We start from the raw sequence: 57,671 nt of genomic DNA on the forward strand, positions 1-57,671 counted from the left end.
AGCGTGAAATCGTGATGTTGCTGTCTCCTGCCCAAAAAAGCCGTGTGTTTCATTTCCCGCAGATTAGTAGGCTGCGGATCAAGCCAGATACCACCTTCTACCCTGTTCAATGTGTACCACTCTGTTTCTGTTGGTGTCCTTAAAAACATCCACTCCATAGCAAGGCTATCTGATTTGAAATCATCCGTATAAGAGAAATTACCAGCAGGCATCCATGCTTTGTCCTCAGACTTTGTAACGCCTTCGGGTAAATCCAAAACCATCGGAATGGTTTTTCCTGACTCCAGAATGGTTGGCCAGTCCTTCTCCCAAGTTACGGGATGGATAAAAGTTTCCCTGCCGATATTAAAGATATTGCCTTTCCTGTATGGTCGGCATGCCAGAAAAATGGAATACCAGTTGCCAGCCTTATCCTGAAACAGGTCTGCATGGCCAGCATTCGTAATCGGATAATCTCGCTCTTCAGGCAGGTTCTTTTGTGTCAGGATTGGGTTATTCGGGTTTCGCTCATAAGGTCCGAAGACATTCTTACTTCTGAATATCACTTCAGTATGGTTAATAGACGTCCCACCTTCAGCCGCCATCAGAAAATAGTAATCCTTGATTTTATAAATGTGTGGGCCTTCAATCCAGATTGGTTTGGTAGAAAAGTCATGGCCACCATTGATCAGCACTTTTCTAGGCCCGATCATTTTCTGATTTTCTACATCAAATTCCTGAATCCAAATGGCTCTATGGCCACTGTACTCCGCTTTTCCCTCAGGTTCTCCATTGTTGACAAGGTAGGCTTTACCATCATCATCGAAGAATAGTGAAGGGTCTATTCCTTCCACTTCAGGTATCCAAACCGGGTCACTCCAATCGCCAGCTGGGTCTTTGGCTGTTACGATAAAATTACCCCCTCCACCTACAAATGTGGTCGTCAGATAGAATGTCTCATTTTTTGGATTATAGGACAATGCAGGTGCAAAAATGCCATATGAAATGGGCTGATCTCTATTCATATACTGTGAAGGACGTTCCAGTACATGTCCAACCAATTTCCAGTTTACCAAGTCTCTACTGTGGTAAATCGGAATTCCCGGAAAGAAAGAAAAGGTCGATGTCACCAAAAAATAATCCTCACCTCTTTGGCAAATACTAGGATCAGGATAGAACCCCGGTAAGATGGGATTGTAAAACTGCTTGCTTTTATCAATAGGATGCTGATCGTAAAAAGTATCGTGACCATCATACTTAAAATACCTGTAATAAGCTTTTCCTTCCTTGATATGCTCTGCATAATGCGAAGAACAGGAAGAAATCAATGCCAAAAGCAAAAAGCTGAATATGAAATTGAAAAGGTTGTTTGAGTTGTTCATGGTTTTGGGTCTTCTATAAAAAAGGTGAGGCCTGATCTGCAAACCTCACCCCTTCATTTTATTTATACACTCCCATCAATGGTCTGGATGGTGCCATCCTCATTGTAGTTCAGTTCAATTACCTTGATACTTCTGAGCCATGTTTTTCCGCCAGAAGGCTTGCTGTCATGATAGAACAGGTACCATTTACCATTAAACTCACAGATTGAATGGTGTGTCGTCCACCCGACAACAGGCGTCAGGATCACACCCTTGTACTGGAATGGACCATATGGTGAATCACCAATGGCATAGCAAATCTGATGGGTATTTCCTGTCGAATACGAAAAGTAGTACTTGCCATTGTACTTGTGCATCCAAGGCCCTTCAAAATACCTGCGGTCATGGTCTCCGGCTTTCAATGGCTCTCCATTTTCATCCAGAATAATTACATCCCTTGGTTCTTCCTCAAATTCAAGCATATCTTCAGCAAGCTTCACCACCTTGGCACATAGGGCAGGTTCATGGTCTGCTGGTTCATGTCCCACTTCAATCGCCTTGTTGTTGCGGTAGCGCTGTAACTGACCACCCCAGATTCCGCCAAAATACATATAGTAGTCTCCCTTATTGTCCTGCAATACCGCAGGGTCAATGCTGTAGCTGCCATCCATTGGACGGGGTTGAGGAACAAATGGCCCTTCAGGCTTATCACTTACCGCCACACCAATCCGAAAGATGTCATTCTTGTCCTTCATCGGGAAATACAGGTAGTACTTCCCATCCTTTTCAGCCGCATCAGGTGCCCACATCTGCCTGCCTGCCCAAGGAACGTCATCCAATGCCAGTACTACGCCATGATCTGTCACCTCTCCGTCAATGCTATCCATTGAAAACACATGGTAATCCTGCATATTGAAATGGTCGCCGTTGTCATTTTCAGGAATGCCTGACTCAATATCATGTGAAGGATAGATATAGATTTTACCATTGAATACATGGGCAGATGGGTCTGCCGTAAATATATGTTTCACCAAGTGTCTTGGATGTTTGATTGTTGTTTCCATCATCAAATTATTAAAGATAGAGGAGTTACCTCCCTCGCTTACTGCTACTCGTCTCCCTATCATTTTTACTTTATTATCCGTTATTCCTTTACCAGCGAGACTACTGACTGAAATGCCTTTTTGGGAGCATTGTCCCTATCAAAAAGCAACGGGTAATCTTTTCTCCCTTTTACTGGCCAGTTGTTACGCCACGACTGTCCATCATTTACACCCCAGAAAGTAACCCTCCCGATCTTATCCTGATGTTTCAGCAACACCTCAAACAATCCCTGATAGGCGATTGCCAGCTTGGTCCCCACTGAGTCAGGCAATGTTTCGTTGTACGGGTTAAGGGTAGCTTTCAATTCATAGTTCTGGGAAATCTCAGCAGACATCTCCTTTGTCGGGAATGGCAATACTGTAATGTCCAGTTCTGTCAGCATGACTTTTACGTCCTGTTCCGCAAACTTTACCACACTCTCTTCAAACTCATTCAGGTCCAGATAATCCAGTCCATAATGAGCCTGCATACCGATGCCATCTATCCGGATACCTTTTTCTTTCAGGCTCTGAATAACCTGAATGCCTGACTCACGGCGATGCGGGTTCAACATGGAGTAATCGTTGTAATATAGTTCTGCGTCAGGATCTGCCTCATTTGCAAACTGAAATGCCAATTGGATATAATCATCGCCAATAATCTGCTGCCACTTGCTTCGACGTAAAGTCTCCTGATCACCAATTGCCTCATTGACCACATCCCATGCATGTACTCTTCCTTTATATCGGCTAACGACAGTATGTATATGATTTCTCATGCGGGCAACCAACGTATCACGAGACACATCATTCCCCGCTTCATCCACAAACAGCCAATCAGGTGCCTGAGAGTGCCATACCAGGGTATGCCCTACGATAAACATCCCATTTTCTTCCCCGAACCTGACAAAGTTGTCTGCATCCTTGAAATCAAACACCCCTTGCTCGGGCTGAAGTGACTCCATTTTCATACAGTTTTCAGCTACAATGGTATTGAACTCTCTCTTTACCAGCGCCAGTTCAGCAGGTTGTTGCCCGTTGGTCTGATCAGCATTCAATGCGGCTCCGACCAAAAACTTTTCCTTGAACACTTCCTTAAGAGGCACTTCTGAATCATGCTGTGGCTGAGCGCAACCTACCAGCAGCAACATCAAAAGTACCCTTAAGCTTTTCAGTGATTTATCCTTATTCATTTTAAAACCAGATTTTGATTCAAACAATTTTCGCTTACACCGCCGTATCCATCACCTCCAATGGCAGTTCCTTCTCCCTTCTTTCAGCCAGTTCTGCCTGCATGTTGATGTTCATTTCCTTAGTAATAACATAGAACAGAAGTGCTATCACACTCACCATAAAAGTAATGGCAGGAATAATACTCGCAGCCAACCTTATACCCAGAATCGCTTCCGTTGACTGCACTGCATTTGGCACATAACCGAAGATGGATACAACCCAACCACATAGCGCACCTCCCAATCCAAGTCCTGCCTTCAGGGCAAATACTACTCCGGCAAACACAAATCCTGTTGCCCTGCGGTTATTCTTCCATTCTGAATAGTCTGCCACATCGCCCATCATTGCCCACAACAATGGAATGGTTGGCGCATAGAACAAACTTTTCAGGATATTGAAAGTAAAAGCCAATCCTACATTGTCACTCGGCACCACAAAGAAAAGTCCTGTAAAAATAGCCGTCATAAAGAGGCAAACCACAAAGACATTCTTCTTGCCAAACCTTGCCGCTAAAGGTGCTGAAAGTGTCAGTACGCCAATAATGGTTACAAACTGCCCCACCATATTGAAAAAGCTGAATCCAACACTGAATGCATTGCTTCTGTCCTGCAAGGCAATAAGTCCCAAAGTATCCAGCAACTGATTCCAGAGGCTTGAGGTTCCGGCAGCTGTTTCCACCAGATTGAATTGCTGGAGGAATACAAAAATGGCATCTGGATCAATATAGTAATTGAAGAAGTAATATGTGCCTCCACCCCAAAGCGAAAGCGTTGTGAAGATAAAAAGTGTCACCACAAACATGGCTTTCCAAGGTCCGTTCTTGAGAATGTCATTCAAATCCTGCTTCACTGATGTCTGCTGTGATTTTGGAGGAGTAATTCGCTCCTTAGTGGTCAGGAAGGTGACCACAAAAAACACAATGGATATCAACGCCAGTACACCTATCGCCATCGACCAACCTTTGGCATCATCTCCCTGCCCCAGCTTGGAAACCAATGGCAAGGTGAATCCCTGTACCAGAAATGCCGCAATCATGGCAAATACAAACCTTACCGAACCGATGCTAGTACGCTCCTTGATGTCACTTGACATTACACCATGCAAAGCCGCATAAGGGGTATTGTTAAAGGAATAGAGCGTCATCAGCAAAGTATAGGTGATGCCTGCATAGATGATTTTTGATCTTTCGTCCAGATCGGGCGTTGTAAACGCCAGAAAAAAGAACAAGCCAAATGGAATGGCTGTCCACAAAATCCACGGACGGTATTTTCCCCATTTTGTATTGGTTCTGTCCGACAGGATGCCCACAACAGGGTCAACAAAGGCATCTATTACCCTTGCCAGCAGCAGGATGGTTCCGGCAGCCGTGGCAGTGATGCCAAACACATCTGTATAAAATCCCAGCTGAAAGACCAGCATGATTTGAAAGACGAAGTTTACGGAGCAGTCTCCCAGACTGTATCCTATTTTCTCAGAGAGCGAGACCTTATTGGATGTTGTAGCCATGATTTCAGGTTAATTTTCTTGTTACTTTAATTTCTGATCACCAAAGCCTTTCGGTTGATGGTGTTTTTAAACTGGTTGAATTATTCTGCACCTATTCCTATTTGAGTTCGAGTACAAAAGTGGAGATTGATTCGGCAGGAAGCCTAACTGGCTTGTCTGTCTCTACCCCTTCCAATTCCTGATAAAAGGAATCTCCTACAGTCTGGTAGCCACTGATATTGGCGATCTCCATTCCTTCTACCTCAAACTTGTAATCCAGATTCCGTGCATCTGCATTGACTGCAATCAGGGTTAACTTATCTCCGGCAGGATTAAGGTATCCCGTAACTTCCACCAGTGGCAGAACAGACGAAACTTCCACCCTTTTATATCCCTTGTCAATGTGTTTGGAGAAGTGCTTGATCAGGTAGTAGAATGAGTTTACCATATATCCTCCGGCTCCATCCACATAAATCATTGCCTTGTCTTTGGTTGTGACATCTCCCCATACCAGTTCCCAATACAGGTAAGCAGAGGTATTGGCATATTGTAAGGTCTGCTGCATAAACCTAGCTGTCTGAAACCAAGACATGCCGGAATATTCAGTCATAAAATTAGGTTTGTCTCCAAAGTCCTGTGCCATTGATTTCAGGAATGGGGTAATCGAACTGATCGGGGTATCCTTTGAAAAATTGTATGGGTGATAACCATAAACACTACACGATTCTCTCGACTTGGCAACTAGGGCAAAAGTGCTAAACGCTTGTACATTTTCTGATTCTGGACCTACCATCAATGGTGCATTGGGACGATCCTTGATCCGGTCATATACCTGATCAAATGCCTTGTCGTACCCTGGCAATCCTGTTGCTTCTGTTGCACCCCACATACAAGTAGTCCAGTTGGCATTGACATACGAAGGCTCATTCTGAATACTGATATATTCAGGTGTAAAGTTGTAGTGATCCAATACATCCACCCAATACTGGGCAAAAGCATCGTACATATAGTTACCTTCCTCGTCTTTCTTCAGGAAGCCTTCTCTCAAATTGTTATTGTTTTTCAATGCCGCAGGAGGTCCCCAAGAGCATAGCAGGATTTCGATATCCGGATTATAGGATTTTGCTTTCGCATAAAATTCCTGTGTTGCCTCAAACATCTCCTTATCTCCAGAAGTCAGCATTTCATCTGTTGACTTGTTGTTCGGGTAGTCTGCCGGATAGTACCAGTTTTTCAGTCTCAGGATATCCATTCCCAAGTCTTCAAACATCAGTTGGTATATCTCCTCACTTTTTGGGCTACTTGCCACCCTGCTGCTGTACCAGGTAAGCGCACCACCAAACCCTACCATCTCCTGATAGGTTGTTGCGGGATCTATTGAGAAGGTTGGATATTGTGGCTCCTTTACCTCTTCCTTTTCAGTTCCATCTCCCTCATTCTGGCAAGCCATCAGACTTAGCAACACGCCAATCCAAAGTATTCTCCTAAAAAATGGTTCCGTTTTAAAGTTCATCATATCTCAATCAATTAAAGGCACCGGCACAAATACCAGTGCCTTTTTATTTGCAGAAAAATGTATGTTACAGAAGCTTAGGCCTAGTTTGCCAGCTCGATGAAGCGGACATTGTCAAAGCTGATTTCCCCTCCTTCAACTACCGGCGAACCCCACTGTACCTTCACCACATTCAAGATAGTCGGGTCAACTGCCTGCCCGTTCACGCTTTGAGTTGAGCCGTCCCCATTGTATTGCCAACCGAATTCTGTCAGTGGTATTTCCAATGTTGTCCAGCCATTATATACGCCTTGGTATGAACTCCAGAAATTAGCCTTGTTGTCCTGTACATTGAACCTGTAGTTGCATTCTGTGCCATTGTTGTTCACATCAACAACCAGCAAGATATTTTCTTTGGCTGCTGTCAGTCCAAAACCTCCAGTCGCCTCAATCTGGGATCCTCCCCAGCTACCTGCTGCACCTACCATCTTGAAGAAGTTACCGCTGATTGGCGTTGGGCTTGCATTCTGGATACCTGAAACTTCCGTATCCACTGCACCACCCATACTTCCCCAGCCACCAAAACCGTTTCCATCAAAATCATCCACCAGCACTTCCTTGCCTACATAAAAAGTGTATTCGGTTGTGTTTTCACCTGCCACGGTCACCACCTTGATTTGACCTTTTGAATCTGTGACACCTGAAGGAACCGAGAATGTAAGTTCTGTATCGCTATTGGAAACAATGCTGGCTGCTGTCCCATTAATGGAGACTTCTGTAGCCTGTCCCAAAGACGAACCTGTAATCGTTACATTACTGCCTGGCATGGCTGCTGTTGAGGTGATCGAGGTAAAGATCGGGTCGGCACTAGGTTTCACCAGTACTGAAGCCGTCACCCTCAGGTTATTCATATAAGCCAACGTAATCTTGCCTTCACCGGAAACGGAGCCGTGAGGAATGTCAAACTTTATCTCGTTGCCTGAGTTGGTAAACTCCACCGAAAGTTCCCTGAAGAATACATATTGTACATCTCCGAAATTGGACCCTTTCAGCACGATACTTTCCCTCGGATAGGCCTCGCTTGGCATCACTTCCGAAATCTGACCTACATTATCAGTCACATCTTCCTCACAGCTCACCAGCATAAACAGCATCAGGAAAGCCACGAGCATCATTATATTATATCTTTTCATGGTCTTAGTCTTTTTATCCTAGTTATAATCTGCATTCTGAGTCACTTGAGTCAGGTCAACAAAATCCTGCGGGATAGGCCATCTGACATGTTTAGGCAACACATTGCCTGCTGCACCTGGTGTATTGTACTCATTGGCACGGTCTACTAGTAATCCAAGCCTTTTCAGCATTCCCCATCTGTGTCCCTCATAGCACAGCTCACGGGCATGTTCTTCCAGCAACATATCCTGATTCAGTGAGGTGAATGCAGATACACCTGCTCTTTCCCTAAGTACATTGATAAAATCAAGTGCCGATTTTCCTCCTGCCTTCGCTGAAGCAGATGGATCATTCATAATGGCTTCAGCAGCTACCAGATAGGCTTCTGCCAAACGGTACTCGATTACGTTCTTGTATCCTTCTGCATCACCCAATGCCCTGCCCAAAACGTCCGTTTCGAAATACTTGTTACAGGTTGGCGTCAAGTGTCTGATACCTCCGCTTGGTGCATCCACAGCATACTCCGGTAAAACAGGATCACCCAAGGATACCCCTGCCGGAAGATTATCCGGATCATTGAAATAAAGGGTGGTCACAAACCATGACTGCAATCTTTTATCTTCAGGCTCATACAGGCTTAACATATAGTCTGAAGGGAAAAGGCGTGCCCAAGGACGACCACCATACTCAAAACTTCTCATGACACCCGTGATACGGTCGTAAAGCGGAATCATCTGCTGCACAACTCGTTGTGGATGGTCACGGTCTGCACTGGTAAACTGCCATGCAAAGATGACCTCCTTATTGTCCTGATGATTTTCTGAAAAGATCACATCCAATGGCTCAAGACTATATGCCCCATCCTCTATCACTAGGTTAGCCATTTCGGCAGCTTTTGCCCATTCGCCCATATCCAAATAAGCCTTAGAAAGTGCATGCCGTGCCACAGCCTTGGACACTGCGCCACTTCCGGCAGCATTGATGGCTTCCGGCAACAACCCGATAGCCTCCAGCAGGTCGACTTCAATCTGTGCATATACATCATCCTTTGATGCCAGCTGCACATCATATTCCACCACTTCGCTAGCCTCAGTTGACAGGACAATGTTATCCCAACGCTGTACAAGGTTCAAATGGAAGTAAGCCCTAAAGAAATAAGCAATGCCTTTGACCGCTTCCCTTCTGTTTACTTCCGTTGCATTGTTCTCATTGATTTCCACCGTCTCGATGTTTTTCAGGATAACATTGCAGCGGTTGATCGCCACATAACTGGCGTTCCATATATCCCTCACTCCTGTATTCTGAGGATTCAACTGGAAATCGTAGTTGTTGAACGATTGCACAATCGCCTGATCGGGAAGGTGGGTGCCTGCCTGTACAAGGTCAGTACCACATACCTTGTAAGTGGAGAGGTCATTGCTTTCGTATGGGCTTCTGCCTCTTTCATATATGCCCCATACCGAATTCTCCAATCCCTCAAGCGTTGAAAGCGCAACATCTGTGGTCAGGGTATCTTTTGGTGCAATGTCAAGCTGATCATTACAGCCTGCTATGCCTACTGCCAGAACCGACAGTGCTATATATTTTTTTAGTGTATTCATAAGGGTTTTTCATTAACGGATTAAAAAACAACTTTCGTCCCGAAGGTCACCGACTTCATTGTCGGGAAGTTGAACGCATCCACCTCCGGAGAGTAAGAATCTTTGTAATCAGTAAAGTAATGAAGGTTGTTGCCTCTCATGTACAGGTTGACACTCTGCAAATGCATCTTCTCAAGTATGCTTGGAGGCAGGTTGTAAGACAGCGATACGTTACGCAAGGAGATAAAAGAAGCATCTCTCACCTTTACCGCATTGGCAAAGTAGTAGTTGTCTGTCTCATGCGGCTCCGGGAATTCGTTTGATGGATTTTCCGGTGTCCAGTAATCTACCTTGATCGTATTGTCACGGCCTGTCAAAGAACCATAATAGTAATTGATCTTCTTGACACCCTGCACCATCTCAAACAGGACTGACAATTCAAATCCCTTATAGGAAACTGTATTGTTGAGACCACCATACCACTTAGGATTGGAGCTGCCAAGGAAAGTCCTGTCATCCGTTGTGATTACGCCGTCACCGTTCACATCCCTGATCTTAGGATCACCAGGTCCATAGCCGGCAATGGTTGGGTGCATGGCTGCCGCAGTTGATTCTTCACCTGCCTGATAGATTCCCAAGAAATCATATTCATACAGCACACCTATTGGCTGACCGATAAACCACCCGTTGGCTGTATCATCAATCGGGTTGCCTTCGTCATCTGTGCTGGCACGGTTCAGGCTGACAATCTTGTTACGGTCCATTGACCAGTTGGCTGACACATTCCATTTGATAGGTCCATCTATCACATCCGCTTTCAGTGCAAAGTCAATACCCCAGTTTTCTGTGCGACCGACGTTGCTCAACACTTGCTCATAACCGGAGGTAATCGGCAGTTTTTCGGTCAGCAACAAATCTTTTGTCTGTGTCTTGTAATAATCCAATGAACCGCCAATTCTTCCATTGAGGAATCCAAAGTCAATACCGGTGTTGAACTGGTTGCTTTCTTCCCAACGCAAGTCAGCATTCGGGGCTGTACTGGTAGTGAAACCTGTATGGATACCGTTTGCATCCGAATACCTTACCGCCTGAGCCAATGACATGTAACGGAAGTTTGGAATATTGTCATTACCCATGATACCGTAGCTGGCACGCAGCTTCAACATATCAACTGGAGAATCTTCCAGAAACGACTCATTGTGGATATTCCATGCACCCGCCACTGAAGGGAAAGTACCGAAACGGTTATTCTCACCAAATTTTGAAGAACCATCCACACGCATGGTAAGCGTCAGGTTATAACGATCGTCATAAGAGTAGCCTGCCCTTCCAACAAAATAGACCTTTGACCAGTCATTCAGGCTGTATGCCAACGTTGATGTCTCAGATGATGTACTCCCAATCGCATTGTAATCCAGTTCATCCGTTGCGGCACTTCTTGCCTGCGTATTCAGGTTATAATATTTGTTCAATTGCATACCATATACCGCTGTCGCATTCAGGTTGTGCTTTTCATTAAGAGTGGTACTGTACGTCAGGATATTGTCAAGCAGGTAAGTCATGTTTCTGCTCAGCTGAATCCTTGAGTAGTTTGGTGCACCATCATTGTATTCCGTAGAAAGGAACCTGTTATACTTCTCATCACGCGCCTCAGCAAAAGCATTCAATCTGTACTTCAGCCCTTTTACGATATCCACTTCCACATAAGGATTGATAAACACACGGGTATTCTGTCTGCTGATATCCGATTCCTGATACCTGAAAAGCGGGTTGTACTGGAACTGGTCGCCTTTTACAGTCGGAACCAGATCGCCGTTTTCATCGTGGGTTCTACCCAGCGGTGTATTGCCTACAAAATCATTGAAATCTGCATTGCCATTCTGGTCAAGTGTATTGCCTGTCTCGTCTGCATCTGAAGCTGAAATCTGGAGATTGGCACCGATCTTCAGAAAATCAGCAGCCTTGTAATCAGAATTCAATCTTAGTGAGTAGCGGGTATAGTCAGAATTCTGCACTACCCCAATTTCACGGTACAGGTTGTTATTCAGGTAGAAAGTAAGCTTTTCACTTCCGCCTGATACAGTTACACCTGCGTTGGTCACACTTCCCGTACGCAACAATTGCTCATGCCAGTCAATTGACTTACCGTCAATGTAGTTTTGGCGTTCTACAGGGTCATTCAATACCTCGTTGATCGTTTTCGGATTGCCTGCTCCTGCCGCCGCATCCAGTTTCAGCTGTACATACTCATCAGCATTGAACATCTCAGGCGTCATCGAAAGCTGAGTAAAACCTGTCGAGAAGTTGACTGAGACCGTTGGCTTGCCTGACTTTCCTCTCTTGGTTGTAATCAGGATAACCCCATTGGCACCACTGGCACCGTAGATGGAAGCTGCAGCCGCATCTTTGAGTACATTCAGTGTCTCAATATCGTTCGGGTTGATGTCTGCCATGTTACCACCCGTCAATGGCACCCCATCCAATACGATCAGCGGATCATTGCCTGACGTCAGTGAATTGGTACCACGGATTTTCATGCTGACACCTGAACCAGGCATACCACTCGTTCGGGAAATCCTTACACCCGGTACCTGACCTCTCAACGCCTCAATGGCATTCGGTACTGGCACTTTGTTGATGTCTTCAGCCTTGATGGAAGAAATGGCTCCCGTTACGTTGGTTCGCTCCATAGAGCCATAACCAACTACGACCACTTCCGAGAGTTGAGCAATATCCTCTTGCATGGTAATGTCAATCACAGACCTGTTATTGACACTAACCGGCTGTGTAACATAGCCGATATAATTGAAAATCAGTTTTGCGCCTGAAGGTACCTCAATGGTGTATTTGCCAAACACATCCGTTGTAGTTCCCTGATTCGTTCCTTCCAGAATAATGCTCACGCCTGGGAGCGGTTCATTCTGTGCATCGGTTACTGTACCTGCCACCTTGATTGCCTGTGCCAACAAGGTATCAAAGCAAAATAGCAATAGCAGGAGTAAAATTCCCTTTTTCATTTTCATATACACATGGTTCATTTTGTGTCAGTTTTAGGGTTCATGTTTGCAATTTTTATATGTATTGGTCTAAGGATAAATGTGTCTAGTTATGATGTTTCATATCAAACTTGAGCTTCTTCAAATCTTCGAGCTGATGGACAGGTCTTGCCAACTCTGACGGAATTGGTTGTTGAGAAAAAGTCTGGAAGTAAAGTAAGCAGGCATCCCGCCACCAGCTAGCCTCTTTCAGTTGGGTTTCCAATTTGGATTCCACCTCTTGATATCGCTGTTCGTCTACTTTCCCTTTCATTGTTCTCCAAACATCCTGAAAGACTTTTACCTGATCCACACCTTCACTATAGCGGTAGCAGAGTTCTGTCCATAATGTTTTTCCGTTATGAAGTGTATAGTCCCAAGGCAAATGGTGGAACCACAACAGGTATTCTTCAGGACAAAGCTGCGGATTGTCATACATGGACTTAAGTGGGTCAAAATATTGGGCAGTTGCATTGCTGCCTGTACTAGAGCGGTTAAAACCAATCCCATTGATATCTGCCTTGTGATAATAGGATGGCATCCAGTCTGGTCTGGCACCTGGTACTGCACACCAAGGTTCTGGACCGTAATGATGTCCCCACCCCATCAGGTGGTGAAGTCCTAATGGCGTCATGTAATTGACTGTAGCCTCCCTTGACTCCATCATGACCCTACTCATTGCATTGACAAACTGCTGATCTGTTGTGAAAGTCTGCTTCAGCCATTCTGCTGCAATTTTGTGTGCAGGCAACTGATGGTTCCAAGCCAAACGTCCGTAGGCATACCAATTTGATTGAGCAAAGTGATGACCACACCAATTAGGATCTGAGCCGATATTGGCAACGCCAGCAATCGCTGTAATGGAATCCTTGAAAACCGTTCCATCACTAATGGAGGATACCGGTGTATTTCTTCCTTTTGCATAAGTATCTGCATCAAGAAATTCCTTGAAAAGCGTTCCGAGGTAAACCAAGTGATTTGAAAAGCCTAGGTATTCCTGTGTAACCTGAAGTTCAGGCATCAGTGTAGTATTTTGCATGCGACCGAAAAGTGGGCTGAACGGTTCGCGTGGCTGAAAATCTACTGGGCCGTTTTTGACCTGAACGATTACATTCTTCCTGAACTGTCCATCCAGTGGCAAAAACTCATTGTAAGCTTGCTTTGCCCGATCTTCCTCTGTCGGGTTGTAGACAAATGCCCGCCACATTACAATCCCATGATAAGGAGCCAGCGCATCAGCCAGCATATTGGCGCCTTCGGCATGGGTTCTGCCAAAATCCTGCGGACCTGGTAACCCTTCTGAATTGGCTTTTACGAGAAAGCCTCCAAAATCAGGAATTTCCTTATAGATAGCAGCGACCTTCTGCTGCCACCATTCGATCACCTGCTCATCCAAAGGATCTGATGTAGGCAAACCTCCTAACTGAGCTGGAGAAGAAAAATTGATGGACAAGTAAACCTTAAGTCCATAGGGACGAAATACATCAGCCAGTGATTTTACTTTTATCAGGTACTCCTCGCTCAGAATCATCGGGTTCGCATTTACATTGTTAAGTACCGTACCATTGATACCGACAGATGCATTCGCTTTGGCATATTCCTGATATCTCTCGTCAACTTTAGAAGGAAGCTCATCCCACTGCCAAAGCGATCTTCCTGCGTAGCCCCTTTCTACTGTCCTATCCAGGTTATCCCAATGGTTCAGGATACGTCGGTCAAATTTTGGTCTTTCTTCTAACCTTACGGGAAACTGCTCACCTGTGCGTAGCAGTCTCAGGTAATGGAATGTTCCATACAGCAACCCAATCTCCGTATTGGCAGCAATGACCATCATACCATTCTCCTTTTTTAGGAGAAAACCATCCTCTTCCAACTTGTCCAATTCTCCTGACTTGAGATAGTTTGCTGCCAGCTTGTCCTGAGGTGTAATCAGTAATAATATCCCTTTAGATACCTTACGCTGTCTTTTTATTTCGGTGCCAAACAGGTTTGACAATCCATCCTGAAGTTCCGCTGTGATGATAGCTCTGGTGTCTGATTTTCCTTCCAGATAAAACCCTGTTGGATGAGTAGCAGCCGTGGCAACCTCAGTATTGGAAAACCATAATGCATAACCATCTACCTTGTCTGTAGACTGCGCATTTACAAAAGTGACAGCCAAAAGGAGTGCTACTCCCAACATCAGTTTTTTACAGATCATAGTTCTTGAGTTCTAAAAGATCAGTTTCAATTATTTGAATTCCACCTAACGAAAAGTTATATACTATCTTAGGCGGATTGAATGATGGCAACCAGTAAACCGGTAAGACATAAAACCAGTACTGCCTCGATCGCGATTCTCATCCAAAATGAGATGATCGGCTTCTTCATCTTGTTCTGCATTTTCTGTTGATTTTTCGAAATGTATATAAACGTAATTACGACACCTATAACAAATGCTGCATTTAATTGTACATTTGACGCCTTTGTCTACGACTGCAACATTTGTTGCTTTTTGTGCAACATTTCTTATAAAAAATCCTTTTGAAGGGTTGTCAGATGGGAAAAACAGAGGCAACAAAATTGACAAAGTAGCATCTATGTCAATCCATTTTCTAATGATGAAGCAAAAGTTTTTGATAAACTCGAAGTAGAGATTTAAAAAATTCTGATAGACTAAAATCTTACAAATGATACCAAAACTAAGGGTGACAATATAGGAATGCTTCTACATTGTCACCCTAAGTGATTTCATATAACCTACCCATCCATTAATCTAAAGGAATACAATTCTCCTTGTCTTAATTGGCAGCAGAAGCATCATTTTATCACTTACTTCATAATTCCTTTCGTTTCTGGTTTCTGATTAGATACAATTTATTGGGCTATTTCTTTGTCTGCAAACAAAAAGTCCCTGAAGCAATACCTCAGAGACTTTTACATCAATTATTCAATTACTATTACCTTACTTATTTAATCCAACTGTATTAACTATCTATTTTGGTGTGACCCTAAAGTTATCTACAGCAAAGTTGAGCGTTTGGGATACCCCTTCATTAAAGAAGAATGAAACAGCATATTTCCCCTCATTTGTATTTGGATTGGCTGCACTGTTCGCCATGATATATTCGAAAGGAATCGACATGGTCTCCCATTTTCCTTTTGTGTCAATGGCTCCACTTGCCCACGCATAGTTTTGACTGTGACGATCTGGCTCTATCTCATTGCCTATAAAGAACTTCAGGACTGTTTGGTCAGCCCAAGGCGTCACCGTATTCAGCTCAAACTTCAGGTTATATTTTTGAGGGTTTTGAATTGCATCTGCCGGAATGTTTCCTGTTGCCAAACTGCTGTTCGCTGGAGCAACCAACATCTCAAACCAACCTGCATATTCCTGATTTACCCTGATAAACCTTCCAGAAATTGGATCAACATCCGGATCCTGATCTACAATGAACAAGTGTCCATGCCACCAGCCACTTGGCTCATCCTCAAAATCTGCAAAGACATTGCGTGTATCATAGTACATCTGGCTACTGGTAGCTGTGCCAAAATTGGTCTCCACAGTAACTGCACCTGGCGCTGCTCCTTCTGGAACGATAACGGTCAATTCACTTTGAGCGAGCGATACCACTTCTGCTTCCACACCACCCTCAAAAGTGACGACCAAAGGGTCAAAAAAGAAATCTCCCTTAATTGTAAGTGGCGTTCCTACAGGTGCATATTCATTCTTCAACACATCTACTCTAGGAGCTGAAATGGAAATGCTAAAACTATGTGTCAATTCACCTCCATTCCCAAATTTCAAGGTCAACTCGTCAGTCACTTCTGCCGGTGGTGTATTCGGCGTTGTCACCAGAATGCTCTGATCGCTAATAAATGCAGGATTCAGAATAGCTGACTGGTCGTTGAACCAAATCTCACGAACATCACCAAGGTTGTCCCCCACTATCGCAATCAGGTTACCCATATAGGCACTGTCCAACGCAACATCGGCTTCAGCAGGATCCGTAACCCTGATGTAATAGATCACAGGTTTGCCATTGTTCACCAAATCATCTTCCTGACAGGAAGTCAAGCTAATCCCCAGTATGATTGGGATAAAAAGGGTTACGATATATTTCAAGTATCTCATGTCAATCGGTTGTTTAGTGTTCAGCTTAATCAAACTCATACGCTACGGCTTCTGCTCCGGGAGCCAACAAAGCGTTGTTCAATACCTCCGATGATGGGATTGGCAAGAACATGTCTCCCTCTGTAACCAGTACCTCAGCTGTATTCTGTTCCAATACATAGCCATCCACTGAATTCTCATCCGGAACGTTATCGCCCTGAATTCGCTGGTATATCATGCCCCTCTTCTGGGCGTTCAAGTAATTCAAGGCAGCGGAAGCATTACGGTAGTAAAGCCTTTTCACATCAAACCAGTTGATGCCTTCAAAAGCGAACTCCACTCTCCTTTCATTGAAAATATCTTCAAATGTCAGGGTACTCAGGCTAGGCAATGAAGCCCTGTCCCTGATCGCATTGAAATACTGAAGCGCCTTTGTATCAGAAGTGGAAGCACTAGCTCCCAGAACCGCTTCCGCATAGACCAGGTAAACATCTGCCAACCTTAGCATATACGTGTTCAGTTCTACCGCCTGATTGGTTGAAACCTTACCTGGAAAATCCTGTGCACTGCCGACCACATATTTCTTGATATTATTCAGTAATGGAGCCGCACTTTCAATCTGCTGCCCACCATCATCATAGGTCACAATATTGTAAGTATAACCACCTTCTTCCTGATTGATCTCCGGGTAGAAGTTTCCTGACTCCATTATGATTGATGCCCTTCTCGCATCATTTTTTGAGATGGCATTCAACAAACTGAGTGATGCTGATTTACCGCCACCCCAAGCTTCAGTATTTCCAGTAATCAAACTATTTCGTGCATAATTAGCCTGACGGCTGTTACCCAAGCCATAATTTCCGGACATCCATTGCAGCGCAAAAAGCGTTTCCTCGTTGTTGTTGTAATCCACATGGAAAAGGTTGGCGTAGTTGTTCATCAAAGAAAGTCCACTATTCTCAATCACATCTGCTGCCAGTTTCTTGGCTTCCTCAAAGTCCTGACTGCTGGTCGAACTGTTCAGGTGTTGCGCGCGTGTCAAGTAGACCTTAGCCAACATTCCTTTTGCCGACCATTGGGTCACACGACCGGGTTGGTCACTGGTACGAAGATTTGCCGCTGCAAACTCAAGATCCCTGATCATAAATTCATAGAGACTTGATTGTGTATTCTTTGGCAGCAACATATTGTTGCTGGTCACCAACTCAGTAGAATTTTCTACGATTGGCAATTCACCAAAATACTCCGTCAGGAAATAGTAGGCTGCAGCCCTGATAAACCTTGCTTCTGCCAATCCTTCATCGATCACTTTCTGCTCAACATTTCCTTCAGCAGCCCTTGGCATGTCATTGATAATTGAGTTGGCATATGACACTACCCTGAACAAGCTGTTCCAACCTGATGAGATATGGGAATTACCTTCATTGAAGGAAAAGAAAAAGAATTGGCCTTCCTGATCCCAGGTGTGGTGCAGGTCTCCAGACATCACATCTCCACCCATCCAAGCCAGCTTATCATTGTAGCCAAACCATGCGAGGTTATAGAGTGAAGCTGTAGCAGACTTGATTTCCTTTTCATTTCTGAAATAGTTATCCGCTACCAGCCTGTCTTGCGGAATTACCTCCAAAAACTCATCACTGCAGGCTCCTAATGCCACCATCAGCGTAAGCATGTATATATATCTTATTACTTTCATTTTGATTCTCACTTTATGGTTTGAAAAAAAATCAGCGATTAAAACTCCACATCTATACCCAATGTGTACACCCTTGGTGTCGGATAGCGACCCATGTCCACATTCTGCATCAGCGGATTCTGATTGAATGCGCCAATTTCAGGATCGTAACCTGAGTAGTTGGTAAAGGTGTAAAGGTTCTGGATGCTGCTGTAAAGTCTCAGCTTCTGCACCATAAACCTGCGTGTCATCGCTGCAGGGAAAGTGTAAGCCAGTTTCACGTTCTGGATACGCAGATAAGAGCCATCCTCGATAAACCTGTCTGACATCCTGTTATTTCGGTTGACATCATTGGTCGTGAATCGTGGAATGGTTGTTTCAGGGTTTGCCAGAGAAACCGCATACTGGTCATCATGTGCCGCTGAAGGATCACTGTACTGGTAGCGGGCACGGTTATTCACCTCCGCTGACTGGTTATTGTAAAGGCTGGTCTGCCCTTCAATCATCACCCTTGAATAGTTCAGGATATCACCTCCATAAGCACCGCTCAGGAATATGGACAAGTCAAATCCTTTGTACCTGAAGTTGTTATTGAAACCGAAAGTGAAATCAGGGTTAGGATTTCCGATAATGGTTTGGTCATCAGTATTGATAATGCCATCTCCATTCAAGTCCTTAAACTTGACATCCCCTACCCAAACGCCGGAAGTCTTATCGACAAGGTTGACGCCATTCGGCTTCTCATCTGTTTCGGAACCATCCTGCTTCACTTGCACAGCGTGGTTGATAATGTCCTCACGGTCTTTGAATAATCCCTCCGTTACATAACCATAGAATACACCGATTGGCTGTCCTACCTTAGTCATGGTTGCTGTCTGGAACTCGGAATACCAATACAGGTTCTTGAAGTAAGGCTTGCTATTGTCTGCCAGATCCAATACTTCATTCCTGTTGACCGAAATATTGAAGTTCGATGACCATGTAAAGTCATTCTTGTCGTAGTTGACAGTCGCAAGTGCCACCTCTATACCTCGGTTCTGCAATGAACCTACGTTACCATAAGGTGCGCTGATATCATCCCAACCAGTTCCTCCCAAATAGCTTGGCACAGAAAGCTGAAGCAACATGTCTTTGGTCTGTTTGTCGTACAGGTCGACAGTCAGTGTTGCCCTTCCACTAAACAGTGACAAGTCAACGCCCAAGTTATATTGCACGGTGCTTTCCCATTTCAAGGAAGGGTTGGCGATGTTATTCATTCTGTAAGCCGTTCCGAAAGGCGTATTCAGGGTAACCATTGCTGAACCGTAGAGGTAGTTACCGATAGCCTGATTACCAACCTCACCGTAACCCAGTCTCAGTTTCAGGTCTTCCACCGCATCCAGTGACTGCATAAACGGTTCGTTCTTCACTCTCCAAGCAATAGAGCCTGATGGGAAGTAGCCCCACTTGTTTTCAGGGCCGAACTTGGACGAACCATCTGCACGAAGCGTGAATGTTGCCAAGTACTTGTCCTTAAAGCCGTAGTTGAACCTACCGAAATATGAAGCCAGTGAAGCGCCATCTTTCCAACCGTTGGTTACCGTACCGTCCTGCTCGCCTTGGCTCAATACCTGAATGTCATTGGATGCAAAATTTCTTTTGGTCACCTCTGAACCTTCCCATGCTGATTTCTGAGCTTCCTGTCCTAACATAGCTGTCAGGCTGTGGTCATTGATTTTTGTATTATAAGTCACATAATTTTTCCAGATCCAGAAGAAGTTGCCTTCCTCACGCTGGCGCAACATGTTTTCCTTGTTCACCAAAGCACCCCAAGTATAAGTCGGGTGGAAAGCCTTGTTCAGGGATGCATTATTGTCCATACCATATTCCGTTCTGAAAGTCAGTCCTTTCATCAAGGTTGCTTCGGCATAGAAGTTACCGAACAGCCTTTCCCTCTTCATGGTATTATCACGTATCAACGCTGCCGCCACAGGGTTATAGCTGACACCTGTATTGACCTGCTCCGGTCCGGCATATTCACCATTGATATCTTTTACAGGAGTCGCGGGCGTAGTCAGCAAGGCCTGCATGATCACCCCATCGCCGCCACTGTTCAGCGTGATTTCCTCATCAGTTCTGGCAAAGGAGATAGTTCCTCCTACTTTCAGCCATTTTTTCAGGTTGTTGTCAAGACTAATTCTGGTGGTAAACCTTTCAAAGTTGGAACCGATCACAATACCATCCTGACCAAAATAGCCACCTGTCAGCGCATACTTTGTATTCTTTGTACCGCCTGTTACAGAAACCTGATGGCTTTGCATAGCCGCTTCACGGAATATTGCCTGCTGCCAGTTGGTACCTTCTCCCAACAGACTTGGGTCAAGGTAGCGTTGATCAGGTATCTGGTTAATGTCCTGAGCTACCGTCAACTGATAGTCCGCAAATTCCTTTAGGTTCATCATCTCAATTGTGCGAGGCAATTCCTGCACACCGTAGTAAGCATTGTAGGAGATTTTCGCTTCACCTTCCTGTCCTCTCTTCGTGGTGATTAGTACTACCCCATTGGCTGCCCTTGCTCCATAAATGGCAGTAGCAGAAGCATCTTTCAACACTTCCATGCTGACAATATCATTCGGGTTAATGGTAGAAAGTGGGTTTACCTGATTCTGTCCGTTTGCACCACCAGCCCAGTCAAAACCAGCCGTTGATACTGCATCACCTTGAAATGGGATACCATCAATGACATAAAGAGGCTCACTTGAACCTGTAATGGAGTTGGCTCCACGAATCCTGATGGAAGCCACACCACCCGGCTGACCCGAGTTCTGCGTCACCTGTACCCCTGCAATCCTACCTTGCAATGCCTGATCGATATTGGTGGTCACAGCATTGCTTAACTCCTCAACACCTACAGAAGCCACAGCCCCTGTCAGGTCACTTTTCTTTTGGGTACCGTAACCTACCACCACCACTTCACTCAACTCAACAAGGTCTTCTTCCATCGTGATGCTGATAGCGCTTTTCCCTTTTACACTGATTGTCTGGCTGATATACCCTACAAAGTTGAATACCAGATTACCTGATGAAGGTACCTCAATGGCATACTTGCCAGCTATATCCGTAGTTGTTCCGTTTGTTGTTCCTTCTACCAGAATGGTAACGCCAGGCATAGGCTCACCTTTAACGTCCGTAACCGTACCCGCTACCTTGATGCTCTGAGCCATTGCCATATTCAGGCAGAGCAGTAAAGGAAGGAGTGCAATCCATTTTTTCATTTTCAGATACACATGCTTCATGTTGTTATTGTTTTGGGTTCATGATTATAGCTTCAGTAGTTAGCGCTGCTATTTCGGAGGCAGATTTTAATTTGTAGTTTTCTTACATTTTAATTGTAGTGGTTTGTTATTGGGTTTATCAAATTCTTGAACTGTGCCTGACAAAGAAATCTATACGCTTTATAGGATGCGAACAATTGCGATCAGCAATCCTATCAGGCATGAAACCAGAACGGTTTCAATAATTCTCCTCATCCTTCTGGACGTCTCCAGCTTCTTCATTTTGTCAAATTTTTTCTATTGAAATCAATTAAAGGTAGATAAACGTACGAGTGACACATATAACAAATGTGGCATGTAATTGTATATTTGACGCATATCATCATTCATGCAACATTTGTATCTTTTTTTGCAACATTTTTCCTTATTCAGGGCAAAGAATCACGATTTCAGCTATCAAAAGGGCAAAAAAATAGAGCCCTAAATAGGGCTCTTATTCTGTTTATCAGGTTTGTATGTATTACACCTAATGGTGTTCGGTTTATGTTGACGCTTTATCTCAATATTCTATTCGCATATTCTGAGGAAAAAGAATTATGCCTCCACATCATTTTTGACATCCTGCTTAGGAGAAACTCCAAAGTAAGACTTATAGCACTTGGTAAAGTAAGATGGGGAAGAGAATCCTACGATATAACATATATCACTGATACTGCCATTTCCGGCCTGAATCAGTTTTCGGGCTTCTTCCAACCTGACTCTTCGGATAAACTCCGTGGCAGAAATTCCAGTCAATGCCTTCACTTTTCTGTACAGCTGGCTTCTACTCAAGCTTGACTCATCTGCCAGCATTTCCACAGTCAGGTCCGGATCTTTAATATGCTTATGGATAATACTGACCACTTTCTGCAAAAAGTCTTTGTCCAACGAGGTGGTGTTCTCCATCTCTTTGGTTGCACCAAATCCGCCGAAAAACTTTTCAAACAACACTTGACGGCTTGTCTGCAATTGTCTCAAGTGTGCCCGCAACAACCCGATGTCAAAAGGTTTGCTGATATAGGCATCAGCTCCGGTATCGATTCCCCTTACCTTATCGTCAAGTGCACTTTTGGCTGTCAGCATCAGCAATGGAATATGGCAGGTCTTGATGTCTGCCTTTATTTTTTCACATAACTCAAAACCATCCATTTCCGGCATCATCACATCCGTCACAATCAGGTCAGGCTGAATGCTTAGAGCTTTCTCCAGTCCTTCTCTTCCATTATTGGCTGTATAAAGCCTATAACTGTTTTGCAGTTCACTTTTCAGGTAATTCCTTAGTTCGTAATTGTCCTCAACCAACAGTAATACCGGTAGCTTTTGAGCATTGTCCTGACATTCATCCGGTAACTGTGCACTTTGTTTTTCCTTGGTCACTTTGCCAGATTCCAAAACACTTTCTTCCAAAAATGGCTTGTCCTTTAAGGTTAATTCCAAAGGGAAATACAGGTGAAAGGTTGTCCCTTTACCCAATTCACTTTCCACCTCTACCTTGCCATTGTGCAGTTCGACAAAGTGCTTGACCACTTCCAAACCAATACCCGTTCCGCCATAATAGTGTTGCTGTTCCAATTGGTAGAATCGCTCAAAAATACGCTCCAGCTGATCTTCTGCTATTCCCGGTCCAGTATCCGAAACTGACAGTTTAAGGTGTTTTGCGCCGTTATTTACCTGTTCTGTATCGAGCTGAACCCGAATCTTTCCACCTTCTTTTGTCAACTTAAAGGCATTGGAAAGCAAATTGAACAAGATTTTCTCAACCATGGAAGCATCCAAAACGGCACGATAATCCTGCTCATCATGTACTACTTCCAATGCTATATTCCTGCTCCTTGCTTCTTCGGCAAAATAATCTACCACTTCTGATACGATCATTTTGGCATCTGTTTCAGCCGCTTTCAGTTTCATATTGTTGGCATTCAGCTTTCGGAAATCGAGCAACTCATCAATCAGCCGCTTCAGACGGTGCGCATTCCTGTAAATCGTATTGTGTTTCTGCATCACATCAGGAGAAAAACGCTCCTGCTCCATCATGCTTTTCAATGGATTGACGATCAGCGTAAGTGGTGTCCTGAACTCATGCGAGATATTGGTAAAGAACTGTAGTTTCTTCTGGGTCAGTTCTTCCTGCTGTCTGAATCGCATCCGTTCAAAACGCAATTCCTCTTTCTCCTTATGTCTCATCTTAATCAGCTGAGATAACAAACCCAACCCTAACAGGAATGCAATGACGTACAAGCCAATTGCCCAATTGCTTTGGTACCAAGGTGGCAGAATGACGATTTTTAAGGTTACTTCCTCTGACCATTCCCACTCACTGTTGGCCGCTTTCAGATGGAAGGTATAGTTTCCTCTTTTCAATGAAGTATATGTAGCACTGCGTTGATTGCCTACATAGTTCCATTGTTTTTCAGGACCTTCCAGATAATAAGCGAACTCTATCAGTTCAGGGTTTCCGAAATCAATTCCCGTAAAATCAAGCGTAAAGGTGGTCTGGTCATAGGACAATCTTATTTCCTTGGCTTTCGAAATATCCTTATCCAAAGGTGAATTTTTCTGCTCCGGCAAGACTACCTTGTTGAAGATGCGCAGGTTCTTCAAATACGTCTTGACCTTTTTCTGCCCAACAGCATGCTCCTCACTTATATCCAATGCGTTGATGCCTTTCAAACTTCCAAAGTAAATTTTGTCAGAACCGGAAGTAGCCACCACTGCATTGTAATTGAAGCTGTTGGAAAGCAATCCCTCATTCTTGGAGAAATTCCTGAACGATCCTGTGCTCGGATTCCAGACTGAAATGCCTGACTTACCTGTAATCCAGATGCGTCCTTTGCTATCTTCCGTCAACGCACAAATCGTTTCCTGCCTTAAACCTTCATTTCTCGTAAATCGCTGAAGCTTGCCTTTATCTGGATTAAAACTGTAAAGTCCTGCTCCATCAGTACCAATCCAGATATTTCCTGACTTGTCCTCAAACAGCGAGAGTATATTATTGAATCCGGGGTGAAGTTTCCCGTATTTTTCAAGCTGATTGAATGGTGTAATACTGAAATTGCCTTCCTTTTCAGTCAGCGTGAACAGACCATGGGTTGCACCAATCCAGATATTACCTTTATTATCAACAAGCACTTTTCTGATATCGGCATTTTCCAGACCATATTTTTTAAAGTCTTCCCCTTCCAGATGTGTGATTGTCTTGTCTTGTGCATGGTACTTATGTACCCCTCCTTTGAAGGTCGCTATCCAAATATTGCCTTCTTTATCTTCATCAAAACCGATTACCTTATTGGAAAGCAGTTGTCCATTTCCTGAGTCGGTCCTGAAATTGGCAAACCTGTTACTTCCTTTTGGCAACATAAAAATGCCTCCATCCCAGCAGCCAACCCAAAGGTTTCCCTTTGTATCCATCATCAGTCCCTGAACAGCATTGTTGGTTAAGCCTGAAAAACATTGTTGGTGCTGTGCATTGGCATGAATAAAACGGTTTTCACTGATCAGGTACTTATCTATACCTCCGCCATCCATGCCGACCCAAAGTATGCTGTCATGCTGCATAACCAACCCATTGACAGACGATGCCGCCAATGAATTCGGGTCGCTGGCATTCTGCTCTATAGACTCAAATTTGTAATAGTCTGGGGCATATAGTCCAATTCCATATTCATAATAACCCAACCATACACGGCTGTCATCCATGGCATGCAAAGCCCAGATTGAATTGGACTCCAAGGAGGTTTTGTTTTTTCCGTCCTTCTTGAGGTGTGTGACGGTTCGGGTATCGTTTTCCATCACAAAAATGCCATCGTTCTCTGTTGCAAACCATACCCCTTCCGCTTCTGTCTCTGCGATATCCATCACCCTTGCATTGGTCAATGGATAATGTACTACCTCATAAATATCACCCGAAACCCTTGAGATATTGGCACAAAGCATTCCTTTACCTGTAGTCCCAATCCAAAGTTTTCCACTTTTGTCAAGGTAAACGGATTCCATTGGCATAGAAAGGAGATCACTGCCTTTTACTTTGAAAGCCTGCCCTTTATGATAGCAGAAAAGTCCCAGATTCGTTGCCAGAAAAACCTGCCCATGTTGCCCATCTGTCATTTCAAATATCTGAAGATGCGCTGGAAGTGTATTGACTTTTTCCACCTGCCTCGACTGTGGATCCAGTAAAACCAGTCCAAGAGAATGGGTACCTACCAGCAGTTTGCCGTCTTCGATCTCAGTAATGCTTGAAACGGGATGTCCGTCAAAAAACTTCAACCGATCGAATTTTCTGAGTCTGCTGTCATAAAGGTTTAATCCTTTTTCCGTTCCGACCCACAAACGGTTACTCTTGTCCTCAAATACATTGTGGATAAAGTTGCTGTTGATAGAGGTGGAATCCTGCCAGTCAAAAGAAAGGCGCTCATAGGAAACACCATCGAAGCGGTAAAGGCCACTCCCGAATGTTCCAATCCAGAGGTAGCCCATATGGTCTTCCTCAAAAGCACTGATAGGCCTGTTGGGTGAGTTGTTATCAAAGGAGATAAAATGCCAAGGTTTTTGGGTTTCAGCACACACAAAAGTTGATAACACACACATGTAAAAGCACAATGAGAATGCTAAAAAGTGCTTATAGTCAATTCTGTTCATCAATTCAATAGGTATATCCGCAAGTCTTTTTGCGATGTAGTAATTGTTGCAGCAACAAGGTGTTAATTCTATTGTAAATTATACGTTTAATTCGAATAATTCAATATTTTCCACCTTATAAAAAAGGTAATATTTTCATTTTTTAGTCTTATAGGTAAATATCACTTGTAGTTGGTTCAGTATTTCAGAATTCCTGTTTTTAAGTAATGGAGTTACACTTTATACAAGCTTTGAGCGCATATAGCCAAAGCTGAATTGAAGTATTGCCAAAATAAAGCCCCTCCTATTAGTAATTAGTCTAAATAGTATTTTAAATTTACTCCACTTTTTATTTCAATCTTAGCTAAGACACAGACACTATTAATGTCTAATCATGAAACAAAATAGACTCAGAAAATTTTTGGTTGATATACACCTTTGGCTAGGTGTAGGGAGCGGAATCATACTTTTTATTGTCTGCTTTACAGGTACTGTAATGGTCTATCAGGATGAAATTCTTGATCTGATAAATGGTGACCAACATACCGTTACAGTCACTGATGGAAGCAGCAAAGTAACGATTGACCAGTTAATCCAAAAAATTGAATCTGAAGAAGGGAAGGCTGTAACAGGTTTATCCATTCCTTCAGAGACAAATGAAGCATATACCTTTACGTTAGCCCCAAATGAAGGGGAACGTAGAGGAAAAAGAATTTCGGTAGATCCTTATAATGGAGAAGTCTTACCACATATAGATCAGGCAGGTCGTGACTTTTTTAGAGTGATGTTCAGGTTACACAGATGGTTGCTACTTGATTCCAAAATTGGACGCCCAATCGTTGGCGTAGCGACACTGATTTTTGTTGTATTATGCCTAACTGGGCTTTACCTGTGGGTTCCTATAAACTGGAAGAGCTGGAAACAAGGGTTTAAGGTCAAGACATCCGGTAACTGGTACCGTCTCAACTACGACCTACACAATACCCTTGGCTTTTATGCATTGGGGCTTTTGCTTGTTATGTCACTGACTGGCTTGTGCTGGTCATTTGGCTGGTATAGAGATGCTTTAAGTGTTGTTCTGGGAGATAAAGTATTTAACCGTGGAGGAGGCAAACCAACAGAAATTGCGTTAAGTGAGGATATAAAACCACTCTCAATGGAGCAATTGTTGGCTAAAGCAAATCAGACATTTGACTATGAAGGTAATATTTCATTGAGACTACCTAACGATTCCAATCATCCGGTTACTGTTATGAAACAGCCTACTGCATGGTATAAACCAAAGGCTTATGACAAGTTGGAAATACACCCTCAAACTGCTGAAATAGTCTCTGTTTCAAGATTTGGGGATAAACATCTGGGTCAAAAAATCTCTTCGCTGATTAAGCCACTTCACCTTGGTGATGTTTATGGGCAGGTTTCAAAGTTCTTTTACTTTATTGCAAGCCTAATTGCCACTTCACTACCTATCACAGGGGTGATAATCTGGATCAAACAGCTTCAGATCAGCAAACGAAAGAAGCTTAAAAAGGCTAAGCAACAAGTAACGATAGCATAGATTTAAGATAAAAAAGCCGGGATCAATATAATCCCGGCTTTATGCTTAACATAACTACTAATCAACTTAGATCAGCTTATAACACATTTATTTATCTCCTAAAAATTCTCTTATCTGACTTGCTACCTTTTCAGGTGTAAAACCAAACTTATCATCCAATACTTCGGCAGGTGCCGAGTATCCAAAGTGATTTAACCCTACTACCTTTCCATTGGTCCCTACCAGCTCCAATAATGTAACAGGAAGTCCCGCTGTAAGTCCAAACCTTGGAATGGACATTGGAAGTACTGACTCCTGATATGCAGCAGTCTGCCTGCGGAACAAGCCTTCTGATGGAACTGAGACCACTCTTGCCTTGTAGTCTTTCAAAATTGACGAAGCTGCCACAAGCGTTGAAACTTCAGAACCTGAACCAACTAGTACCACATCTGGTGAGGACACATCCTTCACTATATAGCCTCCCATCTTTGCCTTAGCTGCCTCCTCTTTTTCAATAGGCAATGCCGGAATATTCTGTCTTGAAAGAATCAAGGCTGTTGGGGTATGGATATTATTGATTGCCATTTCCCAAGCAACAGTCGTTTCTTCTGCATCAGCAGGGCGCAATGCCAGCATACTGTTTTCTCCTTTGTGGTTTTGCAGCTTTTCCATCAGCCTGATCTGTGCCTCATGTTCCACAGGCTGGTGTGTTGGTCCATCTTCCCCTACCCTAAAGGCATCGTGTGTCCACACATATTTGACAGGTAACTCCATCAGTGCCGATAGCCTGTAAGCTGGCTTCATATAGTCAGAGAAAACAAAGAACGTACCTACTACCGGAATTACACCTCCATGAAGCGCCATACCGTTTGCCAAGCAAGCCATTGTCAATTCTGAAACACCTGCGTGCAAAAATGCTCCAGAGAAATCACCTTTCTTGAAGGCAGTGGTATGTTTCAGAAAACCATCTGTCTTATCTGAGTTACTCAAATCAGCTGAAGCAACAATCATATTCTCCACCTTTTGCGCAAATACAGATAGCACCTTTGCTGAAGCGGCTCTTGTCGCTACTCCTTCAACTTGTTCAATTGTCTTGAAATCGACCTTGGTTGCTGTATTCAAGCTGAAAAAGTCTTCCAACTTTTCAGCAAGTTCAGGGTGCTGTACAGCCCATTCTTGCTGCTGCTCCTTTTTACTTTGCGCATAACGAAGATTGCTATCCTTCACCTGCAGGTAAAGTGCCACCACTTCTGGGAATACAACGAAAGGGTTTTGAGGGTCTCCGCCTAACCCTTCCACTGTTTTTTCAAAGGAAGCTCCTGCCTTACTTAAAGGCTGACCATGGGTGGATGTTTTCTTTTCATAGGAAGCTCCATCTCCACTCACCGCACCTTTCCCCATAACTGTGTTGCCTATAATCAGGATTGGTTTTTCCGTTTCCTGATTGGCTTCTTTAAGTGCCTGTCTGATGGCATCCGTATCATGTCCATCAATCACCAGAACTTTCCATCCCCAAGCTTCATATTTGGCTTTCGTATCTTCGCTGGTCACTTCCTCCACTGTAGTGGAAAGCTGAATCTCATTGGCATCATAAAACATGATCAGGTTACTCAACCCTAAAAATCCTGCTATCCTGCCGGCACCCTGTGATACTTCTTCCTGAATTCCCCCATCAGAAATATAAGTATACACCTTATGTGACATCCATTCTCCAAAGCGCTGACAAAGAAAACGCTCTGCAATGGCAGCTCCTACCGCCATGGCATGACCTTGTCCCAATGGTCCAGAGGTATTTTCAATACCTCTTATTACATCGACCTCAGGATGTCCAGGTGTAGGACTACCCCACTGCCTGAAATTTTTCAGCTCCTCCATTGAAAAGTAACCGTTCAGTGAGAGTACACTGTACAGCATTGGAGACATATGCCCTGGATCAAGGAAAAAGCGGTCACGGTTGATCCAATGCGGATCTGTTGGGTCAGACTTCAGGAATTCACTGTAAAGAATATGAATAAAATCAGCTCCTCCCATGGCGCCACCCGGATGTCCGGACTTGGCACTTTCAACCATTGCAGCAGACAGAATTCTGATATTGTCAGCAGCTTTTACATCTGCCTCTATCCGAGACGATAGCATTTCAGTAGACATAATTCTTGTTGGGTTATTGATCCAAAATTAAAAGTACACGGCAAGACATGCAGCAAATGAAGATGTACAGGTGTTGAGTTTGTTTGAAGTCAGCTTCGCCTTAATGGTACTTATGCTCCTACAGGCGCATTGTTAGCAGATGCATGGTCTGCCAAAAACTTAGCCAGTCCTGAATCAGTCAGCGGGTGATTGCTCAGCCCTACAATTACGCTCAATGGGCAAGTTGCTACATCGGCTCCCAGTTTCGCACACTCTACCAAGTGCATCGTGTGACGGATAGATGCACACAGGATTTCTGTTCCGAAATCGTAGTTGTCAAAGACCTGTTTGATTTCCTGAATCAGCCCCACACCTGATGCAGAAATATCATCCAGTCTTCCCAAGAATGGAGAAATGTAAGTCGCCCCAGCTTTAGCTGCCAGCAAAGCCTGTCCTACAGAGAAGATCAACGTACAGTTGGTACGGATTCCTTTTGAAGAAAAGTACTTAACGGCTTTAATCCCTTCCTTTGTCATTGGGATTTTCACCACAATCTTAGGATCAATGGCAGCCAGCTCTTCTCCCTCACGGACCATGCCTTCAAAGTCTGTGGCAATTACTTCTGCACTTACCTTGTCATCCACAATGTCACAGATTGCCTTGTAGTGAGCCATTACATTTTCCTCACCTGCGATTCCCTCTTTCGCCATCAGCGAAGGGTTGGTAGTCACTCCATCGAGTACACCCAAATCATAAGCAGCCTGAATCTCACTCAGGTTTGCCGTATCAATAAAAAATTTCATTTGCTTAGCAATATAAAAGAAGTGAAAATTAGTAAAACTGTCAGGCTTTGATACCTGACAGTTTCACCATTGAAATGTATTCTTATTTCAGGTACATGTTCAACAGGTTCTCATAGTATTCCTGTCTGCCGCTTGTTCTAGCAGGCTCACCGTTTTTCACTGCATGCTCATACAGTTGATCCAGTGTCAAGATACCTTCTTCAAAGTCTCTACCTAATCCGCTATCGAAAGTAGCATAACGCTCTTTTCTCAGGCTGCTGTACTCAGAGTTCTCCAGAATGTTATTAGCACAAAGCAGTGCTCTAGCAAATACATCCATACCACCAATGTGTGCATAGAACATATCAGCCAAGTCAGTTGAGTTTCTTCTGATTTTCGCATCAAAGTTTACACCTCCACCTTGGAAGCCACCACCTGGCAAGATTACCAGCATTGATTCGATCAGTTCATACAGGTTTACAGGGAATTGGTCTGTATCCCATCCGTTTTGGTAGTCACCTCTGTTAGCATCAATGCTACCCAGTTTACCTGCATCAACAGCAGCTTGCAGCTCGTGCTGGAATGTGTGACCTGCCAATGTAGCGTGGTTTACTTCAATGTTTACATAGAAGTCATCCCACAGGTCATACTGTCTCAGGAAGCCCAATACTGTTTCTGTATCAAAGTCATACTGGTGTTTAGTTGGCTCTGCTGGTTTAGGCTCGATAAAGAAGTTACCTTTGAAACCTTGCTTACGAGCATAATCTTTCGCCATATGCAGTATACGAGCCAAGTGCTCCTTCTCACGCTTCATATCTGTGTTCAGCAAGCTCATGTAACCTTCACGACCACCCCAGAATACGTAGTTTTCACCACCCAATTCAATTGTAGCATCCAATGCATTCTTCAACTGTGCACCTGCGTAAGCCACTACATTGAAATCAGGGTTGGTTGCCGCTCCGTTCATGAAACGTGGATTGGTAAACAGGTTTGCAGTACCCCACAGTACTTTCATGCCTGATGCTGCCTGCTTTTCTTTTGCATAGTCAACAATCGCACGTAGTCTCTTCTCTGACTCAAGTACTGAAGCGCCTTCATCAACCATGTCAACATCGTGGAAACAGTAATATGGAAGACCTAGTTTTGTGAAGAATTCGAATGCGAAATCCATTTTAGCTTTCGCTCTTTCCACTGGGTCTTTGATATCAGCATAAGGGTATAGTCTAGTACCGGCTCCAAACGGATCCCCTCCATCGTCACACATGTTGTGCCAGTAAGCTCCTGCAAAACGGAAGTGCTCTTTCATTGTCTTTCCAGCTACAACTCTGTTCTCATCGTAGTATTTGAAAGCAAGCGGATTTTTTGACTCAGGTCCTTCGTATTGGATCTTACCGATATTCTTGAAATACTCTTCGTTACCTAATGTTACATTCATTTTCTTAGTGGTTATGAATTATCAATTTCTTTATTCAGTATACTATGTTATATCAGGCATTTTTCAGCAATGTCTCCAGCTGGTTCTTCCAGCTTCCATATGCTTCCTGATATACTGCTTGATTAGTCAAGTCCGGTTCTACCAATCCTGTACACGCTACAGACTCAGCAATTGAATCGATAGAAGTATGGTGCCCAAAACCAAATGCGGCTCCCATTGCTGCACCACGGCTACCATCTGTATCATATAGCTCGATTGGTACTCCTGTCACGCTGGACAAAGTGCTTGTAAACACCTCACTCTGGAACATATTGGTTTTGCCAGCCTTAATCACTGAAGGTTTCACTCCCATCTCTTCCATGATAGATATTCCATACTGGAAAGAGAATACAATACCTTCTTGAGCAGCTCTGTAAAGGTGTGCAGGTGTATGCTTATTGAAATCCAACTGGTGAATACTGGCACCCAATGTACGATTGGAAAGCATTCGCTCAGCTCCGTTTCCGAATGGGAAAATCTGCAAGCCCTCAGCGCCTACCGGAATCTTAGCCGCAGCATCATTCATTTCATTATAGGAAAGATGTCCGCCTGCTGTGTTCTTCATCCAGCTATTCTGGATTCCTGTTCCATTGATACAAAGGAGAATCCCTAAACGTCTGTCCTGAGTTGTGTGGTTAACATGAGCAAAAGTATTCACTCTGGATTCCTGATCGTATTTCAGCTCATCACTGATGCCATACACAACACCAGAAGTACCTGCTGTAGCTGCAATTTCACCTGGCTTCATTACATTCAGTGAAAGGGCGTTGTTTGGTTGGTCACCTGAACGGTAGCAAACTTTAGTTCCTACTGCCAAGCCCAATTCCTCTGCCACTTCAGGCTTTACTTTTCCCTGATCTCCGAATACAGGACATATATCAGCCAAAAGCTGTTTATCCAACTGATAGTAATCCAAAAGGAAATCAGCTGTATCTTCTTTTTCAAAATCCCAGAAAGTACCTTCAGATAGACCTGTTATAGTTGTATTGACTTCACCTGTTAGTTTCATGGCGATATAGTCACCCGGCAACATGATCTTGTAGATCTGCTCATATACCTCAGGCTCGTTCTCTTTTACCCACTTCAACTTTGAAGCGGTAAAGTTGCCTGGAGAATTCAACAGGTGTGTCAAACACTGATCTGCTCCCAATTCATTGAAAGCCTTATTGCCAATCTCTACAGCTCTGCTATCACACCAGATAACGGAAGGGCGTAACGGTTTCAGGTTTCTGTCCACCACAACCAGTCCGTGCATTTGGTAAGCGATACCGATGCCCAATACCTTTTGGGTGTTAAAGCCTTTAGCTCTCAGTTTCTTGGTTGCTTCCTTCAAGGAATCCCACCACATCTCAGGTTCCTGTTCTGCCCATCCTGCCTGAGGGCTAAGGATTGCCTGCTCCTTTTCAGGAAAAGATGCTGAGGCTACCAGCTTGCCTGAATCAGCTTCTATTAAGCTTGCCTTTACGGATGAAGTGCCAATATCGTATCCTAGAAAATACATATATGCTATAAGAAAATTGAAGTTTTATTTCCTTGTACTCTCTGTACTTGTATATATTACAATTCTAATATGCAGGCACCGTAAAACCAATGGATTATAAAAACGTCAAAGGAAAAAACGGTTTCGCAACCGTTTCCAATTTTCATATTGATTGAATACTCGGTATTTTTATGGCAAATTCTGTTCTTCTGCCAGCCTATTGATCTAGACAGACAAACAACTATCATGAAAAAGAACTATACCATCACAGATCTTGCGATTCGCCTAGGGATATCGAAATCCACCGTTTCAAGAGCCTTGAAAGACCATCCTGATGTGAATATGGCGACAAGGGCGAAAGTAAAGGCGCTTGCAGAAGAGTTGAACTATCAACCCAACCTACTTGCCTCAGGCTTGGCCAGTAAAAAGAGTTATATCATAGGGGTAATTGTACCAGAAATCTCTCAGCAACACTTCTTCGCCAAAGTATTGGAAGGTATTCAACACGAGGCAAAAGAACAGGGCTACAGTGTCATGATCTGCCAGTCTGACGAATGTTTTGAAGAAGAGGTCAATCAAGCTCAGATTTTAAGGAATAACCGTGCTGCAGGGGTACTGATCTCTCTTTCAAGAGAGACTCAATCATTCAAACACATAGAAAACCTTAAGAACAGTGGTGTTCCTGTGGTTCTTTTTGACAGAACGGTATCTGAGCTTCCTGTATCTCAAGTAGTCGTAGATGACTATAAGGGAGCATTTGAACTGACGCATTACCTGCTTGAAAAAGGATACCGTGATATTGCTTACTTGAGTGGTCCTATGAGTTTGGAGATTAGCCGACACCGATATGAGGGTTATTTACAAGCTTTACGGGATTATGATATCAATACAGCTGACAGCCGGGTTTATGAATGTCTGAAGCTATCTTCGGATGTAAAAGAGGCTGTCCGTAAGATGTTGCTTGAACCGAAGCATCCTGAAGCCATTATGTGTGTACATGATTATATGGCTGTGGAGGTAGTTCGTTATCTTAAAGAAAGGAATATTCAGGTACCGCAAGACATTGCTGTTACAGGTTTTGCTGGTGATCCTGTTACTGATATTATCACCCCAACCATCACCACCATGAAGCAACCTGCTTACGAGATGGGACGTGCAGCTACTGCTCAACTGATCAAAGAAATCAATGCAGAAGATTGGGATGAAGTACCAGCCATCAAAAAAGTGTTTGATACAGTGTTACAGATCAAAGCATCAACACGATAAAGTAAACATGAGTTTACCCGAATTCTTGTTTCATCAAGAAAATCAGGGCATCTCTAAGTCTATAAAGCGGTATGGAAGCAATTCTGTACCGCTTTCCTTTTTTGTCAGAAGTATGTTTTAGAATAAGTACTACTAGGACACCCTTCCTCAAATGCATCAGCCAAAGCAAAAACAGGTAAACAAGCATGACGATCTTGATAAACTTCATTCGCTTTTCCCATGTCATGACTCTGATAGACTCAATACCCAGCTCAGCTTTGTTGTAACGGAAAGTGCTTTCGACAAGCCATCTTCTTGAATAGGCAAAAACCAGTTTCCAGGCATGTCGACTGTTTTCCACCCTCTCGGAAGTGAGTAGATACCAAGGGCTTCTTCCCATCTTTCCTGACCGGCAGATGATCAGGGTGAGTGGCACATCCGGGTATGCAGGGTGCGTCACCCTCATCCAGAGGACACCGGCTTTTCGGTAGACCTGCTGTTTCATGTCCCATACCATCCGTGTAGAGGTGGCTTTTTTTCCAATGGACAGGTAACAGGTCTTCTTTTTCACCCCGGCGGAATTGAGCAGGATGTAGTGTCCGTTCCACCGGATGAGGAACCGGCATTGCAGTCCGATCAGGAAGCTGAGCCAACGGGTTGCGGCAAAGCCTCTGTCAAATACATGTAGCGCGGTATCTCCAAGCAACTCCTGACATCGCTTCAGGAGCCTGACATGCCGGTCATACCAGCCTTCCGCCTGCGGACCACGATGGCTCCAACAGTCACTGCGAAACAGGATGGGAGCCGTATCCATACCCGACAGCAATACCGTTAGCCAATGCAGGCCTGCTACAAAAGCAGGCTTGGTGGTAGGAGGATCGTAATACCCTTTCCGGATGCGGATCAGACGCTTGAACTTGCTGCTGCGTACAGGGCAGAGCCCTTCCCCCTTTTCCGTCTCATGCTTTTCTATTTCCCCATCGTCCCACAGGGCCAGCAACCACTTGCCGCTAGCCACTACCTCTGTGGCAAATGCTACAGCCTGCTGCTCAAAGAAATTATCCAGCAAGGTTGACATCCACTTCTGTGAGTCCAGTAGCCGATGGATACGTTTCATACCTGCCCAGCCTTGGTGCTCTCCCAAAAAGTGGGCGCCTAACCTGGTCACCAGCAAGGAGTGCCGACTGTTTTCCAGGCTCAGGATCGAGACAAATAAATGGTAGAAAGTTCGGACCAGACGTTTGTCCAATACTTGGTTCAAGGTCTCAAGTAAAGGCTCCAGAAATACGTACAACCGACTTAAGGTGATTTTTGCCAGACGGGCGCACTCTTTGGGAGCTGGCTTTGTTTCTTTATGTAGAATATAATTCTTCATAAAAAAGAACCTTCAGAAGAGAAATAACATTCCCTTTTGAAGGTTCTTTTATATTACACCGAAAATTCGGGTAAACTCATGTTAGGAGTGAAAGCCAATGGCTTAAGTTCAACTTTGGGAAGCAAGTCCTAGCGCTAATGGAGTAGTACCTAAAAGAACAAGCCACCAAGGTTTTTACACTTGATGGCTTGTTTATACTTCTCTGCTATTCCCTATGTTTGTTGTGGTTCGATTCGGATCTGAAGATCCTTGAAAACGATTTCAAACTCAAAAAAGTTAAGTTCGATTAAATAGATGCTTAACTATTGGGAGTAGTCACCCCTTAGGAACTTTCCGTTTAAACCATTTTCCCTTATGTTCCCCTTCCTCTTCTAGAATATAAGCATGAGTATATAAATCATTTTTTAATATACACTTAAGTCCTTGATAAGGATCATCATGAACTTTTACACATCCTAGAATTCCAGTATTAAATATATACACTGCAAGGTTTTCGTCAACAGCAGCCGTAAAATCATCTCGAACCATACCGATAGGATATAGTTTCTTTCCTATCAAGTCAGAATAATATTTTATTCCTCCTTCTTCTCCCTCTGCATCAATTACAAGTTCTTCACCATACATTAAATCAAAGTGGATGTAATTATCATATTCTATTTTATCTACTTGACCATCACTAATATATTCAATTTCACCCTTGTTATGTATTTCTAAACCTAAAAACTCTGACATAAACAAAAGATAGTTCTCAGGATATTCCCCAAATTCATTTTTTAATAAATTTGACAAATCTATTTTACGACCTTCTTTCCATCCAGCTTCTTCAAAATAAGGAATTATTTCTTCAGGTAGTCTTATCATTCTATTTCTTTCTTAATGTGATACTTCTTCAATATGTAGTTTTTCTAATAAATTGGAACAAGAGGAACATGCACATTTAAACTTTCCATGAGAAGGAGCTGATTTAGCCTTTTGTTGTATATTCACAGCTTTCGACTTGATATTATGGAAAAATTCTCTCAACTCACCTAAGGAAGGGACTTTATCCCCAAAATGAGTATTTACCCACTTGCGCAAGTATCATTATTTCAAGCGAGCATAGCGAGTGCAGAATTACGCTACTTGTGCCTAAAGTAAATAATCGTTTCTAGTCCCTCGAAAATATCAATTTCTTACTAAAAGATAGAATAACAATCCTCAACTGATGGTAGCATCTGCTATACCCTATCATGTTGTGATCGAATACTTAAGCAGATGTATCATTGAAATCGGAAGTTTTAAACGCTTCAATGATTTATTGGTTCAACTCCTTTGGGATTGGATAAATGGATTTACTGATACCGCAGGCTAAAGCCTACGGCTACTATTATTGAATCCCTTTGGGGTTTTTTCTCTTACAGCAAACACTGTTTCCGATAGCACCGAACTTTGGTTGGTTATTTCAAGATGTCGCTCCTAACGGAGCTTTAAAAAGATAACCGATGGCTGATGGCTACAAAGGTTTAGCACCTTCAAGGAGTCAGGTTATCATAACTCAATGCTCGAATCTAAAGGAAACAATTTACAGCATTTATTATCTCATAACCTTGAAAGGGTGGAACAGGATAACAGCATCCTTTAGTACATTATCAAAGGGTTATCTCTCTATTCCAATTCAATACTTGCCTATTTTTAATAAAAAAACACCTGAAGAGAAAGTTCTTCAGGTGTTTGAAATATCCCAATATGTATTTAGTTGGCTGAAATTACATGTGTCAATTCCTTTTCAATAAAGGTCAGCTCTTCATGGCTAAGAGATACTTCCATTGCTTTTGCATTCTGAATAGCCTGTTCTGCATTTCTTGCCCCTGCCAGCACCACTGTAATGCCATCTTGCAAGGTTGTCCACCTTAATACCAGTTGTGCCAAACTAACAGATTTATCAGCAGCCAAACCTGATAGCTTATCGAGGAAACCTTTAACCTTATGCAAATCAAACTGCTTAAAGTATTCGTTACGGTGGTCGTCCTCTTTCAATTTTCCATCTTGGAAATATTTACCTGTCAAAAGGCCCCTTTCCATTGGACTATAGGCAATAATACCCACCTTGTTCTGAATCGCATATGGCACCAAATCACTTTCGATTGACCTGTTCAGCATACTATAGGCCACCTGATTACTGGCTGGTAAAAACGTTTCAGCTGCTTCATCAAGTTGAGCTACAGCGTAGTTGCTTACACCTGCTGCCCTAATTTTCCCTTGCTCCACCAAACGTTCCATCGTTTCCATCACTTCGCTAATGGCAGTACTGTCATCTGGCCAATGCAATTGAAGCAAGTCTATATAATCTGTCTTCAGCCTTTTCAGACTGTCCTCCACCTCTCTGATGATACTTCCCTTTCCTGCATACTTGTAAACAGGAATTGTATTCCCATTTTCTACTGCATCAAAGAAATGAATGCCCTTCCCTTGATTGCTGCCATCCCAAACCAATCCGAATTTTGTCAGCAATTGAATTGAAGAACGGTCCTTTCCTTTTATGGCTTCTCCAATAACCTCCTCACTCAAGCCAAATCCATAAAATGGTGCTGTATCAATGGTTGTTACCCCATTTTCCAACGAAGCCTGAACGGAAGCAATCGAATCTTTATGGACATTACCGCCCCACATATTACCACCAATGGCAAAGGATCCGTATGTGATCGCTGACAGTTTTATATCCGTATTCCCTAGTGCTCTGTATTCCATATCAATCAAAGGATTTTAGTTTTATGTATAATTGGCTGCTCAGCCAGTTTTTCATCAATAATACTGGCGAACGCTTTTATATATGGGCGCTGATTGTGCTGGTCAAGTCCTTGCTGATCCTGCCATATCTCATAGAATACAAACATGTTTTCATCGTCGGTACCCTGATGCAGATCATACTGGAGACAGGCTGCTTCTTTGCGTGAATGCTCCACCATAGTATTAAGGACTTGCAATACTTCCTCCCTGTGCTCAGGTTTTGCCTTAATGATAGCTGTCAGATAGACTTTCATAATTCTATTTCGGTTTGCTTGAACTCTTCATTGAATACTTCTTCCAAGTGCTCAGCGTATTTTTTAATGTCTCGCTCAACATTGGCATTCTTCTCCACATCATGGAAATGGAAACTCTTCAACGGTTCCAACCCAGTGAAGGCATTCATACGATGAAATCCGAACATGGCACCTTCATCCACTGATTTTTGGTCAAAGAACTCACCCGGCAAGGTAAAAGCTGTAGCCGGAGCATTCCATGAAGTGGTCAGCATATACTTACGCCCATGCATCATCCCTCCTGTTCCGTAGTTGATTGACGGATTGGAAGCATCCCTGCCGTCACTGTGGTAGATCCCTTTCGCATGGCCTGCCGTGAATACCTCATCGATGTACTTCTTGAAACCGTTTGGCAACTGGAACCACCAGACTGGTGTATGGTAGATGATATAGTCTGCCCATACAAATTTCTCCACTTCCTGATCCTTGTCGTATCCTTCAGCGATATGGGTAACCTGAACATTGATACCATCCTGATTTTTAAAGAATTCCATTGTTTGTTCAGTCACAGTCTGGTTATATCTGCCTCCTGAGTGTCCGAAATTCTGTCCAGCATTAATGATCAATACATTTTTCATAGTTGTGTTGTTTTGTTTCATGATGCAAAGAAATAGCACAATCAACTATGATAAAAATAGTTTAATTCATAGCTTTCTATCATAATTATAATAGTTGAAATGATATGGTAAATCTGGAGTGGTACAGGACTTTTAAGGCAGTCTATAAGGTAGGAACCCTAACGGGTGCAGCAGAAGAATTATTTATATCCCAACCCGGTGTCAGTTTGCATCTCAGCTCACTGGAAGCCTATGTAGGGTATAAGCTGTTCAAGAGAACGGGCAGAAAAATGATTCCAACTGAGCGGGGAAAGATACTTTTCAACGTGATTTCAGAGCCGATGGCAAAACTGGAAGAAGCGGAAAAGACCTTCCAGAAAAGTACTGAAAAGGATACGCCGACGGTCAGTGTAGGAATGTGCTTTGAGACTTTCCAGATCACGCTTGAGCCTTATGTCGCTTCTTTGCCTTTCAATATGATTATCAGCTTTGGGGAATACCCTGAGATGATTGACCAACTCGAAAAAGGCATTCTTGACCTGATTATCACGCCACATAAAAGCAGTTCGACCAGCATTGATTTTGAGGCATTTTCCTCGGAAAAAATATTGCTGGTAGGTAGCAACAGCATTGATATACAGGATTTTCAAAACATTGTAGCGGAACAGTCACTGGGTCAGCTGGAAGAGTGGCTTATCAGCCATAAATGGTTTGGCACCACCGGAGATATGGAACACCTTTTCCGGTTCTGGCGCCTCAACTTCGGTAAACACCCTGACTTCAGGCCAAACTTTATTGTTCCTAACCTGCATTCCATTGTCCGATGCCTGAAGGCTGGAAATGGATTAGCTGTTGTACCTGATTTTCTTTGTAGGGAAGAAATCAAAAACAATCAGATTCAACTGGTTTGGGAAGGGAAAGAATTGCTGGAGAATACACTGTATTTTGGCTCTAAAAAGTTGAACAGCAAAAAGGATGAAATAGCACATCTCAAAAGTTTATTGAAGGATACCATGTGACTTTCTGAAGCTGCTACACTATCTTGAGAAATACTTATACTGGGTATTGAATTTTTATATTAAACTAAATGAGAACAATCAGCTTTATCATTTACTTACTGACTGCCTGTTTTTTGGTGATTTCCAGTTGTAACAAGCGTGCAGAAAGTAAAGAAAAGGAAGTCATTACCATTGCAGCAGCTGCCAATATGCAGTTTGCCATTCAAGCTTTGGCAGACTCTTTTGCCAAAGAGCATCGGCTTGAATATAACTTGGTGATCAGCTCATCTGGAAAACTGACAGCACAGATCAAGGAAGGAGCGCCATACGATATTTTTGTCTCTGCCAATATGAAATACCCTAAGGAGATTGACAGCATCGGAAAGGCTGCAACCACCCCAAAAGTATACGCTTACGGGAAACTTGTTCTTTGGTCGATGATGGAAAACATCTCACCATCCATAGAAGCACTTACAGGGAATAAGGTAAACCACATTGCCTTGGCAAACCCTGCAACTGCCCCATATGGAAAAGCCGCTACGGAATCCTTAGAAAAAACGGAATTAACGGAAAAAGTAAAGGGCAAACTGGTGTTTGGGGAGAGCATCGCACAAACCAACCAGTTTATCACATCAAAGTCTGCCGAACTGGGGTTTACGGCACTCTCAGTCGTACTTTCACCTGAAATGAAGGGAAAAGGCAAATGGACACAAGTTCCCGATAGTCTTTATACTCCTTTGGAGCAAGGTGTTATTATTGTCAAGCAAGACAAGACAGTCAGACCTGAAGTACTGCGCTTTTATCAGTACCTATTTTCGACTGACGCAAAAAAAATATTGAAAGCATTTGGATACGCAGTAAATGAATCGACTATCAGGACACATCACTAATATTCGGGTCAGTGGCAGCATGTCTTTGGTTACAGTAAAAGTAGCAACCATTGAACTTCAAACCATTATTATTGAAACACCAGAAACAGCAGCTTACTTGAAGGTTGACCACCCGATTCATATACTTTTCAAGGAAACCGAAGTAGTAATAGGCACTGATACGGAACATGCCGTGAGTCTGACCAACAAGATAAAAGGATCGTTAGCTGTAATTGAAAAAGGTTCTCTTCTAAGCAAGCTGACCATCGAAAGCGAAGTAGGCAACCTGATAGCCATTATCAGCAGCGATGCCGTTAGGCAACTGGACTTACAACAAAACGATACCGTCATAGCCATGATCAAGTTAAATGAAATAATGCTCTCTGAATAATGGATTGGACACCCCTGATACTGACATTTGAGCTGGCAACCGTTACGACATTGCTCCTTTTTCCCCTCTCTCTGATGCTGTCCTTCTGGCTGGTGCGAACCAACTCCAAATTAAAGCCCCTGATCGAAACATTGGTCAGTATGCCTTTGGTGCTGCCCCCTACAGTGTTGGGTTTTTACTTTTTGGTGGCATTCAGCCCCAACAATGTATTCGGAGAATGGCTAACCGATTGGTTCGGCATCAAACTGGTTTTCTCTTTCGGAGGATTGGTGGTAGCTTCACTGTTATACAGTCTGCCGTTTATGGTACATCCCCTTCAAGCAGGATTGGCAGGGCTATCTCCCACGCTGACTGAAGCTGCTTATGTGATGGGAAAATCCAAGTTAACCACACTCTTAAAGGTACAGCTACCGAATATCAAACCCGCTATCCTGACAGGTATCGTCCTTTCTTTTGCGCATACGGTAGGTGAATTCGGGGTAGTGCTGATGATCGGTGGCAGTATTCCGGGCAAAACCAAGGTAGCTTCCATTGCTATCTATGAGGAAGTGGAAGCCCTTCATTACGGTGTTGCCAATGTCTATTCCCTAATCCTTTTTGCCATTACTTTTTGTGTATTGCTGTCTGTCTACCTTGTCAATGGCGGCTACCTGAAACGATTTCTGAAATGATTGAACTGAATATACAGAAGCGGCTCAATGCCACAGCAGGAGAAATGCAACTGCAAGTCAATTGTCAAATTGAGCAGGGTACATTTACCACGCTTTATGGTGAATCCGGTGCAGGAAAGACCTCCACCCTCCGCATGCTCTCCGGTTTGATGTCACCTGACAATGGACGCATTACAGTCAATGGCAAGGTATGGTTTGATTCAGAAAAAAGGATTAACCTCTCCCCTCAGCAGCGCAGTATCGGGTATGTCTTTCAGGATTATGCCCTATTTCCAAATATGACGGTACAGGAAAACCTACAGTTTGCCTTGGCGAAAGGTCAACCTCAAAACATTATTGGCGAACTGATAGAAATGATGGAACTGGGAGACCTGCAAAATCGGAAACCCACTACCCTTTCAGGCGGTCAGCAGCAACGTGTAGCCTTGGCAAGAGCATTGGTACAACGTCCTCAGCTGCTACTGCTGGATGAACCGCTTGCCGCACTGGATATCAAAATCAGGCTCAAGTTGCAAGACTTTCTACTGAAAGTACATAGGGAATATAAGCTGACTACCCTCCTGATCAGCCATGATATAGGTGAAATCACCAAGCTATCCCAACAGGTGATGGTACTTGAGAAAGGTAAGATCACCCGACAAGGCACACCTGCCGCCATCTTTACTGATAACCATATCAGTGGCAAATTCCGGTTTGCAGGAGAAATACTTCAAATTGATAAACAGGAAGTAGTTTATATTGTCACCGTACTGGTACAGCAGAATATCGTCAAGGTTATTGCACAGGAGGAAGAAGTCAAAAAATTCCAGATTGGGGATAAGGTAATACTGGCATCAAAAGCTTTCAATCCGATAATTTTGCCAGTGGTAGATTAAATGGTGCGTTTACAAATTCAAACTGTATTTAAATGAATGACATGACATCTATTATAGACGAATATATCCAATTCTGTAAATACGTTGACTTCATAGATAACTATACATTTAAGCATGATACTGTAGATCAGTATACAGTAAAACAATTGGTCCATCAACAAAATTTTAGATCAGCTTATGAGAGTGTCAATGATCATCTAGATGAGAGCCTTACTTGTATAAACTTCTCTTTTAAGAGAATGAGAGAAGCTATTATCTATAACCAAATCAAGAGTGTTTATTCAGAAAATCAGTCACATTATCATAAGTTAATCAAGCTTCAATTTGAACAGAGCTTTTTAGATCATGATCCTATGTTCTTCCGACTAGAATTTACGCTTAATTTATGCTACTATTTCAGCTATGCAAAGCTTGGGAAAGAAGTTCTATTCAATATGATCGACCAATTTATTCGGAGCAGAAACAAAGTTGACAGTTATAGATACCTTGTTTTCTTGGAGTATTTTGTGGACTTAGTCAGCTCTTTTTCTACAGATTTAGGACTTTCAGAAGATGAAAAACAAAGGTTTTATATAGACATCGTTATGACTCCATTTGATCACAATGAATTTTGTGAGGGGGTAACAGATCATCTTCGAAAAGCTTTATGGAATATTAAACCAACTGATGACTGTAGATCTATATTTGAATATTGGGCAAACTCTCCACTCACTACTATTTCAAAAATTGCATCGAAAACTTTGAGTAAAATGTAATAATCATTTAAATCAATGATTCTCAATATAGAAACCAATATTTTTTGGCTGTACTCCTAAATAAATTAAAGCACCACTTTCCAGCAACTGTTTCTCAAATGACTCAATATCTGTTTTCTTTAGAGTGTAATTAACCCTTCGATTACTTTTATCAAGATCAGGTTTCATTTCCATAAATACTTGAAATGGCACTGATGTTTCCTGCTGTATCATTTCATAAATAGTCTGAACTTCTCTGTCTACCTTATTATGTTTCCATTTCTGAACCCTTTCAATCAAATCTAGCTTAAAAACCCAACTCAAAGTATAGATGTCTTTTCTTATATAACCATAAACTAATGGGAATGCGATTTCTGTTCCATCTATTAGTCTTAAAAACATTTTATATTTAAGGTCAATCGCATAAGTTGAAGGGCTATTTTTTCCTTTTTTATAAGTAATAATCTCTCCCTTAGCTCTTATTAATATACCTTGAACTTGAGTGGTTTCTATCGTTTCGATATTATGATGATCTTGATAGATAAACTCTATTTTTCCCGATTTTATATTAATTCCTCCATATTCCCCACCTCTAAATGATTTACGTATTGCCCAAAATCCACCACCTAAATTAATAGGAACAGTAAATAACATAACTGATATAAATGACAAAGGTATATTCTTTTCTACGACGCCTAATATGATATAAATGATTATAGCTGTAGGAATTCCCAAACCTAAAAATTGCTCATACCAAAAGGGTTTAAAGTGTTTAGTATAAGTCTTAAGTACATCTCCCTCAAAAGTACCATAAATATCATCTGTAAATATCGATTTTGGTCTTAGATACTGAAGGTCATAACTTGGTTTTACCTTGATGTTAGTGATCTCCTCTTTGTTTACTTTTCTTAGTACATTAACATCTTTCAAGGAAGATGAAAACCAATCACTTTTAATAAATAAAGATGCTTTCTCTTGTTCATAATCTAAAAACTCATCCAATCTGCTAAGAAGAGTATAATGTTCACTCTTTTGGGAATCAAAATGCACATTTCCCTCTACACAAAACTTATACAGTAGTTGATAAATACCATTTGATTTCAATTGTTTTTTTATCTTCTTATAGTGCCTCCTACGATTGAAAAATGAGAATGATAAAAATAGCGTAGAAAGTACTAATGGAAGCACTCCAAATATTATATTCAATAGTGAAGTCCAACTTTCACTTACATTAAGCAATAGTAAAGTTGTTATTACTGAAAATAAAAGAATCTTAATGAGTATTCCGTAGATTTCCTGATCTTGCCTTCTTGTATTTATATTCCACGCCTTATTATGTATATGCCTATTCCAGCAGTAATCATAGATAAACTTTGATTCTGGTAAATTCTCAACCTCACTAAAATCATAAACAATTGTTCCATTTTCTGTTACATATACATTCCCATCAAATTCAATCAGTAACTTTGTCAAGCTTTCTGTAGCCTCCCATTTAGGAGACCCCGTCAAAGTCATATAATTAGCGACAGTTATTAAATATTCGTGTTTATGAAGATAGGCTACCACCTGATGTTTTACACTTTCCTCTTCATCAACTAAATATTGATCACCTAACAAAAATGATTGAAGAATATGGATATGCGAACGCTTTCTGTTGTCACACTCTAACGTAGGAATGTCCATTGTTTCCTCATAATTAAGATGTTGATCAAAAAACCATCTCAGACAGAAGTAAGTTATTACCAGTAATAAAATACCTATTACAACTTCTGCCTCCAATGCTTTCTTAATATGTAAGACAAATGGATGAAAAGAATAAGATACAAGGATATATGCAATTACACTTAATGCAATTGCATGATAAAAATAGATAGTTGAAGGAAGAGTTATTCTAACAAATTGAAAGACAATGGATTTAGTAATTTTTCGTATACTTTGCCTTACCTTTCTTAAGGTTCGTTTCCACAAAGGCTGAAAAATCATGTTATATATGACACTTTGATCTCTATTGGAGATGCTAAATAAGTGTCCATCTTTTATAAGGCTTTTAATTCCCTGATTTACTTCATTTTGACTGTAACCTGTCAGTATGGTTATTTCGTCTAACGAAGCATTTCCATCAAGCTTTTTAAAAGCCTTATATATTGATTGCTGAATCTCCTTTGATGATGACATCCGATTACAATTAGAATAAAAAATATGCCTCAATAAGGCATTGTCATTTAACCTATGACTTCTTTAATTCCCCATTTTAGAAGTACCTTTCCTGCTTCTCCTTCTAATGTATAAAAATTTTCCAGATCAGTAGTATTTAGCTGTTGTTGAGCTAAGCCTTCAGACAGGCTTCTATTTTTCTCTTCACCAAAGACTTCTATAAATTCTTTAACAGGACGAACTAAGCCTTCATATTCTACATAGTTTAACCATAACCAAACCTTATAAAAAACGCTCTCCTTTTGTTCCATTCCCTCCAACGTACTATCCCAATGGTTTGGTTGGTGTTCAAACTGATACTTTTCTTCAATATATCGAGCAATCAAATAAAGCTTATCACTAGTTTTGACACGCTGACTATACAATCTTTCCTTTGATGCCTTATCCATTAATAACATAGCTTGATTTTAGTTGCTAACTCAAAAAGTGCATTAAAATACACTTTTAATTGCTTTTTAAGCACTTTTTTACTTTTTTGAACTCAAAAGAGCATTATAATGCACCAAGAAGCATTTATTTCTACCATAAAACAAAGGCGTGAAACGCTTGGCATTACGCAACAGGATCTGGCAGAACTGTCTGGAGTAGCACTCCGTACACTGAAGGCGATCGAAAATGGAAAAGGAAACCCTACCCTTTCTACCATTCAGAAACTGCTGGAGGTATTGGGACTCGAAATAGTGATACAGGTAAAGCAATAATAAGATATGAGAAAAGCGGAGGTTTACAGAAATGGTGTGCTGGCGGGTATCCTGACAGAAGAAAACAGGAATAGCTACCGATTTGTCTACGAGGAGGCCTATTTTATGGATACACAACTACCTGCCATAAGCCTAACCTTACCCAAGGTAAAACGGGAATTTCACAGTCCAATCCTGTTCCCATTTTTCTTCAATATGCTGAGTGAAGGTGTCAACCGCAAACTGCAAAGCCTTCAACTGAAAATGGATGAAGAAGACCATTTCGGCCTGCTGCTTGAAACCGCACAATTTGATACCATCGGCGCTGTATCCGTAAAACCGATTGACTGATGAAAGTAGAGATTTACAACTGTCCGGGTACTTTGGCGGAAGGACATTCGACCTATACAACTGCCTGCCGTAAACGACTTTTTGAAGGGAAGAAAGTCAGCCATATACTTCCTTACCGCTCTCCGCAACTTAGTGAAGAGGTGACGGAGCTGTTTATCGAAAACCGCAAGCGTATCTCTATTTCAGGAGTACAGGAAAAACTGAGTATGGTACTGGAAAAGAACAGGCTCAGGCTGACGCATTCCGGTGAACAGGGTACTTATATCCTAAAACCTATTCCGAGAGACCTGAAACTGGTGGAGCAGGTTCCTGCCAATGAGCATTTGACCATGCAGATTGCCCGACAAGTTTACAAGATCAATACGGCTGAGAATGCCCTGATTTTCTTTCAGGACGGTTCCCCAGCCTATATCACCCGACGGTTTGACATAAAATCGGACGGCACCAAGTTTGGACTGGAAGATTTTGCTTCATTAGCCGGCAAGACCAAGGACAATGCAGGACCGGACTTCAAGTACCGATACAGTTACGAGGAAATTGCAGTCTTATTAAGGGAGTTTGTACCTGCTTGGAGAGTTGAAGTGGAAAAACTGTTTGCACAGATCCTGTTCAATTACCTTTTCCATAATGGGGATGCACACCTGAAAAACTTTTCCCTAATTGAAGTAAGGGATGGGGATTACCTGCTAAGCCCTGTATATGACCTGATCAATACACGGCTACACGTTGCTGATTCGGATATGGCGTTGGAAGATGGACTGTTTTCCCATGACTATGAAACTGACAGCTTTGCGGCTAACGGATACTATGCTTACGATGATTTTCTGGAATTTGCCTTGAAGATTGGTGTGCAGGAAAAAAGAGCCATTCGCCTACTGGATACATTCCGCACTGCCAACCCTGAGGTCGAGCAACTTACGCAAAGGAGTTTTCTTTCTGAAGAGCTAAAAGCACAATACCTGACCCTGTACCGTGACCGAATCAAAAGGTTGAATTACTCTTTCAGTGGTAAACTTTAGCAACCAACATAAAGAAAAAGCCCCACCTGATGGCGGGGCTTTTTACTTTTTTGTGTATGTATGAAAATGAATGTCTGCTTTTGATTACAGCGCGATTGTTTCTGTTACGTTAGTCTCGTTGCCTTTGATGTGCACGTAGTAGATACCACTTTTCAGTAGGCTTAGGTCAAGCTGTTTTACTGGCTTGAAACCGCTTACGAAACGTGAGCTGTAAACTTCTTCACCAGCTTCGTTGGTGATTGTAATGTTCAGCACTTTCTCCGCTGCTTTGTTAAAGAACAGGCTCAGTTCTTTACCGTTCAATTTAAACTGGTAAGGCATATCCTTGCTTGTCAGTTGGTAATCTTTCATCACCACTGTTTTAGCTTCTGTAATCTCCAGTTGTCTTACTACACGGTTATCCTCAAACTGAAGTGTCATCGTGTAATCACCTTTTTGCAGTGCTGCAAAGTCCAGTTTAGCAGAAGTTTCTACCACGCCTTCAAACTTGCGGTGCATGACCACTTTGCCTTCTGCATTGCTTAGGATAAAGTCCACTGCCTTACCTTCCATGTCTTTTAGTACCAGTGTTGCCACTTGCTGACCGGTTGCCACTTTAAAGCTGTAAGTGATACCGCCTAGTGGTCTGTAAGTTGCGTTAGCGTTGATCAGTGTAAAGATACTCAGAGTCAGAACTGCCAGAATTGATTTAAATGTTTTCATCGTTCTATGTATTTTCTTGTTTCTTAAAATCTCGTTTAAAGGTCAGACTCCGTAATGTATTTGGTTTTGATCGTTTGGGAACCTCCAGGATTATTTGGTTTGTAGTTCCTTTATCGTTGTCTGACGATACAAACATGAGCAAGAAATTTTTCACTAACAAACGACTGAATATTAAAATAATATTAAGGTTATTTTTACATTTAAAAAATATTTTAAGTGGTAAAAAGTAACTTATAGAATATTGTTTCATGATAAGAATACACTTTTAGAATTTTCTATTTCGCTAATGACACGAAGACGAATAAGCTTTGTTAAGTGTGCTGAGAACATTAAAATTCCTTTTGTAAGCGTATTTGGTTCAGTGAAAATTTATTTTAACATTTTTTAACTTTAATGAAGTTGAATTTTTAACTCAAAAGCCAATAAACGAAATTTCGCTAGTTTTCAACGGACACAAAATCCCCCTCTATCTCTGTATAAAAAGCTGCTTTATTACTATTTGCAAAGGCAGCAACAAATGAGGTTGACCTCGGTCTTAACATATTTTTTCTTCCATTGACTTCTGATATTTACGCTTCCACAATTTCAAGTCAGAATAATAAACCAGACGCTCACTTCTTTACTCCAATTCTATTTCGAACTGAATTCAATTCAAAAGCTTCTCAAATAAAAGGAACTAGCAGCCAATTGAAATATTTGACTCAGGTCAGCCAGTTGATTCATTTATGTGAAATATCTATTTATCGTTTTGACCAATGCAGTCGCCTGTATTTTCCTATGCTATTTCTGAATAGCGCTCGTCTCAACTTCTCCAATTAAATTGACTAATATTAAAATTTACTCAACATTAGAAGCCCTCACATAACAGCCATTTAAACATTTGATTATTGAATTGTTACACATAGTTATAGCTAATTATTTTTTTGATATCATCGCAGCATAAATTTACAAATATTCAAATCTCATGAACACACAAAAACTATTTAAAGCGCTATTACTAGCCATCTATGTAGCAATTTGCAGCTGTAACAATGCTATTATTGACACACAGCCAAACAACCAAGTTGAACCAAATTCAAACTTAAGAACAGCATCTGGCAAGCATGTGCTTTTCATTGGCATTGATGGATTACAGTATGAAAAAATGGCAAATGTGAGCACACCTAACTTAGACAAGTTGAATATAAGTAAAGGCTTTACAGGTGGTATCATGGGTACCCCTTCCGAGCAGAGTACTTATAGCGGTCCGGGATGGGCTACCCTTTTGACTGGTGTATGGTTTGATAAACATGGAGTTCCAAACAACAGTTCTTCCACCTACAAGTCTCAAGCGAAAAGTATCTTTGCCTATGTAAAAGAAGCACAGCCTAATGCAGAAATAGCTTCAGTAGCAGTTTGGTCTCCCATCCATGAGTTTATGGAAAATGACATGAGCTATGTAGACCGTCGATATGACGGCGGAGATGATGCTCATGCCGTTACATGGGCTGTCAATGACCTACAGGATGAAAATACAGACTTACTATTTGTCCATCTGGATAATGTAGACCACGTAGGACATGCCAGTGGATGGGGAAGTGCCTACAACAATGCTATTGCTGAAGTTGACGTACAGGTGGGAACCTTATTACAAGCAGTGGAAGACCGTATAGACCAAACAGGCGAAGATTGGCTGATCATAGTGGCTACCGACCACGGACGTGACCCAAGTTTAGGTTACTCACATGGTAACCAGACCACTTATGAAAAAACCATCTTTGTAGGTATGAACAAGGCAGGTAATGATGAATTCAATTCTTCAGTTACTTCTATTCCAAATTCAGGTTTTAATGGACTGTATGGGACAGTTGCCCAAACTTCAGTGGCTCCTACTATCCTGAGACATCTGGGTATCACGATCCAACCGGAATGGCAATTGGCATCTGCCCCATTGATCGGAGAAGATGGGCCAAGAAAAGTGATGCAAGCTTCTCAAGGAGGAAATAGCGTTTTCTGGTATTCGCAAAGTAGCAATAGTGCCAATATCTACCGCAACAACCAATTGGTAGGAACCATTGCTGGAAATCAAGGTAACTTTACGGACACTACGGCTACAATTGGGTTAAATACCTACACAGTCGAGTTGAATGGTGCTACAGGTTCATTCAGTATGTACGGCAATAGTAATAACCTGTCAATTTCAGCTGCTCTTGACTGGAATGATCTGGCTAACAATACAGCTTACTTCTTCCGAAATGATTATCAGTATGTGCGTTACAACAAATCCAACGACTCAGCTGATGCTGGATACCCTAAACCTGTCAACAGCTCAACATGGCCCGGACTTGATAGTTACAAGGAACTTATCAGTGCATCTTTTAAATGGCACAACCAGTATGGCTACTTTTTCATGAGCGACGGAAGGTACCTGAAATATGATATGAGTACAGACCAAGTGCTTTCCGGCTATCCGAAACAAGTGAACAACTCAACTTGGCCAGGATTGCAAGGATATGGAGATAAGATTGTGGCAGCACTTAACTGGGACAATGACAAGGCTTATTTTTTCCTGAATGATGGCACCTATATCAGTTACAGCATCAGCAATGACCAAGTAGATACTGGTTATCCAAAAGCAATTGACAACAGCTCATGGTCAGGGTTGGAGCCATACGGCAATGCTATTACCGCTGCCCTTGACTGGGACAGTACTTACTGCTATTTCTTTTTGAGTGACAATACCTATATCAAGTACAATAAATCAACCAATACGGCAGAAAGTGGTTACCCAAAAGCTATCAATAGTAGCTCTTGGCCAGGATTAATGTAATTCCGATCAAAACGGTTTATAAAGCAAATAGCCGCTTCTTTATTCAAGAAGCGGTTGTTTTTATTCGTTAGCAAAAAAGCTGTTACCCATTTACATCCATCAGGTAAACCTTGAACAGCAATGCCTTCTGGTCTGTATCGTTGGTGACAGAGTGAGGAATATTGCCATCAAAAAACAGGGTATCTCCCTCGTGCAACTCAATCATCTCCTCACCTAACCCATAGTTGATATCTCCATGAATCACGTACAGCAGTTCCAACCCGTTGGTTGCAATTGGCGGACGGTGAACATTACCGCTCACTTCCACCAAGTTGACCCGCATATTGACATTGGTAATGGCTTGTGATATAAGATCAAAGTAGCGAAGCCCTTCCGAGTCAGAACGCTCTATAGGAGATACCTCCCCTTTCCTGATCAGGATATAATCCATAGATGAATGCCTGACATTCCTTACCAATTCAGCCATATCTACATCCAATGCACGGGCGATATTGAACAACACCGGTAAAGAAGGTACTGTCCTGAAATTTTCAATCTTTGACAACAGGCTAGGTGTTACATCACTCTTCTGAGACACCTCCTGCAAGCTGAGTCTTTTGTCCTGTCTTATTTCCTTAATTGCCTTGCCTATATTTCCAAGACTCTCGTCCTTGATTGCCATCCTTGGTCTGTATTATGTTTCTTAAAAAATTTCCTAAAAATAATGAAATACTTCGTGGTTTCTATCAGATTTCATTTTTTGACAAATATTCACTTTCAATAATTATGCATTTTGTCTGAACGGTATACCAATATATGCATTTGATGATTTTTTAACCTTTCCATTTTTTCCCCTCAATATTACCATAATGTGTATAAATACACATCAGAGTAGCATTTACAGTAAACTAAACATGAACTAAAGTTATACGCAATATTCCCAAATCTATTTTTCAAGGCATTTAATTATTGAGCATCATTCACAAAAGTTGAATATATATCAAATTATGTATTGATTTGTACCAAGCAATTCAGCCAAAGATACACTGGCTGAAAGATGCTTATCACGAGATCTATTTAAAAGGAATAACGAATGGCTTTTAGCCTGAAATGTAAATCCAAAAAAGCATGGGAATCAAACTGGCAGTCTTTGACATGGCAGGTACTACAGTCAAAGACAAGAATTATGTACACAAGGCATTTGTAGACGCTTTTGAAAAAGGCGGCTTCAAGACAACTGAAGAGCAGGTAAACCCACTAATGGGATACCCTAAGCCAATCGCCATCAAAAAGGTATTGGATGATAACAAGGAAGCCTATACGGAAGCTGACATCAAGGTTATCCATGATCAGTTTGTTCGGAATATGGTAGAATTCTACCAAACCGATGCAAGTGTAAAGGAAGAGGAAGGAGTGAGAGAAACTTTCACAGCACTTCACAACAAAGGGATCAAGATTGCCATTGACACAGGGTTCAGCAGGGATATCATGGATGTGATCATCGACAGACTAGGCTGGAAAAAGGACAACCTGATTGATTTCAGTGTGGCTAGCGACGAGGTGACTCAAGGAAGACCGTACCCTGATATGATCTTCAAGGCGATGGAACATTTCGGTGTGGAAGACAGCCAGTCAGTGATCAAGATTGGAGATACCAGCTCTGATATGCAACAGGGTGACGCTGCAAAATGTGGCATGGTGATCGGCATCACGACAGGTGCATTTACGGAAGAGACTTTCAAGCCTTATCCATATACGCACATTATTCACGCTTTGCCCGAGCTTATTCCATTACTCAAGTAACAAAATACAGGGAAAGGTGAGCAATCGCCTTTCCCCTTTCAAAAAATAAACAGCGATGTATCATTTCGAAAAGTTGAATAATTGGTTAGGTAAAAGCCCCAAGCTCACATTTGTGCTTTTCGGTTGGATGACGGCATTTGTGACCTACTCCGGTACCTATGCTTTCCGTAAACCGATCGGTGCTGCCACATTTGCAGGCATGGAGCAATGGGGAGTCGATTACAAGATACTGGTACTGACAGCCCAACTGATCGGATACACGCTTTCCAAGTTTATTGGGGTCAAGTACGTGTCGGAGATGAACAATAAGCAACGGCCTTGGCTTATCCTGATCCTGATCAGCATAGCGGCCACCTCACTTATCCTTTTCGCCATCGTACCAGCGCCTTACAATATATTCTTTATGGTGCTCAACGGGTTACCGCTTGGCATGGTCTGGGGAATTGTCTTTTCCTATCTGGAAGGCAGAACCACTACTGAACTGTTGGGAGCCGGACTTTCTACCACACAGATATTTTCATCAGGTATTGTAAAGTCCGTAGGCAAGTGGCTGATGCTGGAATTGAACGTCTCAGAGTTCTGGATGCCTGCCATAACCGGTTTGCTTTTCCTGATCCCGCTTGTATTGAGTGTATGGCTGATGGACCATTTACCTGTTCCAAGTAAGGAGGATGAAAGGCAAAGAACCAAGCGTATGCCGATGGATGGTAAGGCAAGATGGAAATTTTACCTGCATTTCGGCTTTGGCTTATCCATGTTGTTGCTGCTTTATGTGTTGCTGTGTGTGTTCAGGGATTTCAGGGACAACTTCGCTGCCGAAATCTGGGTCTCACTCGGAAAGGGCAACGATGCCGCAATATTCACGCAAACTGAAACCCCGATCTTTGTCGTGATGCTGGTGATTATAGCCTTGATGATGCGCATCAAAAACAATATGCTGGCTTTTCAGCTGAACCACCTCCTGCTCTTTGGCGGATGTTTGCTGATTGCTGGAGCCACGTGGCTGTTCGAGAGTCATATGATTACACCTGAGGTATGGATTACCCTGATAGGCTTTGGTTTGTATGTGGGGTATGTACCTTATCAAATTATGCTGATGGACCGACTGATTGCAGCATTCAAGTATGTCAGTACGGTGAGCTTCCTGCTCCTGCTCTCAGATGGGCTGGGTTACCTTGGCAGTACAGGATTGCTATTGTACAAGAATTTCGGGATGCCTTCTGCCAGTTACCTGACCTGGATGATCAAAGGCAGCTACATTATCGGCTTTATGGGAGCAACTGTGACACTGGTCAGCAGCCTCTATTTTATCAGGCGATATAAATCTCAAACAGCAGAAACAACCATAGCAGAACCTGTCATGTCAGGTTGCTAATAGACATAAAACACTATCTCATAACAAGGTTTAAACGTTGCACTTGTACGGTTAGACCACTGATGACAAAATATTAATTCTCTATTATTTTTTATCGGAACATAACGAAGTTTTAAACCTCAAACACAGTCATGTACAACATTTACAGGAACTACTTCCTCTTGATAGCCATGCTGCTATTAGGACAGGTTACTTATGCCCAAAAACTGGCGGGAGTCAAAGGTAAAATAGTGGACGATAATGGTCCGTTACCTAGCGCCATGGTATTGATAAAAGGAACCAACAAAGGCACTACTACCGACTTGGAAGGACACTTTCAGTTAGGAGTAGACAAAGCCGGAAACTATACATTGGAGATTGCATTTCTAGGTTATAAATCCATAGAAAAACAAATAACCATCACAGACAACCAGCTGCTAGATATAGGGACCATCTCAATGGTTGAGGATGCCAGTGAATTGACCGAGGTAGTTGTAATGGGTTCCATGAAAGCTTCAGAAGCCAAGGCACTTTCTGTACAGAGAGCATCCCTGAATATCAAGAATGTGCTCTCAACGGATGGTATCGGTAAGCTTCCAGACAGAAATGCAGCTGAGGCAGTACAACGTATTGCTGGCGTTTCGATTGAACGTGACCAAGGTGAGGGGCGTTTTGTAGCAGTACGTGGTCTTCCGGCAGACTGGTCTTCAGCCACCATCAACGGTGACCGTATTCCAGCAGCTGAGGAAGAAACAGGTTCTCGTGCATCCGCTTTTGACTTTTTCCCTTCTGACCTAATTGAAATGGTCGAAGTCTCAAAAGCTATCACACCAGACATGGAGGCAGACGCAATGGGCGGTAGCGTGAACTTTATCACTAAAACAGCACCTGACAGCAGAACCCTGAATGTTACACTTGGTGGTGGTGCCAACCAAAAAGCAGCAGGTGGCATCTACTCTGCCAACGTACTATATGGCGATAGGTCAAAGAATGGAAAATTCGGTTATATCCTGAATGGAACCATCTGGGACAGAGCTTGGGCAACGGACAACTATGAGCCAAGAAGAAAATCTGACGGTGTGTACAGACTGGAACTAAGAGACTATGACGGCAGAAGAAGAACTGTTGGCTTCAACGGTGGTATGGAGTACAACTTCAATGAGAACAGCAAGATAACAGCAAGAGGAGTTTATGGTACTTTGAATGATCATGAAACACACTTCAAACACAGGTTACGTTTTGATAAAATCGATACTGATACAGGAGAAGGCAGAGTGGAGCTACAACACATTGACAACATCCTAATCACAGAGATGTGGGGAGCCGAATTGGCAGGTGACCACAAGCTGAACAGCAAGACAAAAGTGGACTGGAAACTGTCAAGCTACGATAACCAATTCTACTATGGTGATATCCCTGACGGACAGGATAATTCTTACTTCCTCGCGCAATTCAACCAGAGCGGTGTTCCAATGAATGTAGGCATGTTGGAAAGTGGGGATGACAATAAGAACAGACTTCAGTTCACGCCTGACGGAGGACAATTCACGCTGGAAAACCTGGATCAGGTATTGGGTGATGACTTTCAGGTAGACCCTTCTCAAATGAAATTGGCTACTTTCGGTATTTACCGTGTGGCAAAACGTGACAGGGACCGTATCGTTGCACAAGCCAATATTGAATCCAACCTTTCGGATATATTTACCTTGAAGGCAGGATTAAAATTCAGAGACAAGCTAAGAACAGAGTCTTTCTCAGATGAATACTATGAATACACCGGTACAGAGGAAATCACGATGGCCAATGTGGATGAGTTCTTGGGTAAAGCCGCAGGAAGCAGCCTTCAGGATCAGCCAGGCAAAAATGACTACATGAGTGAACTCAATAGCTCATTCAGCCAGAACTTCTCTAAAGTACTGGACCTTGAAACAACACACGAGCTGTATGTCAAACTGAGGGATGCAGGACAACTGAAGCTGTTGGAAGATGATTCAGGGTTGCTATCAAATGGTGGTGCAATAGGCCGTAACTTTGAAGTGCACGAACAGCATATCTCAGGTTATGTGATGGGCACTTACAAGCCAACAACAAAACTGACACTGATTGGCGGCCTAAGGATGACACAAACCCTCACAACGCTTGAAGGCTACAATCTTGTGGACGGCGAGGTACAGCCAACAACCGTTGAAAACAACTACTTGTCTTTACTGCCAATGCTGCACGCCAAGTTCCAGCCTAGCAATATGACCAACTTGAGATTTGCCGTAACAAGAACATTTGCACGCCCTTCATTCTGGCAGATGGCTCCGGGTGGTTCATACATGTCGTTTGACAATATCTACACTGGAGGTAATCCTGAGTTGAAACCCACTTACTCTTGGAACTTTGACCTGATGGCAGAGCATTTCTTTGGTAATGTTGGTGTGATCTCAGGTGGTGTATTTGCAAAGAGCATAGCAGACCCTGTCTTTACCTCTACACGCAAAGGAGA

General features: G+C 42.5%; 41 protein-coding genes (2 of these 41 running past the window's edge). 15 read left to right on the forward strand and 26 right to left on the reverse strand.

Annotation, left to right across the window (positions count from 1 at the left end):
- The 13 genes from V6R21_RS04525 to V6R21_RS04585 all read right to left on the reverse strand — a co-directional run.
- On the reverse strand, positions 1 to 1,361 hold the 5' portion of the coding sequence (locus V6R21_RS04525; RefSeq protein WP_334241294.1) for a glycoside hydrolase family 43 protein. Its footprint begins 376 nt before the window's first position; 1,361 of the gene's 1,737 nt are visible here — the first part of the coding sequence; it begins with the start codon at positions 1,359 to 1,361; its stop codon lies beyond the left edge, outside the window.
- Positions 1,362 to 1,423: 62 nt separating this feature from the next.
- A complete protein-coding gene (locus V6R21_RS04530) occupies positions 1,424 to 2,407 on the reverse strand; it encodes a glycoside hydrolase family 43 protein (protein ID WP_334241347.1) in 984 nt (327 codons plus the stop codon).
- A gap of 77 nt (positions 2,408 to 2,484) precedes the next feature.
- Positions 2,485 to 3,615: an endo-1,4-beta-xylanase gene (locus tag V6R21_RS04535; RefSeq protein ID WP_334241296.1), complete on the reverse strand. Its 1,131-nt coding sequence runs from the start codon at positions 3,613 to 3,615 to the stop codon at positions 2,485 to 2,487.
- 34 nt (positions 3,616 to 3,649) lie between these two features.
- The gene (locus tag V6R21_RS04540) at positions 3,650 to 5,161 is read right to left on the reverse strand and encodes an MFS transporter (RefSeq protein WP_334241298.1); all 1,512 of its coding nucleotides are present in this window, start codon (positions 5,159 to 5,161) and stop codon (positions 3,650 to 3,652) included.
- Positions 5,162 to 5,258: 97 nt separating this feature from the next.
- The gene (locus tag V6R21_RS04545; protein ID WP_334241300.1) at positions 5,259 to 6,656 is read right to left on the reverse strand and encodes a glycoside hydrolase; all 1,398 of its coding nucleotides are present in this window, start codon (positions 6,654 to 6,656) and stop codon (positions 5,259 to 5,261) included.
- Between the two features lie 80 nt (positions 6,657 to 6,736).
- Complete coding sequence (locus tag V6R21_RS04550) at positions 6,737 to 7,825, reverse strand: IPT/TIG domain-containing protein (RefSeq protein ID WP_334241302.1); 1,089 nt, start codon at positions 7,823 to 7,825, stop codon at positions 6,737 to 6,739.
- Positions 7,826 to 7,843: 18 nt separating this feature from the next.
- Entirely contained in the window at positions 7,844 to 9,406 is a 1,563-nt protein-coding gene (locus tag V6R21_RS04555) for a RagB/SusD family nutrient uptake outer membrane protein (protein WP_334241305.1), read from the reverse strand.
- Between the two features lie 20 nt (positions 9,407 to 9,426).
- Positions 9,427 to 12,408 carry a SusC/RagA family TonB-linked outer membrane protein gene (locus V6R21_RS04560; protein WP_334241307.1) on the reverse strand — a complete coding sequence of 994 codons (2,982 nt, stop codon included), beginning with the start codon at positions 12,406 to 12,408 and terminating at the stop codon, positions 9,427 to 9,429.
- Between the two features lie 79 nt (positions 12,409 to 12,487).
- Complete coding sequence (locus V6R21_RS04565) at positions 12,488 to 14,620, reverse strand: alpha-glucuronidase family glycosyl hydrolase (RefSeq protein ID WP_334241310.1); 2,133 nt, start codon at positions 14,618 to 14,620, stop codon at positions 12,488 to 12,490.
- A gap of 774 nt (positions 14,621 to 15,394) precedes the next feature.
- Entirely contained in the window at positions 15,395 to 16,534 is a 1,140-nt protein-coding gene (locus V6R21_RS04570) for a glycan-binding surface protein (RefSeq protein ID WP_334241312.1), read from the reverse strand.
- A gap of 25 nt (positions 16,535 to 16,559) precedes the next feature.
- On the reverse strand, positions 16,560 to 18,209 hold the full coding sequence (locus V6R21_RS04575; RefSeq protein ID WP_334241314.1) for a RagB/SusD family nutrient uptake outer membrane protein: 1,650 nt from the start codon (positions 18,207 to 18,209) through the stop codon (positions 16,560 to 16,562).
- 38 nt (positions 18,210 to 18,247) lie between these two features.
- On the reverse strand, positions 18,248 to 21,463 hold the full coding sequence (locus tag V6R21_RS04580) for a SusC/RagA family TonB-linked outer membrane protein (RefSeq protein WP_334241316.1): 3,216 nt from the start codon (positions 21,461 to 21,463) through the stop codon (positions 18,248 to 18,250).
- 573 nt (positions 21,464 to 22,036) lie between these two features.
- On the reverse strand, positions 22,037 to 26,116 hold the full coding sequence (locus tag V6R21_RS04585) for a two-component regulator propeller domain-containing protein (RefSeq protein ID WP_334241318.1): 4,080 nt from the start codon (positions 26,114 to 26,116) through the stop codon (positions 22,037 to 22,039).
- Between the two features lie 373 nt (positions 26,117 to 26,489).
- Here V6R21_RS04585 and V6R21_RS04590 point away from each other — a divergent pair, with 373 nt between their 5' ends.
- Positions 26,490 to 27,653: a PepSY-associated TM helix domain-containing protein gene (locus tag V6R21_RS04590; RefSeq protein ID WP_334241320.1), complete on the forward strand. Its 1,164-nt coding sequence runs from the start codon at positions 26,490 to 26,492 to the stop codon at positions 27,651 to 27,653.
- Positions 27,654 to 27,740: 87 nt separating this feature from the next.
- Here the strand turns inward: V6R21_RS04590 and V6R21_RS04595 are convergent, their stop codons facing one another.
- The 4 genes from V6R21_RS04595 to V6R21_RS04610 form a co-directional block, all read right to left on the reverse strand.
- A complete protein-coding gene (locus V6R21_RS04595) occupies positions 27,741 to 29,780 on the reverse strand; it encodes a transketolase family protein (RefSeq protein ID WP_334241321.1) in 2,040 nt (679 codons plus the stop codon).
- Between the two features lie 110 nt (positions 29,781 to 29,890).
- Entirely contained in the window at positions 29,891 to 30,562 is a 672-nt protein-coding gene (gene fsa / locus V6R21_RS04600; protein WP_334241324.1) for a fructose-6-phosphate aldolase, read from the reverse strand.
- A gap of 82 nt (positions 30,563 to 30,644) precedes the next feature.
- Positions 30,645 to 31,976 (reverse strand): xylose isomerase, encoded by a 1,332-nt coding sequence (xylA, locus tag V6R21_RS04605; protein ID WP_334241326.1) that lies wholly within the window; start codon positions 31,974 to 31,976, stop codon positions 30,645 to 30,647.
- A 52-nt stretch (positions 31,977 to 32,028) separates the two neighbouring features.
- Positions 32,029 to 33,516: a xylulokinase gene (locus tag V6R21_RS04610; protein ID WP_334241328.1), complete on the reverse strand. Its 1,488-nt coding sequence runs from the start codon at positions 33,514 to 33,516 to the stop codon at positions 32,029 to 32,031.
- Between the two features lie 225 nt (positions 33,517 to 33,741).
- Here V6R21_RS04610 and V6R21_RS04615 point away from each other — a divergent pair, with 225 nt between their 5' ends.
- Positions 33,742 to 34,761: a LacI family DNA-binding transcriptional regulator gene (locus V6R21_RS04615; protein WP_334241330.1), complete on the forward strand. Its 1,020-nt coding sequence runs from the start codon at positions 33,742 to 33,744 to the stop codon at positions 34,759 to 34,761.
- A 13-nt stretch (positions 34,762 to 34,774) separates the two neighbouring features.
- On the opposite strand, the gene V6R21_RS04620 is transcribed toward V6R21_RS04615, so the two are convergent.
- The 5 genes from V6R21_RS04620 to V6R21_RS04640 all read right to left on the reverse strand — a co-directional run bounded on the left by V6R21_RS04620 (position 34,775) and on the right by V6R21_RS04640 (position 39,752).
- Positions 34,775 to 36,115, reverse strand: a complete 1,341-nt coding sequence (locus V6R21_RS04620; protein WP_334241169.1) for a transposase — start codon at positions 36,113 to 36,115, stop codon at positions 34,775 to 34,777.
- A 315-nt stretch (positions 36,116 to 36,430) separates the two neighbouring features.
- Positions 36,431 to 36,976 (reverse strand): SUKH-3 domain-containing protein, encoded by a 546-nt coding sequence (locus V6R21_RS04625; RefSeq protein ID WP_334241332.1) that lies wholly within the window; start codon positions 36,974 to 36,976, stop codon positions 36,431 to 36,433.
- 870 nt (positions 36,977 to 37,846) lie between these two features.
- Complete coding sequence (locus tag V6R21_RS04630) at positions 37,847 to 38,842, reverse strand: aldo/keto reductase (protein WP_334241334.1); 996 nt, start codon at positions 38,840 to 38,842, stop codon at positions 37,847 to 37,849.
- A gap of 5 nt (positions 38,843 to 38,847) precedes the next feature.
- Positions 38,848 to 39,135 carry a putative quinol monooxygenase gene (locus tag V6R21_RS04635; protein ID WP_334241335.1) on the reverse strand — a complete coding sequence of 96 codons (288 nt, stop codon included), beginning with the start codon at positions 39,133 to 39,135 and terminating at the stop codon, positions 38,848 to 38,850.
- Positions 39,132 to 39,752: an NAD(P)H-dependent oxidoreductase gene (locus V6R21_RS04640; RefSeq protein ID WP_334241336.1), complete on the reverse strand. Its 621-nt coding sequence runs from the start codon at positions 39,750 to 39,752 to the stop codon at positions 39,132 to 39,134. The genes V6R21_RS04635 and V6R21_RS04640 overlap by 4 nt, the downstream gene beginning before the upstream one ends.
- A gap of 104 nt (positions 39,753 to 39,856) precedes the next feature.
- Between V6R21_RS04640 and V6R21_RS04645 the strand changes: the two genes are divergently transcribed.
- From V6R21_RS04645 to V6R21_RS04670, 6 genes are all read left to right on the forward strand, one after another.
- Positions 39,857 to 40,750, forward strand: coding sequence for a LysR family transcriptional regulator (locus V6R21_RS04645; protein ID WP_334241338.1), 894 nt, complete (start codon positions 39,857 to 39,859; stop codon positions 40,748 to 40,750).
- Between the two features lie 68 nt (positions 40,751 to 40,818).
- Positions 40,819 to 41,619: a molybdate ABC transporter substrate-binding protein gene (modA, locus tag V6R21_RS04650; protein ID WP_334241029.1), complete on the forward strand. Its 801-nt coding sequence runs from the start codon at positions 40,819 to 40,821 to the stop codon at positions 41,617 to 41,619.
- A complete protein-coding gene (locus V6R21_RS04655; protein ID WP_334241031.1) occupies positions 41,591 to 41,989 on the forward strand; it encodes a TOBE domain-containing protein in 399 nt (132 codons plus the stop codon). Before modA ends, V6R21_RS04655 begins: the two co-directional genes overlap by 29 nt.
- A complete protein-coding gene (gene modB, locus V6R21_RS04660; protein WP_334241340.1) occupies positions 41,989 to 42,660 on the forward strand; it encodes a molybdate ABC transporter permease subunit in 672 nt (223 codons plus the stop codon). The genes V6R21_RS04655 and modB overlap by 1 nt, the downstream gene beginning before the upstream one ends.
- Complete coding sequence (locus V6R21_RS04665) at positions 42,657 to 43,535, forward strand: ATP-binding cassette domain-containing protein (RefSeq protein WP_334241033.1); 879 nt, start codon at positions 42,657 to 42,659, stop codon at positions 43,533 to 43,535. Before modB ends, V6R21_RS04665 begins: the two co-directional genes overlap by 4 nt.
- Before the next feature lie 32 nt (positions 43,536 to 43,567).
- Entirely contained in the window at positions 43,568 to 44,290 is a 723-nt protein-coding gene (locus V6R21_RS04670) for a hypothetical protein (RefSeq protein WP_334241035.1), read from the forward strand.
- A 12-nt stretch (positions 44,291 to 44,302) separates the two neighbouring features.
- Here the strand turns inward: V6R21_RS04670 and V6R21_RS04675 are convergent, their stop codons facing one another.
- Complete coding sequence (locus V6R21_RS04675; protein ID WP_334241037.1) at positions 44,303 to 46,444, reverse strand: hypothetical protein; 2,142 nt, start codon at positions 46,442 to 46,444, stop codon at positions 44,303 to 44,305.
- Between the two features lie 47 nt (positions 46,445 to 46,491).
- Positions 46,492 to 46,872 carry a hypothetical protein gene (locus V6R21_RS04680; protein ID WP_334241039.1) on the reverse strand — a complete coding sequence of 127 codons (381 nt, stop codon included), beginning with the start codon at positions 46,870 to 46,872 and terminating at the stop codon, positions 46,492 to 46,494.
- A gap of 108 nt (positions 46,873 to 46,980) precedes the next feature.
- On the opposite strand from V6R21_RS04680, the gene V6R21_RS04685 reads away from it, so the two are divergent.
- Genes V6R21_RS04685 through V6R21_RS04695 form a run of 3 tightly spaced genes read left to right on the forward strand, consistent with a single transcriptional unit; the run spans position 46,981 to position 48,533 of the window.
- On the forward strand, positions 46,981 to 47,184 hold the full coding sequence (locus tag V6R21_RS04685; protein WP_334241041.1) for a helix-turn-helix transcriptional regulator: 204 nt from the start codon (positions 46,981 to 46,983) through the stop codon (positions 47,182 to 47,184).
- Positions 47,185 to 47,190: 6 nt separating this feature from the next.
- Positions 47,191 to 47,514, forward strand: a complete 324-nt coding sequence (locus V6R21_RS04690) for a HipA N-terminal domain-containing protein (RefSeq protein ID WP_334241043.1) — start codon at positions 47,191 to 47,193, stop codon at positions 47,512 to 47,514.
- Positions 47,514 to 48,533 (forward strand): type II toxin-antitoxin system HipA family toxin, encoded by a 1,020-nt coding sequence (locus tag V6R21_RS04695; protein ID WP_334241044.1) that lies wholly within the window; start codon positions 47,514 to 47,516, stop codon positions 48,531 to 48,533. The genes V6R21_RS04690 and V6R21_RS04695 overlap by 1 nt, the downstream gene beginning before the upstream one ends.
- Before the next feature lie 84 nt (positions 48,534 to 48,617).
- On the opposite strand, the gene V6R21_RS04700 is transcribed toward V6R21_RS04695, so the two are convergent.
- Positions 48,618 to 49,235 (reverse strand): DUF3244 domain-containing protein, encoded by a 618-nt coding sequence (locus V6R21_RS04700; RefSeq protein ID WP_334241046.1) that lies wholly within the window; start codon positions 49,233 to 49,235, stop codon positions 48,618 to 48,620.
- Positions 49,236 to 50,199: 964 nt separating this feature from the next.
- Between V6R21_RS04700 and V6R21_RS04705 the strand changes: the two genes are divergently transcribed.
- On the forward strand, positions 50,200 to 52,044 hold the full coding sequence (locus tag V6R21_RS04705) for an alkaline phosphatase family protein (RefSeq protein WP_334241048.1): 1,845 nt from the start codon (positions 50,200 to 50,202) through the stop codon (positions 52,042 to 52,044).
- Between the two features lie 82 nt (positions 52,045 to 52,126).
- On the opposite strand, the gene V6R21_RS04710 is transcribed toward V6R21_RS04705, so the two are convergent.
- Complete coding sequence (locus tag V6R21_RS04710; RefSeq protein ID WP_334241050.1) at positions 52,127 to 52,705, reverse strand: helix-turn-helix domain-containing protein; 579 nt, start codon at positions 52,703 to 52,705, stop codon at positions 52,127 to 52,129.
- Between the two features lie 446 nt (positions 52,706 to 53,151).
- Here V6R21_RS04710 and V6R21_RS04715 point away from each other — a divergent pair, with 446 nt between their 5' ends.
- The 3 genes from V6R21_RS04715 to V6R21_RS04725 form a co-directional block, all read left to right on the forward strand.
- The gene (locus tag V6R21_RS04715; protein WP_334241052.1) at positions 53,152 to 53,826 is read left to right on the forward strand and encodes a phosphonatase-like hydrolase; all 675 of its coding nucleotides are present in this window, start codon (positions 53,152 to 53,154) and stop codon (positions 53,824 to 53,826) included.
- 55 nt (positions 53,827 to 53,881) lie between these two features.
- Positions 53,882 to 55,201 carry a DUF5690 family protein gene (locus V6R21_RS04720; protein WP_334241054.1) on the forward strand — a complete coding sequence of 440 codons (1,320 nt, stop codon included), beginning with the start codon at positions 53,882 to 53,884 and terminating at the stop codon, positions 55,199 to 55,201.
- 131 nt (positions 55,202 to 55,332) lie between these two features.
- Positions 55,333 to 57,671: the 5' portion of a TonB-dependent receptor gene (locus V6R21_RS04725; protein ID WP_334241055.1), read on the forward strand. The gene runs 526 nt beyond the window's last position; the window shows 2,339 of its 2,865 coding nt (coding positions 1-2,339); it begins with the start codon at positions 55,333 to 55,335; its stop codon lies off the right edge, out of view.

It is taken from the genome of Limibacter armeniacum (genome assembly GCF_036880985.1).
GTDB lineage: Bacteria > Bacteroidota > Bacteroidia > Cytophagales > Flammeovirgaceae > Limibacter > Limibacter armeniacum.

Bases quoted from the DNA above. Each gene is read 5' to 3' on its own strand.
- V6R21_RS04530 (WP_334241347.1), bottom strand. From the start codon at position 2,407: ATGATGGAAACAACAATCAAACATCCAAGACACTTGGTGAAACATATA.
- V6R21_RS04535 (WP_334241296.1), bottom strand. From the start codon at position 3,615: ATGAATAAGGATAAATCACTGAAAAGCTTAAGGGTACTTTTGATGTTG.
- V6R21_RS04540 (WP_334241298.1), bottom strand. From the start codon at position 5,161: ATGGCTACAACATCCAATAAGGTCTCGCTCTCTGAGAAAATAGGATAC.
- V6R21_RS04545 (WP_334241300.1), bottom strand. From the start codon at position 6,656: ATGATGAACTTTAAAACGGAACCATTTTTTAGGAGAATACTTTGGATT.
- V6R21_RS04550 (WP_334241302.1), bottom strand. From the start codon at position 7,825: ATGAAAAGATATAATATAATGATGCTCGTGGCTTTCCTGATGCTGTTT.
- V6R21_RS04555 (WP_334241305.1), bottom strand. From the start codon at position 9,406: ATGAATACACTAAAAAAATATATAGCACTGTCGGTTCTGGCAGTAGGC.
- V6R21_RS04560 (WP_334241307.1), bottom strand. From the start codon at position 12,408: ATGAAAATGAAAAAGGGAATTTTACTCCTGCTATTGCTATTTTGCTTT.
- V6R21_RS04565 (WP_334241310.1), bottom strand. From the start codon at position 14,620: ATGATCTGTAAAAAACTGATGTTGGGAGTAGCACTCCTTTTGGCTGTC.
- V6R21_RS04570 (WP_334241312.1), bottom strand. From the start codon at position 16,534: ATGAGATACTTGAAATATATCGTAACCCTTTTTATCCCAATCATACTG.
- V6R21_RS04575 (WP_334241314.1), bottom strand. From the start codon at position 18,209: ATGAAAGTAATAAGATATATATACATGCTTACGCTGATGGTGGCATTA.
- V6R21_RS04580 (WP_334241316.1), bottom strand. From the start codon at position 21,463: ATGAAGCATGTGTATCTGAAAATGAAAAAATGGATTGCACTCCTTCCT.
- V6R21_RS04585 (WP_334241318.1), bottom strand. From the start codon at position 26,116: ATGAACAGAATTGACTATAAGCACTTTTTAGCATTCTCATTGTGCTTT.
- V6R21_RS04590 (WP_334241320.1), top strand. From the start codon at position 26,490: ATGAAACAAAATAGACTCAGAAAATTTTTGGTTGATATACACCTTTGG.
- V6R21_RS04595 (WP_334241321.1), bottom strand. From the start codon at position 29,780: ATGTCTACTGAAATGCTATCGTCTCGGATAGAGGCAGATGTAAAAGCT.
- fsa (WP_334241324.1), bottom strand. From the start codon at position 30,562: ATGAAATTTTTTATTGATACGGCAAACCTGAGTGAGATTCAGGCTGCT.
- xylA (WP_334241326.1), bottom strand. From the start codon at position 31,976: ATGAATGTAACATTAGGTAACGAAGAGTATTTCAAGAATATCGGTAAG.
- V6R21_RS04610 (WP_334241328.1), bottom strand. From the start codon at position 33,516: ATGTATTTTCTAGGATACGATATTGGCACTTCATCCGTAAAGGCAAGC.
- V6R21_RS04615 (WP_334241330.1), top strand. From the start codon at position 33,742: ATGAAAAAGAACTATACCATCACAGATCTTGCGATTCGCCTAGGGATA.
- V6R21_RS04620 (WP_334241169.1), bottom strand. From the start codon at position 36,115: ATGAAGAATTATATTCTACATAAAGAAACAAAGCCAGCTCCCAAAGAG.
- V6R21_RS04625 (WP_334241332.1), bottom strand. From the start codon at position 36,976: ATGATAAGACTACCTGAAGAAATAATTCCTTATTTTGAAGAAGCTGGA.
- V6R21_RS04630 (WP_334241334.1), bottom strand. From the start codon at position 38,842: ATGGAATACAGAGCACTAGGGAATACGGATATAAAACTGTCAGCGATC.
- V6R21_RS04635 (WP_334241335.1), bottom strand. From the start codon at position 39,135: ATGAAAGTCTATCTGACAGCTATCATTAAGGCAAAACCTGAGCACAGG.
- V6R21_RS04640 (WP_334241336.1), bottom strand. From the start codon at position 39,752: ATGAAAAATGTATTGATCATTAATGCTGGACAGAATTTCGGACACTCA.
- V6R21_RS04645 (WP_334241338.1), top strand. From the start codon at position 39,857: ATGGTAAATCTGGAGTGGTACAGGACTTTTAAGGCAGTCTATAAGGTA.
- modA (WP_334241029.1), top strand. From the start codon at position 40,819: ATGAGAACAATCAGCTTTATCATTTACTTACTGACTGCCTGTTTTTTG.
- V6R21_RS04655 (WP_334241031.1), top strand. From the start codon at position 41,591: ATGAATCGACTATCAGGACACATCACTAATATTCGGGTCAGTGGCAGC.
- modB (WP_334241340.1), top strand. From the start codon at position 41,989: ATGGATTGGACACCCCTGATACTGACATTTGAGCTGGCAACCGTTACG.
- V6R21_RS04665 (WP_334241033.1), top strand. From the start codon at position 42,657: ATGATTGAACTGAATATACAGAAGCGGCTCAATGCCACAGCAGGAGAA.
- V6R21_RS04670 (WP_334241035.1), top strand. From the start codon at position 43,568: ATGAATGACATGACATCTATTATAGACGAATATATCCAATTCTGTAAA.
- V6R21_RS04675 (WP_334241037.1), bottom strand. From the start codon at position 46,444: ATGTCATCATCAAAGGAGATTCAGCAATCAATATATAAGGCTTTTAAA.
- V6R21_RS04680 (WP_334241039.1), bottom strand. From the start codon at position 46,872: ATGGATAAGGCATCAAAGGAAAGATTGTATAGTCAGCGTGTCAAAACT.
- V6R21_RS04685 (WP_334241041.1), top strand. From the start codon at position 46,981: ATGCACCAAGAAGCATTTATTTCTACCATAAAACAAAGGCGTGAAACG.
- V6R21_RS04690 (WP_334241043.1), top strand. From the start codon at position 47,191: ATGAGAAAAGCGGAGGTTTACAGAAATGGTGTGCTGGCGGGTATCCTG.
- V6R21_RS04695 (WP_334241044.1), top strand. From the start codon at position 47,514: ATGAAAGTAGAGATTTACAACTGTCCGGGTACTTTGGCGGAAGGACAT.
- V6R21_RS04700 (WP_334241046.1), bottom strand. From the start codon at position 49,235: ATGAAAACATTTAAATCAATTCTGGCAGTTCTGACTCTGAGTATCTTT.
- V6R21_RS04705 (WP_334241048.1), top strand. From the start codon at position 50,200: ATGAACACACAAAAACTATTTAAAGCGCTATTACTAGCCATCTATGTA.
- V6R21_RS04710 (WP_334241050.1), bottom strand. From the start codon at position 52,705: ATGGCAATCAAGGACGAGAGTCTTGGAAATATAGGCAAGGCAATTAAG.
- V6R21_RS04715 (WP_334241052.1), top strand. From the start codon at position 53,152: ATGGGAATCAAACTGGCAGTCTTTGACATGGCAGGTACTACAGTCAAA.
- V6R21_RS04720 (WP_334241054.1), top strand. From the start codon at position 53,882: ATGTATCATTTCGAAAAGTTGAATAATTGGTTAGGTAAAAGCCCCAAG.